This window comes from Pseudomonas sp. Leaf15 (assembly GCF_001421425.1).
Classification (GTDB): domain Bacteria; phylum Pseudomonadota; class Gammaproteobacteria; order Pseudomonadales; family Pseudomonadaceae; genus Aquipseudomonas; species Aquipseudomonas salomonii.
Genome location: NZ_LMKI01000033.1, coordinates 112,015 through 166,531, shown reverse-complemented (window position 1 = coordinate 166,531; position 54,517 = coordinate 112,015). Strand labels below are relative to the sequence as shown.

General features: G+C 60.9%; 55 protein-coding genes and 1 pseudogene (2 of these 56 running past the window's edge). 27 read left to right on the top strand and 29 right to left on the bottom strand.

The features are described 5' to 3' along the window. From spoT to ASE80_RS22295, 4 genes are all read right to left on the bottom strand, one after another. A protein-coding gene (gene spoT, locus ASE80_RS22310) for a bifunctional GTP diphosphokinase/guanosine-3',5'-bis pyrophosphate 3'-pyrophosphohydrolase (protein ID WP_056860838.1) crosses the window boundary here: on the bottom strand, positions 1-793 show its beginning. It extends 1,313 nt beyond the left edge of the window; 793 of the gene's 2,106 nt are visible here — the first part of the coding sequence; it begins with the start codon at positions 791-793; its stop codon lies off the left edge, out of view. Between the two features lie 60 nt (positions 794-853). Beyond that, positions 854-1,117, bottom strand: a complete 264-nt coding sequence (rpoZ, locus tag ASE80_RS22305; RefSeq protein WP_003176920.1) for a DNA-directed RNA polymerase subunit omega — start codon at positions 1,115-1,117, stop codon at positions 854-856. A gap of 167 nt (positions 1,118-1,284) precedes the next feature. Then, entirely contained in the window at positions 1,285-1,905 is a 621-nt protein-coding gene (gmk, locus tag ASE80_RS22300) for a guanylate kinase (protein WP_056860837.1), read from the bottom strand. Between the two features lie 10 nt (positions 1,906-1,915). Further along, complete coding sequence (locus ASE80_RS22295; protein ID WP_056860836.1) at positions 1,916-2,779, bottom strand: YicC/YloC family endoribonuclease; 864 nt, start codon at positions 2,777-2,779, stop codon at positions 1,916-1,918. A 216-nt stretch (positions 2,780-2,995) separates the two neighbouring features. On the opposite strand from ASE80_RS22295, the gene rph reads away from it, so the two are divergent. Together rph and ASE80_RS22285 are read left to right on the top strand one after the other, a co-directional pair. Then, positions 2,996-3,718, top strand: a complete 723-nt coding sequence (rph, locus tag ASE80_RS22290; protein WP_003213280.1) for a ribonuclease PH — start codon at positions 2,996-2,998, stop codon at positions 3,716-3,718. 22 nt (positions 3,719-3,740) lie between these two features. Continuing rightward, positions 3,741-4,109 (top strand): DUF4870 domain-containing protein, encoded by a 369-nt coding sequence (locus tag ASE80_RS22285; protein WP_056860835.1) that lies wholly within the window; start codon positions 3,741-3,743, stop codon positions 4,107-4,109. Between the two features lie 58 nt (positions 4,110-4,167). On the opposite strand, the gene ASE80_RS22280 is transcribed toward ASE80_RS22285, so the two are convergent. Then, positions 4,168-4,947 (bottom strand): exodeoxyribonuclease III, encoded by a 780-nt coding sequence (locus ASE80_RS22280; protein ID WP_003176915.1) that lies wholly within the window; start codon positions 4,945-4,947, stop codon positions 4,168-4,170. An 82-nt stretch (positions 4,948-5,029) separates the two neighbouring features. On the opposite strand from ASE80_RS22280, the gene pyrE reads away from it, so the two are divergent. Continuing rightward, on the top strand, positions 5,030-5,674 hold the full coding sequence (gene pyrE / locus ASE80_RS22275; RefSeq protein ID WP_056860834.1) for an orotate phosphoribosyltransferase: 645 nt from the start codon (positions 5,030-5,032) through the stop codon (positions 5,672-5,674). A 184-nt stretch (positions 5,675-5,858) separates the two neighbouring features. Here the strand turns inward: pyrE and argB are convergent, their stop codons facing one another. The 4 genes and pseudogenes from argB to coaBC form a co-directional block, all read right to left on the bottom strand. Then, a complete protein-coding gene (gene argB / locus ASE80_RS22270; RefSeq protein ID WP_015886532.1) occupies positions 5,859-6,764 on the bottom strand; it encodes an acetylglutamate kinase in 906 nt (301 codons plus the stop codon). 19 nt (positions 6,765-6,783) lie between these two features. Further along, positions 6,784-8,205, bottom strand: a pseudogene (locus tag ASE80_RS22265) (phosphomannomutase/phosphoglucomutase); the annotation flags it as partial. Positions 8,206-8,445: 240 nt separating this feature from the next. Continuing rightward, positions 8,446-8,901, bottom strand: coding sequence for a dUTP diphosphatase (gene dut / locus ASE80_RS22260; RefSeq protein WP_056860833.1), 456 nt, complete (start codon positions 8,899-8,901; stop codon positions 8,446-8,448). A gap of 5 nt (positions 8,902-8,906) precedes the next feature. Further along, positions 8,907-10,115 carry a bifunctional phosphopantothenoylcysteine decarboxylase/phosphopantothenate--cysteine ligase CoaBC gene (coaBC, locus tag ASE80_RS22255; RefSeq protein ID WP_015886530.1) on the bottom strand — a complete coding sequence of 403 codons (1,209 nt, stop codon included), beginning with the start codon at positions 10,113-10,115 and terminating at the stop codon, positions 8,907-8,909. A gap of 143 nt (positions 10,116-10,258) precedes the next feature. Between coaBC and radC the strand changes: the two genes are divergently transcribed. Further along, positions 10,259-10,933, top strand: coding sequence for a RadC family protein (gene radC, locus ASE80_RS22250; protein ID WP_056860832.1), 675 nt, complete (start codon positions 10,259-10,261; stop codon positions 10,931-10,933). Positions 10,934-10,960: 27 nt separating this feature from the next. On the opposite strand, the gene ASE80_RS22245 is transcribed toward radC, so the two are convergent. Continuing rightward, positions 10,961-12,553, bottom strand: a complete 1,593-nt coding sequence (locus ASE80_RS22245) for an ABC transporter substrate-binding protein (RefSeq protein ID WP_056860831.1) — start codon at positions 12,551-12,553, stop codon at positions 10,961-10,963. 458 nt (positions 12,554-13,011) lie between these two features. Between ASE80_RS22245 and rpmB the strand changes: the two genes are divergently transcribed. Next, positions 13,012-13,245 (top strand): 50S ribosomal protein L28, encoded by a 234-nt coding sequence (gene rpmB / locus ASE80_RS22240; protein WP_003176907.1) that lies wholly within the window; start codon positions 13,012-13,014, stop codon positions 13,243-13,245. An 11-nt stretch (positions 13,246-13,256) separates the two neighbouring features. Then, positions 13,257-13,412, top strand: a complete 156-nt coding sequence (gene rpmG / locus ASE80_RS22235) for a 50S ribosomal protein L33 (protein ID WP_003176906.1) — start codon at positions 13,257-13,259, stop codon at positions 13,410-13,412. A gap of 71 nt (positions 13,413-13,483) precedes the next feature. Here the strand turns inward: rpmG and ASE80_RS22230 are convergent, their stop codons facing one another. Next, on the bottom strand, positions 13,484-13,846 hold the full coding sequence (locus tag ASE80_RS22230; protein WP_056860830.1) for a cupin domain-containing protein: 363 nt from the start codon (positions 13,844-13,846) through the stop codon (positions 13,484-13,486). A gap of 230 nt (positions 13,847-14,076) precedes the next feature. On the opposite strand from ASE80_RS22230, the gene ASE80_RS22225 reads away from it, so the two are divergent. Beyond that, complete coding sequence (locus ASE80_RS22225) at positions 14,077-15,570, top strand: aldehyde dehydrogenase (protein ID WP_056860829.1); 1,494 nt, start codon at positions 14,077-14,079, stop codon at positions 15,568-15,570. Positions 15,571-15,750: 180 nt separating this feature from the next. Beyond that, entirely contained in the window at positions 15,751-16,893 is a 1,143-nt protein-coding gene (locus tag ASE80_RS22220; protein ID WP_056860828.1) for an MFS transporter, read from the top strand. Positions 16,894-17,020: 127 nt separating this feature from the next. Here the strand turns inward: ASE80_RS22220 and ASE80_RS22215 are convergent, their stop codons facing one another. Both ASE80_RS22215 and ASE80_RS22210 read right to left on the bottom strand, forming a co-directional pair. Next, positions 17,021-18,589, bottom strand: a complete 1,569-nt coding sequence (locus ASE80_RS22215) for a phospholipase D family protein (RefSeq protein WP_056860827.1) — start codon at positions 18,587-18,589, stop codon at positions 17,021-17,023. 61 nt (positions 18,590-18,650) lie between these two features. Beyond that, on the bottom strand, positions 18,651-20,075 hold the full coding sequence (locus ASE80_RS22210) for an aminotransferase-like domain-containing protein (protein ID WP_056860826.1): 1,425 nt from the start codon (positions 20,073-20,075) through the stop codon (positions 18,651-18,653). Positions 20,076-20,241: 166 nt separating this feature from the next. On the opposite strand from ASE80_RS22210, the gene ASE80_RS22205 reads away from it, so the two are divergent. Next, positions 20,242-20,466, top strand: a complete 225-nt coding sequence (locus ASE80_RS22205; protein ID WP_056860825.1) for a DUF1127 domain-containing protein — start codon at positions 20,242-20,244, stop codon at positions 20,464-20,466. On the opposite strand, the gene ASE80_RS22200 is transcribed toward ASE80_RS22205, so the two are convergent. Further along, positions 20,467-21,759, bottom strand: coding sequence for an NAD(P)/FAD-dependent oxidoreductase (locus tag ASE80_RS22200; protein WP_056860824.1), 1,293 nt, complete (start codon positions 21,757-21,759; stop codon positions 20,467-20,469). 115 nt (positions 21,760-21,874) lie between these two features. Between ASE80_RS22200 and ASE80_RS22195 the strand changes: the two genes are divergently transcribed. Then, a complete protein-coding gene (locus ASE80_RS22195) occupies positions 21,875-22,228 on the top strand; it encodes a YkgJ family cysteine cluster protein (protein ID WP_016975913.1) in 354 nt (117 codons plus the stop codon). 127 nt (positions 22,229-22,355) lie between these two features. On the opposite strand, the gene ASE80_RS22190 is transcribed toward ASE80_RS22195, so the two are convergent. After that, entirely contained in the window at positions 22,356-22,844 is a 489-nt protein-coding gene (locus ASE80_RS22190) for an Lrp/AsnC ligand binding domain-containing protein (RefSeq protein ID WP_003176896.1), read from the bottom strand. A 156-nt stretch (positions 22,845-23,000) separates the two neighbouring features. Between ASE80_RS22190 and dadA the strand changes: the two genes are divergently transcribed. From dadA to ASE80_RS22160, 6 genes are all read left to right on the top strand, one after another. Next, entirely contained in the window at positions 23,001-24,305 is a 1,305-nt protein-coding gene (gene dadA / locus ASE80_RS22185) for a D-amino acid dehydrogenase (RefSeq protein WP_017135861.1), read from the top strand. Continuing rightward, complete coding sequence (locus ASE80_RS22180; protein ID WP_056860823.1) at positions 24,277-24,630, top strand: RidA family protein; 354 nt, start codon at positions 24,277-24,279, stop codon at positions 24,628-24,630. The genes dadA and ASE80_RS22180 overlap by 29 nt, the downstream gene beginning before the upstream one ends. A gap of 78 nt (positions 24,631-24,708) precedes the next feature. Then, positions 24,709-25,782 (top strand): alanine racemase, encoded by a 1,074-nt coding sequence (gene alr, locus ASE80_RS22175; RefSeq protein WP_056860822.1) that lies wholly within the window; start codon positions 24,709-24,711, stop codon positions 25,780-25,782. Positions 25,783-25,898: 116 nt separating this feature from the next. Beyond that, the gene (locus tag ASE80_RS22170) at positions 25,899-26,447 is read left to right on the top strand and encodes a cupin domain-containing protein (RefSeq protein WP_056860821.1); all 549 of its coding nucleotides are present in this window, start codon (positions 25,899-25,901) and stop codon (positions 26,445-26,447) included. Positions 26,448-26,628: 181 nt separating this feature from the next. Beyond that, positions 26,629-27,045 carry a c-type cytochrome gene (locus tag ASE80_RS22165; protein ID WP_056860820.1) on the top strand — a complete coding sequence of 139 codons (417 nt, stop codon included), beginning with the start codon at positions 26,629-26,631 and terminating at the stop codon, positions 27,043-27,045. Between the two features lie 133 nt (positions 27,046-27,178). Then, positions 27,179-29,101, top strand: a complete 1,923-nt coding sequence (locus tag ASE80_RS22160) for an acetyl-CoA hydrolase/transferase C-terminal domain-containing protein (RefSeq protein WP_056860819.1) — start codon at positions 27,179-27,181, stop codon at positions 29,099-29,101. 132 nt (positions 29,102-29,233) lie between these two features. Here ASE80_RS22160 and ASE80_RS22155 read toward each other — a convergent pair whose 3' ends face one another. Continuing rightward, on the bottom strand, positions 29,234-29,806 hold the full coding sequence (locus ASE80_RS22155; RefSeq protein WP_053258645.1) for a xanthine phosphoribosyltransferase: 573 nt from the start codon (positions 29,804-29,806) through the stop codon (positions 29,234-29,236). A 58-nt stretch (positions 29,807-29,864) separates the two neighbouring features. After that, positions 29,865-31,874, bottom strand: coding sequence for a DNA helicase Rep (gene rep / locus ASE80_RS22150; protein ID WP_056860818.1), 2,010 nt, complete (start codon positions 31,872-31,874; stop codon positions 29,865-29,867). Between the two features lie 255 nt (positions 31,875-32,129). Here rep and ASE80_RS22145 point away from each other — a divergent pair, with 255 nt between their 5' ends. After that, on the top strand, positions 32,130-33,794 hold the full coding sequence (locus ASE80_RS22145; protein WP_056860817.1) for a putative bifunctional diguanylate cyclase/phosphodiesterase: 1,665 nt from the start codon (positions 32,130-32,132) through the stop codon (positions 33,792-33,794). 67 nt (positions 33,795-33,861) lie between these two features. Here ASE80_RS22145 and ASE80_RS22140 read toward each other — a convergent pair whose 3' ends face one another. Beyond that, entirely contained in the window at positions 33,862-35,265 is a 1,404-nt protein-coding gene (locus ASE80_RS22140; protein WP_056860816.1) for a NorM family multidrug efflux MATE transporter, read from the bottom strand. Positions 35,266-35,401: 136 nt separating this feature from the next. Between ASE80_RS22140 and ASE80_RS22135 the strand changes: the two genes are divergently transcribed. Next, positions 35,402-36,322, top strand: coding sequence for a LysR substrate-binding domain-containing protein (locus tag ASE80_RS22135; RefSeq protein ID WP_056860815.1), 921 nt, complete (start codon positions 35,402-35,404; stop codon positions 36,320-36,322). A 166-nt stretch (positions 36,323-36,488) separates the two neighbouring features. Continuing rightward, positions 36,489-38,465 (top strand): methyl-accepting chemotaxis protein, encoded by a 1,977-nt coding sequence (locus ASE80_RS22130; RefSeq protein WP_056860814.1) that lies wholly within the window; start codon positions 36,489-36,491, stop codon positions 38,463-38,465. Positions 38,466-38,468: 3 nt separating this feature from the next. Here ASE80_RS22130 and ASE80_RS22125 read toward each other — a convergent pair whose 3' ends face one another. Further along, the gene (locus tag ASE80_RS22125; protein WP_169988058.1) at positions 38,469-39,383 is read right to left on the bottom strand and encodes an ABC transporter six-transmembrane domain-containing protein; all 915 of its coding nucleotides are present in this window, start codon (positions 39,381-39,383) and stop codon (positions 38,469-38,471) included. Between the two features lie 112 nt (positions 39,384-39,495). On the opposite strand from ASE80_RS22125, the gene ASE80_RS22120 reads away from it, so the two are divergent. After that, the gene (locus ASE80_RS22120) at positions 39,496-40,074 is read left to right on the top strand and encodes a TetR/AcrR family transcriptional regulator (RefSeq protein WP_056860812.1); all 579 of its coding nucleotides are present in this window, start codon (positions 39,496-39,498) and stop codon (positions 40,072-40,074) included. Between the two features lie 3 nt (positions 40,075-40,077). Here the strand turns inward: ASE80_RS22120 and ASE80_RS22115 are convergent, their stop codons facing one another. Both ASE80_RS22115 and ASE80_RS22110 read right to left on the bottom strand, forming a co-directional pair. After that, positions 40,078-41,574: a YifB family Mg chelatase-like AAA ATPase gene (locus ASE80_RS22115; protein WP_056860811.1), complete on the bottom strand. Its 1,497-nt coding sequence runs from the start codon at positions 41,572-41,574 to the stop codon at positions 40,078-40,080. A gap of 197 nt (positions 41,575-41,771) precedes the next feature. Further along, entirely contained in the window at positions 41,772-42,035 is a 264-nt protein-coding gene (locus ASE80_RS22110) for an accessory factor UbiK family protein (protein ID WP_056860810.1), read from the bottom strand. 422 nt (positions 42,036-42,457) lie between these two features. On the opposite strand from ASE80_RS22110, the gene glnK reads away from it, so the two are divergent. From glnK to sutA, 4 genes are all read left to right on the top strand, one after another. After that, positions 42,458-42,796, top strand: coding sequence for a P-II family nitrogen regulator (gene glnK / locus ASE80_RS22105; RefSeq protein WP_002555808.1), 339 nt, complete (start codon positions 42,458-42,460; stop codon positions 42,794-42,796). 35 nt (positions 42,797-42,831) lie between these two features. Next, positions 42,832-44,172: an ammonium transporter gene (locus ASE80_RS22100; RefSeq protein WP_056860809.1), complete on the top strand. Its 1,341-nt coding sequence runs from the start codon at positions 42,832-42,834 to the stop codon at positions 44,170-44,172. A gap of 209 nt (positions 44,173-44,381) precedes the next feature. Next, a complete protein-coding gene (locus ASE80_RS22095; protein ID WP_056860808.1) occupies positions 44,382-44,807 on the top strand; it encodes a secondary thiamine-phosphate synthase enzyme YjbQ in 426 nt (141 codons plus the stop codon). Between the two features lie 102 nt (positions 44,808-44,909). Continuing rightward, complete coding sequence (gene sutA, locus ASE80_RS22090) at positions 44,910-45,236, top strand: transcriptional regulator SutA (RefSeq protein WP_056860807.1); 327 nt, start codon at positions 44,910-44,912, stop codon at positions 45,234-45,236. Between the two features lie 124 nt (positions 45,237-45,360). Here the strand turns inward: sutA and ASE80_RS22085 are convergent, their stop codons facing one another. The 6 genes from ASE80_RS22085 to lptM are packed head-to-tail and all read right to left on the bottom strand — an operon-like array spanning position 45,361 to position 49,949. Continuing rightward, positions 45,361-46,062, bottom strand: a complete 702-nt coding sequence (locus ASE80_RS22085) for an HAD family hydrolase (protein ID WP_056860806.1) — start codon at positions 46,060-46,062, stop codon at positions 45,361-45,363. Beyond that, positions 46,059-46,958, bottom strand: coding sequence for a tyrosine recombinase XerC (xerC, locus tag ASE80_RS22080; RefSeq protein WP_010207453.1), 900 nt, complete (start codon positions 46,956-46,958; stop codon positions 46,059-46,061). The genes ASE80_RS22085 and xerC overlap by 4 nt, the downstream gene beginning before the upstream one ends. 2 nt (positions 46,959-46,960) lie before the next feature. Next, positions 46,961-47,677, bottom strand: coding sequence for a DUF484 family protein (locus ASE80_RS22075; RefSeq protein WP_056860805.1), 717 nt, complete (start codon positions 47,675-47,677; stop codon positions 46,961-46,963). Between the two features lie 13 nt (positions 47,678-47,690). Beyond that, positions 47,691-48,521, bottom strand: coding sequence for a diaminopimelate epimerase (dapF, locus tag ASE80_RS22070; RefSeq protein WP_056860804.1), 831 nt, complete (start codon positions 48,519-48,521; stop codon positions 47,691-47,693). A gap of 3 nt (positions 48,522-48,524) precedes the next feature. Further along, complete coding sequence (lysA, locus tag ASE80_RS22065; protein ID WP_056860803.1) at positions 48,525-49,772, bottom strand: diaminopimelate decarboxylase; 1,248 nt, start codon at positions 49,770-49,772, stop codon at positions 48,525-48,527. A 9-nt stretch (positions 49,773-49,781) separates the two neighbouring features. Next, a complete protein-coding gene (gene lptM / locus ASE80_RS30375; RefSeq protein ID WP_017134995.1) occupies positions 49,782-49,949 on the bottom strand; it encodes an LPS translocon maturation chaperone LptM in 168 nt (55 codons plus the stop codon). A gap of 239 nt (positions 49,950-50,188) precedes the next feature. On the opposite strand from lptM, the gene cyaY reads away from it, so the two are divergent. The 3 genes from cyaY (at position 50,189) to rnk (ending at position 51,284) form a co-directional block, all read left to right on the top strand. Next, the gene (cyaY, locus tag ASE80_RS22060) at positions 50,189-50,521 is read left to right on the top strand and encodes an iron donor protein CyaY (protein WP_056861048.1); all 333 of its coding nucleotides are present in this window, start codon (positions 50,189-50,191) and stop codon (positions 50,519-50,521) included. 2 nt (positions 50,522-50,523) lie between these two features. Continuing rightward, complete coding sequence (locus ASE80_RS22055) at positions 50,524-50,742, top strand: DUF1289 domain-containing protein (RefSeq protein ID WP_056860802.1); 219 nt, start codon at positions 50,524-50,526, stop codon at positions 50,740-50,742. A gap of 131 nt (positions 50,743-50,873) precedes the next feature. Further along, positions 50,874-51,284, top strand: coding sequence for a nucleoside diphosphate kinase regulator (gene rnk, locus ASE80_RS22050; protein ID WP_017134998.1), 411 nt, complete (start codon positions 50,874-50,876; stop codon positions 51,282-51,284). Here the strand turns inward: rnk and ASE80_RS22045 are convergent. Together ASE80_RS22045 and ASE80_RS22040 are read right to left on the bottom strand one after the other, a co-directional pair. Continuing rightward, entirely contained in the window at positions 51,281-54,121 is a 2,841-nt protein-coding gene (locus ASE80_RS22045) for a class I adenylate cyclase (RefSeq protein ID WP_056860801.1), read from the bottom strand. The genes rnk and ASE80_RS22045 overlap by 4 nt on opposite strands. A gap of 170 nt (positions 54,122-54,291) precedes the next feature. After that, positions 54,292-54,517, bottom strand: partial view of a TIGR02647 family protein gene (locus ASE80_RS22040; protein WP_056860800.1) — the 3' portion only. The gene runs 29 nt beyond the window's last position; 226 of the gene's 255 nt are visible here — the last part of the coding sequence; its start codon lies beyond the right edge, outside the window; it ends in the stop codon at positions 54,292-54,294.

The following is a 54,517-nucleotide window of genomic DNA, read 5'->3' as shown; positions in this document are numbered from 1 at the left end:
TCCGGAACGCGTACACGTCCATGATCTCGTTAAAGGCCCGGCGCTTGCCGCGCATCTTCTTGTAGATGCCGTAGATGTGCTTTTGCCGGCCGCTGACTTCGCCTTCAATCTCGTCGATCGCCAGGCAGTGGCTCAGCGACTCTTCGATCTTGTTGACGATTTCCTTGCGGTTGCCCCGTGCGCGCTTGACCGCCTGGTAGATGCGCGCCGAGCGCATCGGGTGCATGGCCTTGAAGCCGAGGTCTTCGAATTCGATACGAATGGCATGCATGCCCAGCCGATTGGCGATGGGCGCGTAGATTTCCAGGGTTTCCTTGGCGATGCGCCGGCGTTTTTCACCGGACAGCACTTCCAGCGTGCGCATGTTGTGCAGCCGGTCGGCCAGCTTGACCAGAATCACACGGATATCCCGCGCCATGGCCATGGCCATTTTCTGGAAGTTTTCTGCCTGGGCTTCGGCCTTGGTCTCGAAGTTCATCTGGGTCAGTTTGCTGACCCCGTCGACCAGTTCGGCCACGGTTTCACCAAATTGCGCGCTGAGCGCTTCCTTGGCGATGCCGGTGTCTTCGATCACGTCATGCAGCATCGCGGCCATAAGGCTCTGATGGTCCATGTGCATGTCGGCAAGAATATTTGCCACCGCAAGAGGATGGGTGACATACGCCTCACCGCTTCGGCGGCGTTGGCCGTCGTGGGCTTGTTCGGCGTAGAAATACGCTCGGCGGACCAGGTTGACCTGGTCTGGGCCGAGGTAGGCCGATAAGCGATCGGCGAGGGCGTCTATGCTCGGCAAAGTATGAACTCCTGCCGTTGGCTGTGACCCCGCGCCGTGCTACGTCGACCAGGCATAGGCTTAGACGGCCTCGTTGGACTCGTCCTCGAACGCTGCAAACAGCGGTTCGTCTTCAACGATTTCAGCGTTGGCGATGAACTCGTAGCTCATCAGGCCTTCAGCGATTTCACGCAGGGCTACAACGGTAGGCTTGTCGTTTTCCCACTGGACCAGGGGCTCTTTGCCGCCGGTGGCCAGTTGACGGGCACGCTTGGTAGAGAGCATGACCAGCTCAAAGCGGTTATCCACGTGTTCTAGGCAGTCTTCAACGGTTACGCGGGCCATGGTATTCCTCGGAGCGAATGCAAGATGCGCGCTGCCCGGTTGGGCGAGCGGACTAAACAGTTTAAAAAATCACCAGCGTTTAGGGAAGCGCTGATTTTCCACGCGCCCTCGCAAAACCGCTACAAGTGCCAATGTAAAGCCCTTGCAGCGGTTTTGGGAAGAGCCAATCAACCGAGCAGTTCGGCGAGTAATTTGCCAAAACGCTGCTGCTGACGCTTTTGCTGCAGCTGATTGGTGCGGAAAATCGCCTTCAAATCATCCAGTGCGTGGGCAAAATCGTCATTGATGATCAGGTAGTCATAGTCGACGTAGTGGCTCATTTCGCTGACGGCTTCACGCATGCGACCTTCGATGATCTCATCGCTGTCCTGGCCACGGTTGGTCAGGCGCTGGTGCAGCGCTTCCAAAGACGGCGGCAGGATGAAGATCGAACGCGCCTTGGGCATCAACTGGCGCACTTGTTCGGCGCCCTGCCAGTCGATTTCCAGGATCAGGTCGTGGCCTTCGTCCAGCGTCTGCTGCAGGTGGCTTTGCGAGGTGCCATAAAGGTTGCCGAACACTTCGGCGCGTTCCAGGAAGTCGCCGTGTTCGATCATCTTGACGAACTCGGTACGCTCGACGAAGTGATAGTGCACGCCGTTCACTTCACCGGGGCGCATGGCGCGGGTGGTGTGCGAGACCGAGATGCGGATGTGCGCGTCGGCGTCGGTCAAGGCTTTGACCAGGCTGCTCTTGCCCGCGCCCGAAGGGGCGGAAATGATGTAAAGGGTGCCGGTGCTGTGGGTCATGAAAGTTGCCTTACTCAATATTTTGTACTTGTTCGCGCATCTGCTCGATCAACACTTTGAGGTTGACCGCAGCCGTGGTGCTGCGCGGATCAAACGCCTTGGAGCCCAGTGTATTGGCTTCGCGGTTGAGTTCCTGCATCAGGAAGTCCAGGCGCCGACCGGCGGCACCCGCTGACTTGAGTACGCGGCGCACTTCAAGGATGTGGGTGCTCAGGCGGTCGAGTTCTTCGGCCACGTCGCTTTTTTGCGCCAGCAGCACCATTTCCTGCTCCAGGCGCACGGGGTCGAGGTCGGCCTTCATGTCAGTGAAGCGGTCCAGGACCTTTTGGCGCTGGGTGGCGAGCATCTGCGGCACCAGCTCGCGCAGGGTGACCACGTCTTCTTCGATCGAAGTCAGGCGCTCATTGATCAGGCGGGCCAGTTCGGCGCCTTCGCGCTCACGGCCGGCCTTGAGCTCTTTCAATCCCTGGGTGAACAGCGCGAGGGCTTCGGCGTTCAGGGCTTGCGGGTCGGTGGCGTCGGCCACCAGCACGCCGGGCCAGGCCAGCACTTCCAGCGGGTTCAGCGCAGCAGGTTGTTTGATCAGGCCGGCGATGGTTTCGGCGGCGGCTACCAGCTGCGCGGCGCGGTCACGGTCGACCTGCAGCGGCTTGCCGGTGGTTTCTTCGGTAAAGCGCAGAGTGCATTCCAGCTTGCCCCGCGAGATACCCTGGCGCAACGCTTCACGCACGGCGCCTTCGAGGTCGCGGAACGACTCCGGCAGGCGCAGGTGCGGCTCCAGGTAACGGCTGTTGACCGAGCGCAGTTCCCAGCTCAGGGTGCCCTGGACGCCGGCTTTTTCGACGCGGGCGAAGGCGGTCATGCTGTGCACCATGGAAGTACCTCTCGATGCAGTCCCGCAAAGCGGGCTGATGAGTAAATTGAAGCCGACAGGCTGCGAAGGCGCAGGATTGTAGCGCAGTGGGGCGAGCGCGCCCAAACAATGGGCAATAGTCTGAACATTCGTAACCGAATTTTTTAGAAGTGCCCCGAAACGGTTCGCGGCTCTATAATGCTCGGCAGTTTTTCGTCCTTCGTACAGGTATCCCCTATGAAACGTCCAAGTGGTCGCGCTGCCGATCAGCTCCGCTCGATCCGCATCACCCGCAACTACACCAAACACGCCGAGGGATCTGTACTGGTCGAGTTTGGCGATACCAAGGTGATTTGCACCGTCAGCGTCGAAAACGGCGTGCCGCGTTTCCTCAAGGGTCAGGGCCAGGGTTGGTTGACTGCCGAATACGGCATGCTGCCGCGCGCCACCGGCGAGCGTAACCAGCGTGAAGCCAGCCGTGGCAAGCAAGGCGGCCGCACCCTCGAAATCCAGCGCCTTATCGGCCGCTCGCTGCGCGCCGCCCTGGACATGTCCAAGCTGGGCGACGTGACTCTGTACGTCGACTGCGACGTAATCCAGGCGGACGGCGGCACCCGCACCGCTTCCATCACCGGCGCCATGGTGGCCCTGGTTGATGCGCTTAAAGTGATCAAGAAGCGCGGCGGCCTCAAAGGCGGCGACCCGCTCAAGCAGATGATCGCTGCCGTGTCGGTTGGCATGTATCAGGGCGAGCCTGTGCTGGACCTGGACTACCTGGAAGACTCGGCTGCCGAGACCGACCTGAACGTGGTGATGACCAGCACCGGAGGTTTCATCGAAGTACAGGGCACCGCTGAAGGCGCGCCATTCCAGCCGGCCGACCTGAACGCCATGCTCGCCCTGGCCCAGAAAGGCATGACCGAAATCTTCGAACTGCAGAACGCCGCCCTGGCCGACTGAGCCCGCCTCAAGGAGAAGCGCCATGAATGACAGCCAGATGCCCGTACCTACGCCTTCCTACGAAGTGCGCCAGGGAGCCATGTTGTGTCATCTCGCGGCGTTTCTGGGGTTTGTGTTTCCCTTCGGCAGTGTCGTGGGGCCGCTGATCCTGTGGCAGATGAAGAAGGAAGTGGACCCGTTCATTGATGATCAGGGCAAGGAAGCCCTGAACTTCCAGATCACCGTGGCCATCGCCTGGATGGTGTGCATCGTGCTGGCCTTCGCGGTGATCGGGTTTTTCCTGATGGTCGCCCTGGCCATTGCCACGGTGGTGCTGACGATCATCGGCAGCATCAAGGCCAACAAGGGGATTGCCTATCGCTACCCCTTGACCTGGCGAGTGGTCAAATAATGAGCAGGCACAAAAAAACCGACAGCGATGTCGGTTTTTTTGTGCCTGGAAAAAGACCTTAGATGGTCAGTGTCCAGTCGTAGTCCACGATCAGCGGCGCATGCTGCGAGAAGCGCGGCTGGCGCGGCAGGCGTGCGCTGCGAACGAACCGGCGCAGACCCGGCGTCAGCAACTGGTAGTCGAAACGCCAGCCCAGGTTGAGCATTTCGGCCTGTTCGTTATCCGGCCACCAGCTGTACTGGTCGCCTTCACGGCTGACTTCGCGCAGGGCATCCACATAGCCCATGTTGCCGACAATCTCGTCCATCCAGGCGCGTTCCGGCGCCAGGAAACCCGGGGATTGCTGGCTGTCGCGCCAGTTCTTGATATCCAGCTTCTGTTGCGCCACGTACAGCGAGCCACAGTAAATGTACTCGCGACGTTTGCGTCGCTGTTTATCCAGATAACGGGCGAAATCGTCCATTAGCTTGAACTTCTGGTTCAAGTCTTCATCGCCGTTCTGCCCCGAAGGGAGCAGCAAGGTCGCGATGCTGACCTTGTCGAAATCGGCTTGCAGGTAGCGCCCGTAGCGGTCGGCTGTCTCGAAGCCGAGGCCGCTGATGACCGCCTTGGGTTGCAACCGTGAGTACAGAGCCACGCCACCTTGGGCAGGGACTTCGGCATCACAGGCATAAAGGAAGTAGCCATCCAGTTGGAAGGCTGGGTCGTCCAGTTCAAAGGCGGAGGCGCGGGTGTCCTGCAGGCAGATGACGTCGGCATTCTGTGCTTGCAGCCAACTGAGCAAACCACGCTCGACTGCAGCCTGAATACCATTGACGTTCACACTGATGATCCGCATAAATGGCCCCAAAAATCGCGTGCGTGTATGATACACGCCGTCTACCTAATTAGCTAAATCCGTGGTATCTGAGGCTTTTTTCATGCAGGCGTATCAACGCGATTTCATTCGTTTTGCCATCGATCGCGGCGTTTTACGCTTCGGTGAGTTCACCTTGAAGTCCGGGCGCACCAGCCCTTACTTCTTCAATGCAGGCTTGTTCAACTCGGGTTCGGCCCTGGCTCAGCTGGGTCGTTTCTACGCGGCTGCCATCGTCGACAGCGGTATTTCCTTCGACGTGCTGTTTGGCCCAGCCTACAAGGGCATCCCTTTGGCGGCTGCGACCGCCGTGGCCCTGGCTGAACATCATGAGCTGGATTTGCCATGGTGCTTCAACCGCAAAGAGGCCAAGGCCCATGGCGAAGGCGGCAGCCTGGTCGGTGCCCCGCTCAAGGGCGACGTGCTGATCATTGATGACGTGATCACCGCCGGCACCGCCATCCGTGAAGTGATGCAGATCATCGCTTCCCAGGACGGCGCCAAGGCCGCCGGTGTGCTGATCGCGCTGAACCGCCAGGAGCGCGGCAACGGTGAGTTGTCGGCAATCCAGGAAGTGGAGCGTGATTTCGGTCTTCCGGTGGTGAGCATCGTGTCGCTGAACCAGGTGCTGCAATACCTGGAAGATGACGCGCAGCTCAAGCAGCATTTGCCGGCGGTGCGCGCGTACCGCGAGCAGTTCGGCGTCTGACACGCTAGTCCGTGTGGGAGCGGGCTTGTGTGGGAGCGGGCTTGCCCGCGATAGCGGTGTGTCAGGCGGCGCATTTTTTGAATGTGCCGCTGTCATCGCAGGCAAGCCAGCTCCCACATTGGAACTGTGCAAACAAAAAAGGCCCCGCTCAATTGGATTGAGCGGGGCCTTTTGTTTCCAGCGTTTAAGGACGCTTGCGGTTACTGATCAGCGTGCCCACACCGGTATCGGTGAAGATTTCCAGCAGGATCGCATTCGGCACGCGGCCATCCAGGATCAGCGAGCTGCCAACGCCGCCTTGCACGGCTTCCAGCGCGCAGCGGATCTTCGGCAGCATGCCGCCGTAGATGGTGCCATCGGCGATCAGTTCGTCCACTTGTTGAGTGGTCAAACCGGTCAACACCTTGCCTTCCTTGTCCATCAGGCCGGCGATGTTGGTCAGCAGCATCAGCTTCTCGGCTTTCAGTGCTTCAGCCACTTTGCCGGCGACCAGGTCGGCGTTGATGTTGTAGGACTCACCGTTGGCGCCCACGCCGATGGGCGCGATCACCGGAATGAAATCGCCCTTGACCAACAGGTTCAGCAAGTCGGTATTGATGCCGATTACCTCGCCTACCTGGCCGATGTCGATGATTTCCGGCTGGGTCATTTCCGGCGTCTGGCGGGTCACCGTCAGTTTTTTCGCGCGGATCAGCTCCGCGTCCTTGCCGGTCAGGCCGATGGCGCTGCCACCGTGGCGGTTGATCAGGTTGACGATGTCCTTGTTGACCTGGCCACCCAGGACCATTTCCACCACGTCCATGGTTTGCGCGTCAGTGACGCGCATGCCATCGATGAAGTGGCTCTCGATCGACAAGCGCTTGAGCAGATCGCCGATTTGCGGGCCGCCACCATGGACGACCACCGGGTTGATCCCCACGGCTTTCATCAACACGATGTCGCGGGCAAAACCGGTTTTCAGCTCGTCGCTTTCCATGGCATTGCCGCCGTACTTGATCACCAGCGTCTTGCCGACGTAGCGTCGAATGTAAGGCAACGCTTCGGACAGGACCTTGGCAGTATTGGCAGCGGCTTCGCGTTCGAGGGTCATTCAGGGCTCCGGTAAAAAATCAGAACGGTAATTGGAGATCAGGGGCAACACGTTTCAACTGGGCGTGGAACACGTCCTTGATGCGCTGCAACTCAGCCTCGGTATCCGCCTCGAAACGCAGGACCAGCACCGGCGTGGTGTTGGACGCGCGAACCAGGCCCCAGCCTTTGGCGTAATCGACTCGCACACCATCAATGGTGGTCAGGTTGGCGCCTTCGCCCCATTGCGCATCGTGCAGTGCGTCAATGATGCTGAATTTGCTCTCCTCGGTCACATGTATATTGATCTCTGGCGTAGAAATATCGTTCGGGAAGGTCTGAAACAGCTCTTGCGCCGTGGATTTTTCCTTGCTGAGGATCTCCAGCAGACGGGCGGCGCTGTAAATGCCGTCGTCGAAACCGAACCAGCGCTCTTTGAAGAACACGTGGCCGCTCATTTCACCGGCCAACAGTGCGCCGGTTTCCTTCATTTTCTTTTTGATCAACGAATGACCGGTCTTCCACATTAGCGGGCGACCGCCATATTCCTTGATCAACGGCGTGAGGCGGCGGGTGCACTTCACGTCGAAGATGATTTCGGCGTTGGCGTTGCGCGCCACCACGTCACGGGCAAACAGCATCAGCAGGCGGTCGGCGAACACGTTTTCGCCGGTGTTGGTCACCACGCCAACTCGGTCGCCGTCACCGTCGAAAGCCAGGCCCACGTCGGCACCGGTTTCCTTGACCTTGGCGATCAAGTCCACCAGGTTTTCAGGCTTGCCTGGGTCCGGGTGATGGTTGGGGAAGTTGCCGTCGACGTCGCAGAACAGCGGGATCACTTCACAGTTGAGGGCTTCGAGCAGTTGCGGAGCGATCACGCCAGCCGCGCCGTTGCCGCAGTCCACCACCACTTTCAGGCGGCGCGCGAGTTTGACGTCGCCGGTGATCTGGTCAGAGTAGCGCTGCAGAATGTCGACTTTGGTGACACTGCCTTTGCCGCTGGTCAGGTCGTTGGTCTTGAGGCGATCGTGCAGGGCCTGGATCTGTTCGTTGGCCAGGGTGTCACCGGCGATCACGATCTTGAAGCCGTTGTAGTCCGACGGGTTATGGCTGCCGGTGAGCATCACCCCGGACTTGCCGGCCAGTACGTTGGCCGCGTAGTACAGCGCCGGTGTCGGCACCAGGCCGACGTCGCTGACGTGGCAACCGCTGTCGGCGAGGCCCTGGATCAGTTGTTCCACCAGCTCCGGGCCGGACAAGCGGCCATCACGGCCTACCGAGACATTTGGCTCGCCCTGGGCCAGGCTCTGGGCACCGATGGCGCGGCCGATCCAGTAGGCGGTTTCGGCGGTCAGGGTCTTTGGCACGACGCCACGAATGTCGTAGGCGCGGAAGATGCTGTCGGGGAATGTCGGGGCTACTCGGGCTGCGGTACTCATCGCGGGGGTGAACTCCATCTGAAGGGGGCAAAGCTGGCCTTAAAGTGGCTGACCGGCAGGCTCAAACTGAAGGGTATGACGGTGTTTTCGGCAGAGAGTTCGTGGTGCAAAAATGCCATCGGCGTGCCGAAGCAGTTTGGGGGAACGCGTAATACATTGATTTCATTATGGAAATCTCGCTGAATAAATCCGCACATTCTTCATCCTGAATAGCCATGCGGTGGCGTCTTGCCGGACAAATGCGTCCGGCAAGGTTCAGCTTAGTCAGTGGCTGCCGGAATGCCCAAAACCACCTGCGCCGCGCTGAGTTTCGTCGAACTCCTGCACCAGTTCGAAGTGTGCCTGTACCACCGGTACCAGCACCAACTGGGCGATGCGCTCGCCGACGGCGATGTTGAACGCGGTGTTGCCACGGTTCCAGCACGACACCATCAATTCGCCCTGATAGTCCGAATCGATCAGGCCTACGAGGTTGCCCAGCACGATGCCATGTTTGTGGCCCAGGCCAGAGCGCGGCAGGATCAATGCCGCCAGGCCTGGGTCGCCGACGTAGATCGACAGGCCGGTAGGAATCAGGATTGTCTGGCCCGGCTCAAGCACGGTGTCTTGCTTGAGCATGGCGCGCAGGTCCAGGCCGGCGGAGCCTGGAGTGGCATAAGCCGGCAGAGGAAATTCGTTGCCGATGCGGGGGTCGAGGATCTTGGCTTGCAAAGCGTGCATGTAAATTAAACCTGGTTCAGCCGTTGGGCGATAAATGAGATCAGTTGACGGGCAATCTTGCCCTTGCTGGTCTGGGCGAAAAGGGTGGCGTGCAGCTCACGGTCGATCACGCTGCAGGCGTTTTCCTCGCTGTTGAAGCCGATGCTCGGGTTGGCGACATCATTGGCAACGATCAAGTCGAGGTTTTTGTCTTTCAACTTGCGTGCGGCGTAGTCCAGCAAGTGCTCGGTTTCGGCGGCGAAACCGACGCTGAATGGGCGGTCCGGGCGCGTGGCGATGGTGGCCAGGATGTCCGGGTTGCGCACCATTTGCAGGAGCAGGCCGTCGCCGCTTGTAGGGTCTTTCTTAAGCTTTTGCGGGGCGACAACTTCCGGGCGGTAGTCTGCAACCGCTGCCGAGGCGATAAACAGGTCGCAGGGAATGGCCGCTTCACAGGCCGCCAGCATGTCCCGGGCGCTGACTACGTCGATTCGCGTGACGCGATCGGGTGTTGGCAAGTGCACCGGGCCGGTGATCAGAGTGACGCGTGCGCCTGCCTCGACCGCAGCTTCCGCCAAGGCAAAGCCCATTTTTCCTGAGCTATGGTTGGTGATGTAACGCACCGGGTCGATGTTTTCCTGGGTCGGGCCGGCGGTAATCAGCACATGTTTGCCCGTGAGAGCCAGGTGCTGAAAGCACTCGGCGGCGCACAGCGCGAGGTCGGTGGCTTCCAGCATGCGGCCCATGCCCACGTCGCCGCAGGCCTGGCTGCCCGAAGCCGGGCCAAATACTTTAAGGCCACGGCTTTGCAGGAGTTGGGTGTTGGCCTGGGTGGCCGGGTCGCGCCACATGGCCTGGTTCATGGCCGGTGCGATGGCGACGGTGGCGTCGGTGGCCAGTACCAGAGTGGTCAGCAGGTCGTCGGCAATGCCTTGGGCCAGGCGGGCGATCAGGTCGGCCGTGGCCGGGGCGATCAACACCAGGTCGGCCCATTTGGCCAGCTCGATGTGGCCCATGGCGGCTTCGGCCGCCGGGTCCAGCAGGTCCAGGTGAACCGGGTGGCCAGACAGGGCCTGCATGGTCAGCGGGGTGATGAACTCACTGCCACCACGGGTCATGACCACGCGCACTTCGGCGCCCTGGTCCAGGAGCCTGCGAACCAGTTCTGCGCTCTTGTAGGCGGCAATGCCGCCGCCGACGCCGAGAACGATGCGTTTCCGATACAGACGCTGCATTGGTTTGCCTTTCCAGTTCAGTGATGCCAGTTCAGTGACGCCTGCGATGCCCCCTCCCCAGGGGAAATCACATGCAAAAAAGAGGGCTTAAGATAACACAGCGACCGCCAGGCAACAGCGGCGCGCGTGCAGAGGGAGGTGGGATGAGTATTCGCGATTGGCCTGTGGCGGAACGTCCACGGGAGAAGCTTTTGGAATGGGGCGCGGCGAGTCTGTCGGATGCCGAGTTGTTGGCGATCTTCCTGCGTACCGGGGTTTCCGGCAGAAGCGCAGTCGACCTGGCCCGCCATCTATTGGCGCAATTCGGTGGCCTGCGCCCGCTGTTGGAGGCCAGCCAGACGCTGTTCAGCCAGCACTTGGGGCTGGGGCCGGCGAAATTTGCCCAGTTGCAGGCGGTGCTGGAAATGTCTCGGCGGCATATGGCCGAACGCTTGCGTGACGACTCGGTATTGGAAAGCCCGCTGGCCGTACGTGAGTACCTCAAGGCGTTGCTGCGCCACGAGCCCCACGAGATATTCGGCTGCCTGTTTCTTGACTCAAAGCACCGGGTGCTGGGCTTTGAGGCGCTGTTTGAGGGCACCATCGACACGGCCATCGTTTATCCGCGACAAGTGGTCAAGCGCGCACTCGCTTACAACGCGGCGGCGCTGATCCTGTGCCATAACCATCCCTCCGGGAGCGTCGAGCCGAGTGCGGCTGATCGAAAATTAACCAAAATATTGCAGAAGGCTTTGGAATCGGTGGATGTGCGGGTGCTCGACCACATTATCGTGGGCGATGGCGACCCGCTGTCGATGGCGGAATACGGATGGTTATAGCCCCGCCCATTGGGGCGGGGCCGGTTCTCAAGGCTTGACGCTGACCTTGGAGAAGTCCTGGCGCCCAAATGGGCTCACCTGATAGCCATTGATATTCTTGCGTGCCAGAGCGAACGCAGTGGGGTGCGCCAATGGCAGCCACAGGGCCTGCTGCTGAATCTGCGCCTGGGCCTGTTGGTAGAGCTTGCTGCGCACACCTTGTTCACTGGTGGTCTTGCCGGCGCTGATCAGCTTGTCCAGGGTCGGGTCGCAGTAGCGGGCGAAGTTGGTGCCGGATTTTACCGCCGCGCACGAGAACTGCGGGGTGAGGAAGTTATCCGGGTCGCCGTTGTCACCGGCCCAGCCCATAAACAACAGGTCATGTTCGCCGGCTTTGGCGCGGCGGATCAGTTCGCCCCACTCGATCACGCGAATCTCGGCCTGGATGCCGACCTTGGCCAGGTCTGCTTGCAGCAACTGAGCGCCGAGGTTGGGGTTGGGGTTCAGCAGGCTGCCGGTGGGGCGAGTCCAGATCGTGGTCTTGAAGCCATTCTTGAGTCCGGCTCTTTCCAGCAGCGTTTTGGCCTTGGCGATGTCCTGTGGATAACCCGGCAAGTCCTTGGCGTAGCTCCAGGTATTGGGTGGGTAAATGCCATTGGCCGCTTCGGCGGTGCCTTCAAATACGGCCTTGAGGTAGCTGCCTTTGTCGAAAGCCAGGTTGATCGCCTGGCGCACTTCGGGCTTGTCCAGCGGCGGGTGCTGGCTGTTGATCGCGACGAATGCGGTCATGAAGGCCGGGGTTTTTTCTACTTTGAGCGCGGGATCTTTCTCGGCTTCACCCACATCCAGCGGCTTTGGCGACAGGGCGATCTGGCATTCATCGCGGTGCAGCTTTTGCAGGCGCACGTTGGCATCCGGGGTGATGGCGAAGATCAAGTTATCCACAGCCGGTTTGCCGGCAAAGTAATCCGGGTTGGCTTTATAGCGGACCACGGCGTCTTTCTGGAACCGCACAAACACGAACGGGCCGGTGCCGATGGGCTGGCTGTTGAGTTTTTCGGGCGTGCCGGCCTTGAGCAGCTTGTCGGCGTATTCGGCCGGGTAGATCGAGGCAAAACCCATGCTCAACGCGGCGAGGAAGGTGGAATCGGCGTGATCAAGGGTGAAGCGCACGGTCAATGGGTCGAGGGCGTCGATCTTCTTGACCAGTGTGGGCAATTGCAGCGACTGCGCATGGGGGAAGCCGCTCTGGGCGATCTTGTGCCATGGGTTGGCCGGGTCAAGCATGCGTTCAAAACTGAAGCGCACGTCTTCCGCCGTCAGGGTGCGGCTCGGGGTGAAATACTCGGTACGGTGGAATTTCACGTCAGGGTGCAGCTTGAAGGTGTACACCAGGCCGTCCGGCGACACTTCCCAGCTGTCCGCCAGGCTCGGCACCAGTTTGCCGGCGGTGGCGTCGTAGTCCACCAGGCGGTTCATCAGCACGTCGGCCGAGGCATTGGTGGTGGTCAGCGAGTTGTACTGCACCACATCGAACCCTTCGGGGCTGGCCTCGGTGCAAACGCTCAAATTAGTGGCCGCAGAGGCCAGCGGCGCGATAAATAGAGGGGCGAGCAATAGGGGTAGGGCAGCGAGGCGCATATTCGGTTTCCTTTGCAGATCGAAGGCCCATCTGCGAGTGCAGTCTGGAAAAAGCCTACCGTAGTGGTCTGATTGATAAATGACTAGCCCATTTTTGCCTGTGCTTTTGGCGCAAATGCTGTTTTGATGGCGCCTCAGCGCGTTTCGTCTTGTGCTTTTGTGTGCCGGCGGGCGCGGTAAATCATTCTGTGCGACGAGTGGTCGGCTGTTGCAGCGGCCCCTCCTGGCAACGGTTCGGGCATCTATTGCCAAGATTTACGCCGGTAAAAACACACGGGCTGTTGTTGCATCAGGGTCTTTCTGGTATAAAGCAGCGCTCTTTTCTAGGGGCCCGGTTCCTTCACTGTAGGTGTAGCCGGTAAGACCCTTAAAGAAACGCGGCGCCTGGCGCCAAATGACTGAGAGATTAAGCGGCCAACCCATGCCGGGTTGGGCATGTGGTTTTAGAGGGCTGAGGCATGTCGAGAGTCTGTCAAGTTACCGGTAAGGGTCCGGTGACTGGGAATAACATTTCCCACGCAAATAACAAAACCCGTCGTCGTTTCCTGCCGAACCTGCAGCATCACCGCTTCTGGGTTGAAGAAGAGAAACGTTTTGTTCGCCTGCGTGTATCTGCCAAAGGCATGCGTATCATCGACAAGCGTGGCATCACTGTCGTGCTGGCCGAAATCCGCGCCGCTGGCAAGATTTAAGGAGCTTTATCATGCGTGAATTGATTCGAATGATCTCTAGCGCCGGTACTGGTCACTTCTACACTACCGACAAGAACAAGCGTACTACCCCGGACAAGCTCGAAAAGAAAATGTTCGACCCGCGCGTTCGCAAGCACGTGATCTACAAAGAAGGCAAAATCAAGTAATTGATTTTCTTCCTTGTGAAAAAAAGCCCGTCTCTCACGAGACGGGCTTTTTTTTGCCTGAAATGTGCTGATCAGGCTTTCTGCTCGAACACTACGTAGATCTTGCGGCACGGCTCCAGCACTTCCCAGGTGCCGCTGAACCCGGCGGGGATCACGAAGCGGTCGCCGGCACGCAAGGTCTTGGCATTGCCATCGGCATCACGCAGTACCGAAACCCCCTGCACAATCTCGCAATACTCATGCTCGCTGTAATTGACCTTCCACTGCCCGACTTCACCTTCCCACACGCCGGCGCTCATCTGGCCGCACGGGCTGTTGTAGTGGTTATAAATGGTTTGATCGGGGTCGCCCTTGAGAATTTTTTCGGCGGCCGGGCGGTAGCGGTCCGGGGCGGTGTTGGCTTGGCTGAAGTCGACGATATCCTGGATGCTCATGTGCGTGTCCCGTCTGGCCTGCGGTTGGAGAGCCCAAAGTCTATGTTTATTAAAATGAACATCGCAAGGGCGTTTACCGCCCTTATGTCAAATATATTGAAACACCCCCAGCCGCTGGTTTAGGGTGGCAGCTGCCTTGAGCCGAACAGCAGGCTGGCCGGGCAAGAATTCTTTGAGGCTGCCGGGGGACATCACCTGGCCCTTGTATTCAATAAGAGGAGGACACTCGCATGACCACCCTGACCCGTGCCGATTGGGAACAACGCGCCAAGGATCTGAAGATCGAAGGCCGCGCCTACATCAATGGTGAGTACACCGCTGCTGTTTCCGGTGACACGTTCGAATGCATCAGCCCGGTCGATGGCCGCTTGCTGGCCACCGTTGCCAGCTGTGACGTCGCCGACGCCCAGCGCGCTGTCGAAAACGCCCGCGCGACGTTCAATTCCGGTGTCTGGTCGCGCCTGGCGCCGGCCAAGCGCAAAGCCGTCATGATCCGTTTCGCCGCGCTGCTCAACGCCAATGCCGAAGAGCTGGCGCTGCTCGAAACCCTGGACATGGGCAAGCCGATTTCCGACTCCCTGGGAATTGACGTGCCGGGCGCCGCCAACGCCCTTAGCTGGAGCGGCGAGGCGATCGACAAGATCTACGACGAAGTCGCCGCCACCCCGCACAACCAGTTGGGCCTGGTGACCCGCGAGCCGGTCGGCGTAGTGGGTGCCATCGTGCCGTGGAACTTCCCGCTGATGATGGCGTGCTGGAAACTCGGCCCTGCGCTGTCTACCGGTAACTCGGTGATCCTCAAGCCGTCGGAAAAATCCCCACTGACGGCCATCCGCATCGCGGCCCTGGCGGTTGAAGCCGGCATTCCAAAAGGCGTGTTGAACGTGCTGCCGGGCTACGGTCACACCGTCGGCAACGCGCTGGCGCTGCACATGGATGTCGACACCCTGGTGTTTACCGGTTCCACAAAAATCGCCAAGCAACTGTTGATCCGCTCCGGCGAGTCGAACATGAAGCGCGTATGGCTGGAAGCGGGCGGCAAGAGCCCGAATATCGTGTTTGCCGATGCGCCAGACCTGCAAGCCGCCGCCGAATCCGCCGCTGGTGCCATCGCCTTCAACCAGGGCGAAGTCTGCACCGCCGGCTCGCGCCTGCTGGTCGAGCGCTCCATTAAGGATAAATTCCTGCCGCTGGTGATCGAGGCTCTGAAGGGCTGGAAGCCAGGCAACCCGCTGGACCCGGCGACCAACGTCGGTGCCCTGGTGGACACCCAGCAGATGAACACCGTGCTGTCGTACATCGAAGCAGGCCATGCCGACGGCGCCAAGCTGGTGGCGGGCGGCAAGCGCACCCTGCAAGAAACCGGTGGCACCTATGTGGAGCCGACGATTTTCGACGGCGTGACCAACGCCATGAAGATCGCCCAGGAAGAGATCTTCGGCCCAGTGCTGTCGGTGATCACATTCGACAGCGCCGAAGAGGCGGTCGCCATTGCCAACGACACCATTTATGGCCTGGCCGCAGCCGTGTGGACCGCTGATATTTCCAAGGCGCACCTGACTGCCAAGGCCTTGCGCGCCGGTAGCGTGTGGGTCAACCAATACGATGGCGGTGACATGACCGCGCCGTTTGGTGGTTTCAAACAGTCGGGTAACGGTCGCGACAAGTCGCTGCACGCGTTCGACAAGTACACCGAGCTGAAATCGACCTGGATCAAGCTTTAAGCAACACCGCAGGTCAAATGTGGGAGCCGGTTTGTGTGGGAGCTGGCTTGCCTGCGATAGCATCAACTCGGTGTAACAGATAAACCGAGGTGTCTGCATCGCGGGCAAGCCCGGCTCCCACACAAGCCCGCTCCCACAGTGTTTTGTGTGATCTTGATAATTATCCACAGGAGCGTGGAAATGCGTTGGGCGACTTATTTCGCCGTGCTGGCCTCTGTCCTCAGCGTCGGCCTGGCCCTGGGCGTCAGCATGCCGCTGGTGTCCCTGCGTCTCGAAGGCTGGGGCTATGGCAGCTTCGCCATTGGCGTGATGGCTGCCATGCCGGCTTTTGGCGTACTGCTCGGCGCGAAGGTCTCCAGCCGGATGGCCTCGTGGCTGGGCACCGCCAACCTGATGCGCCTGTGCCTATGGGCCGGTGCCATCTCCATCGGCTTACTGGCAATACTGCCCAGCTACCCGGTGTGGCTGGTGCTGCGGCTGATGATCGGCGTGATCCTGACCATCGTGTTTATCCTGGGTGAAAGCTGGATCAACCAGTTGGTGGTCGAGCAATGGCGTGGCCGCCTGGTGGCGCTGTACGGCTGCAGCTATGCCTTAAGCCAATTGTCGGGCCCGCTGCTGCTGGGCGTACTCGGCACTGACCATGACTATGGCTTCTGGGTGGGCGTTGGCTTGTTGGTGGTCGCGCCGCTGTTGCTGCTGGGGCGTTCCGGCGCTCCAACCGCCGAGTCCTTCAGCGTGACCTTCAGTGACCTGTGGCGCTTCTGCCTGACTTTGCCGGCAATTGCCTGGGCGGTGGCCTTGTTCGCGGCTTTCGAGGCGATGATTCTGACGCTGCTGCCGGTGTATTGCCTGCAGCAGGGTTTCACCGCCGAGATTGCCTTGGCCATGGTCAGCACCGTGGTGGTCGGTGATGCGCTGTTGCAATTGCCCATTGGCGCTTTGGCCGACTACCTGCCACGCCGTACCTTGTTCCTGAGCTGCGCGGTGTTGTTGCTGGCCTCAAGCCTGGCGATTCCATTGCTGCTGCATACGCAGTTGATCTGGCCGGTGTGGGTGATCTTTGGTGCCAGCGCCGGTGGGTTGTTTACCTTGTCGCTGATCCTGATCGGTGAGCGTTATCGCGACGACGCGCTGGTGCGCGCCAATGCCCACGTGGCGCAGCTGTGGGGCATCGGTTGCCTGATCGGGCCGCTGGTAGCTGGGGCGGGCAGCCAATGGATCAGCGGGCATGCGCTGCCGTTGCTGATGGCGGCCGGGGCGCTGGGGCTGGTGGTGTTGCTGCTGCGCCAGGGCGCATTCGGCGCCGTACAGCCTGCCTGAGCATTTGAAATGCAATCAACTGTGGGAGCTGGCTTGCCTGCGATAGCGGTGTGTCAGCTTGCCCAAATGGCGCCTGACACTCCGCTATCGCGGGCAAGCCCGGCTCCCACAGTTGACCCTGTTGTTCTTACAGCATGCGTTCCAGGCCAACACTGGTGGCGAACCACGCATTAAACCTGCGCCACCAACTGCCCGGTTCCCGTGTCAGGGTGTGCAATTGGCCGTTATCCTCGGTCACCCACACCACCTGGCCATCCTGCAGTTTCGCCTCATAGCTCAACGCCGGCGCCATGCCTTGCAGCGCCAGGTTGCGCACGTGTTCCGCCAGCTCGGGGCTGTCCACCAGCACCCCGACTTCGGTGTTCCACAGCACCGAGCGTGGGTCGAAGTTGAACGAGCCGATAAACGACTTTTGCCGATCAAAGATCATCGCCTTGCTGTGCAGGCTGGAGTCCGAGCCGTGGAAGGCGCCTCGGCGAAACAGGTGCGGGCCACTGCCACCGCCCGCATCGCCCGGTTGGCGGCGCAGCTCGTAGAGTTTCACGCCGTGCTCCAGCAACGCCTTGCGATAGGGCGCATAGCCGCCGTGCACGGCGGGTACGTCGGTGGCTTCGAGGGAATTGGTCAGCAGGCTGACTGATACACCCGTATCGGCGCGACCGGTCAGGTACACCAGCCCAGGTTGCCCCGGTACGAAATACGCCGAAATCATCATCAGCTCATGGCTGACGCCCTCCAGCTCCGGTGCCAGTTGGGTGGTCAACAGCAAGCGTGGATCGGGGTCAGCCTTGGCCAGCACCTTGCTCGGCGCATCCCACAACGCCTGGTTCCAGGCCCAGATCAGCTCGCGGCGCCAGATGTCCATGCGCGGTTGCGTCTGGTAAGTGCGCAAGCGGTTGTAGAGGGCGTGATTCTGCTGGCGCGACTCGGCCAGCGAGTCTTGCAGGCGTGCGCGGGCGGCGTTCAGGTCGCCCCTGGATGGGGTGCTTGAGACGAAATCGTCGATAGGTTTGCTCAGCGCGCTGTTCCAGTACTGATCAAAGCTGTGCCCGAGCTGCTCGGCCACCGGGCCGACGCTGAGCATGTCGATATCGGTGAAGTTGAGGTTGGGCTCGGCATCGAAATACTCATCGCCCAGGTTGCGCCCGCCGACAATGGCCACGCTGTTATCCGCCAGCCACAGCTTGTTGTGCATGCGCCGGTGTTGCAGCGACAGGTTGAACAGCCGGCCCATCGCCCGCGTCACGCCGGTGCTGCGGCCCAGGTGCAGCGGGTTGAACAGGCGAATCTGGATCTGTGGGTGGGCGGCGAGGGTGGCGATAACCTGATCGAGGCCGTCGCTGGTGGTGTCGTCCAGCAGGATGCGGATGCGCACGCCACGGTCGGCGGCTTTGAGCAGTTCATCCACGAGCATGCGCGTGCTGATGCCGTCATGCACGATGTAGTACTGCAGGTCGAGGCTGCTCTGGGCATTGCGGATCAGCTCGGCACGCGCCATGAAGGCTTCGCTGCTGTTGGGCAGCAGGCGAAAGCCCGAACGACCCTGGTACGGCGCCGCCTGGGCCTGGATCGAGCGCCCGAACGAGGATTGCGCCGCAGGCAGGGCGTCGCTGGGGATGCGCGGTGCATCGACCGTGGCGCAGCCGGCCAGTGCCAGGGCGCTCAGCAGCAAAAACGGTAAAAGCCGTCGAATCATCAAGGGCACTGCTTCCAGGTCGGGGCGGTTGTGGGATATGACGGCAGATTGCGGGGAAAGGTCAGTCGGCCACCTCGGCGAGCATCTTCATCGCGGCGGCGCCGACCTTGCGCACGGCCTCTTCGATCTGCGGCGTTGGCTTGGCAGCGTAGTTCATGCGCAGGCAATTACGGTATTTGCCGGAGGCGGAAAAGATGCTGCCCACTGCCACCTGTACGCCTTGTTCCACCAGCACGCGGTTGAGTTTCAAGGTATCAAAGCCTTCCGGCAGTTCTATCCACAGCATGAAGCTGCCTTGGGGCCGGCTGGCACGGGTGCCGGCCGGAAAGTAGCGGCTGACCCAATCGAGCATCAAGTCGCGATTACGCTGGTATTGTGTGCGCATCCGCCGCAAATGCGGCTCGAAGTGGCCGTTTTTGAGAAATTCGGCGATGGCGATCTGCGGTTGCGTCGCCGTGGAACCGGTGCTGATGTATTTCATGTGCAGCACCCGCTCAAGATAACGCCCCGGCGCCACCCAGCCGATGCGCAGGCCGGGTGCCAGGGTTTTCGAGAACGAGCTGCACAGCAGCACACGGCCATCTTCGTCGAAGGATTTGATCGTGCGTGGGCGCGGGTAGCTGTAGGCCAATTCGCCATACACATCGTCTTCAATAATCGCCACGTCAAAACGCTGGGCCAGGGTCAGCAGTGCACGTTTGCGTGCCTCGGGCATGATGTAGCCCAGCGGGTTATTGCAGTTGGGCGTCAGCTGGATGACCTTGATCGGCCACTGTTCCAGCGCCAGCTCCAGCGCTTCGAGGCTGATGCCGGTGATGGGGTCGGTGGGGATTTCCAGCGCCTTCATGCCCAGGCCTTTGAGGGTCTGCATGGCGCCGTGAAAGCTTGGCGAGTCGACTGCGACAATATCCCCAGGCTCGCAAATCGCGTGAATGCTGGCGGACAGCGCCTCATGGCAGCCGGTGGTGATGACGATATCTTCGGCGGTCAGTTGGCAGCCGGAATCCAGAGACAGTCGGGCGATCTGCTCACGCAATTCCATACAGCCAAGGATATTGTCGTAATACAACCCCGGCAGGTCCTGGCGTCGGCTCACGCGGGCGAGGCTGCGCAGCAGGGGCTTCATGGTCGGCGACAGTACATCCGGCATGCCGCGGCCCATCTGTATGACGTCTTTGCGCGGCACGGCGCGAATCAATTCCAGCACCTGGTCCCACTGCGAAATTTCCACCGGGCGCTGTGCCGGGCGGCCGATTTCCGGCAGCGCCGGCAACTCGCGTCCGACCGGCACAAAGTAGCCCGACTTGGGCTTGGGCATCGCCAGGCCGTTGTCTTCCAGCAATCGGTAGGCTTGTTGCACGGTGCTCAGGCTCACTCCGTGTTCCACACTCAAGGCCCGCACGGACGGCAAACGATCGCCGGGGCGATAGAAGCCCTGCTCGATGCGCGTGCCCAGTAATTCGGCGAGGTTGACGTAGAGGGTCATGGTGATCGCTCCGAGGGGACCAGTACAGATAGGCGCAAAATACAGGATTCAGCCCTTCATGGGCAGTATCTGTATGGATTTAATAAAGGTGAGTTGAATCTGTAATGGTTTTGCCCGCGCGCCCATCCTAGTCACTCATGGCAACAGGCAAATGAGGGGCAACACGATGAACGGCATGAGCGATGTGCGGCTGATGTTACACAGTCAGGAGTTGGAGGCAGGGCAGGAGCGGGCGAAGGCGCCGCGCGATATCAGCCGCTGGAGTCTGTTCTGGCACCGCCGCCACACGCGCAAAGCCTTGCTGCACCTGACCGGTGAGCAACTGCGTGACGTCGGGTTGACCGCCGAACAAGCGCGCCAGGAAGGCATGAAGCCGTTCTGGCGCGACTGATCAGAGCAGTTCTTTGAAGCGGTGCCAGAGCATCCCCAGCGCCAACAGCGGCGAGCGCAGATGCTTGCCGCCGGGGAAGGTGATGTGCGGCACCCGGGCGAACAAATCAAAACGCCCCTGTTGTTGGCCGCTGATGGCTTCGGCCAGTAGCTTGCCTGCCAGGTGGGTGGCGTTGAGGCCGTGGCCGGCGTATGCCTGTGCGTAATACACATTGGGTTGATCGGCCAGCCGGCCGATCTGCGGCAGGCGGTTGGCGCCGATGCCGATCATGCCGCCCCATTGGTAGTCGATCTTCACGTCCGCCAGTTGCGGGAACACCTTGAGCATTTTGGGGCGCATATAGGCGCCGATGTCCTGCGGGTCGCGGCCGGAATAGTGGCAGGCTCCGCCGAACAGCAGGCGGCGGTCGGCGGACAGGCGGAAGTAATCCACGGTCACGCGTTGATCGCACACCGCCATGTTCTGCGGCAGCAGGCTGGCCGCCTGGGCTTCACTCAAGGGTTCGGTGGCGATGATGTAGCTGCCGGCGGGCAGCACCTTGCCGCTCAATTGCGGGTTCAGGCCATTGAGGTAGGCGTTGCAGGCCAGCACCAGGGTGTTGGCGCGCACGTTGCCATTGGCGGTGTGCACCTTGACCTCCGGGCCGTAGTCGATGCGCGTCACTTCGGACTGCTCAAACAGCTTCACGCCCAGCTGCTGCGCGGCGGCGGCTTCGCCGAGGGCCAGGTTCAGCGGATGCAAATGACCGGAACCCATGTCGATCATGCCGCCCACATAGCGCTCGGAGCCGATCACGCTGCTCATCTCGTTGGCTTGCAGCAGACGGACTTCATGGCGATAACCGAGGTTGCGCAGTTCTTCGGCGTCTTCGGCCAGGCCGATCAGGTCGCGGGGTTTGTTGGCGAGGTCGCAGTAACCCCAGGTCAGGTCGCAGGGGATCTGATAGCGCTCGACCCGCTCGCGCACGATCTCTACGGCTTCCAGGCCCATCAGCTTCATCTGGCGCACGCCGTCGCTGCCGATCACGTTGCTGAACTGGTCGAGGCCGTGGCCGACGCCGCGAATCAACTGCCCGCCGTTGCGGCCGCTGGCGCCCCAGCCGAGCTTGCGCGCTTCCAGCAGCACCACGCTAAAGCCGCGCTCGGCCAGCTCCAGGGCTGTGTTTATGCCGGAATAGCCGCCGCCAATTACGCACACATCGGCGCGCACTTCGCCCGTCAACGCCGGGTAGTCGGGCTGTGTAACGCTGCTGGCCGCGTAGTAGGACGCGGTGTGCCGGGCGCTGGCGGTCATGGGGAGCATCCCTGTTTGGAAAATTTGACGCAGGATACAGCGGTCGGACGAAGCTGTCTGCGCAGCCCGTTTTGCGTCAGAATCCACGCCTATTCGCCGTTCGGTAAGTGTTTCGATGAGTTGCAACAGCCAGAAAATCAGCGCGCTGCGCAGGCAGATCCCTTCGTTCGAGTGCGTCCCCGGCTGCCACGACTGCTGTGGGCCGGTGACCACTTCGCCCGAGGAAATGTCGCGCCTGCCACGCAAAACTGCCGCCGAGCAGGATGCGGCCATGGACGAGCTGAACTGCGTGCACCTGGGGCCGAATGGCTGCACCGTGTATGACGAGCGGCCGCTGATTTGCAGGCTGTTTGGCACTACCAAGACCTTGCCGTGCCCGAATGGGCGGCGGCCGGTGGAGTTGATTCACCCTCGGGTGGAAAAACAGATCCATGAGTACATGGCGAGCACCCGGCAAGTACTGGTCTGACGGATGTACCGGATCAAAAATGTGGGAGCTGGCTTGCCTGCGATAGCGGTGGTTCAGTCAGAATGATGTTTCCTGGCACACCGCTATCGCAGGCAAGCCAGCTCCCACATTGACCACATCGTGTCAGTTAATCCGGGATCGGCAGGTTCAGGCTCTCTTTCACCTCTTCCATCACGATATAGCTCTTGGACTCGCGCACATGCGGCAGTTTGAGCAAGATATCGCCGAGCAATTTGCGGTACGAGGCCATCTCGGAAATCCGCGCTTTCACCAGGTAGTCGAAGTCGCCTGACACCAAGTGGCACTCCAGCACATGGGGCAGCTTCAGCACGGCGCGGCGGAATTCCTCAAAGGTGTCGCCCGACTTGTAATCCAGGCTGATCTCGACAAATACCAGCAAACTCCCCTTCAAATGCTGCGGGTTGAGCCGCGCGTTGTAGCCCATGATGATCCCTTCGCGCTCCAGGCGGCGGACCCGCTCGGTGCACGGCGTGGTCGACAGCCCGACCTTTTCCCCCAGCTCCGTGAACGAAATACGCCCATCGGTTTGCAGGATGCGCAGGATATTGCGGTCGATCTTGTCCAGCTCCCGCTTGGTCTGGGTGTTGGTACGCATAGGGGATACGCCTCTGTGAAAAGGGTTTTTGCCGAGAATTGTCGCCAAATATAGGCATTTATATAGTGAAATGCACTGGTCATTGTTTTTTACACTGCGCCCATCATTGCTCGAATAACACACGTCAGCGGCTAAGCCCGTGATGAGGATATAAAAATGCGCGTTCTGGTCTTGGGTAGCGGCGTCATTGGGGTGACCAGTGCCTACTATTTGGCGCGGGCCGGCTTTGAAGTGGTTGTGGTCGACCGTCAGCCCGCCGCTGCCATGGAAACCAGTTTCGCCAACGCAGGCCAGGTGTCGCCGGGTTATGCCTCGCCATGGGCCGCACCGGGCGTGCCGCTCAAGGCCATCAAGTGGTTGCTGCAACGCCACGCGCCACTGGCGATCAAGGCCACCGCCGATATCGATCAGTACCTGTGGATGGCGCAGATGCTGCGCAACTGCACCCAGAGCCGTTACGCGGTGAACAAAGAGCGGATGGTGCGCCTGTCCGAGTACAGCCGTGATTGCCTCGACGAATTGCGTGCCGAAACCGGCATTGCCTACGAAGGCCGCAGCCTCGGCACTACCCAGTTGTTCCGCACCCAGGCTCAGTTGGATGGCGCGGCCAAAGACATTGCCGTATTGAAAGAATCCGGCGTGCCGTTCGAGCTGCTCGACCGCGCCGGCATTGCCCGCGTTGAGCCAGCCCTGGCCAGCGTCACCGATATTCTCGCCGGCGCCCTGCGCCTGCCCAACGACCAGACCGGTGACTGCCAGATGTTCACCACGCGTCTGGTGGACATGTGCAAGCAGTTGGGCGTGGAATTCCGTTTCGAACAGGACATCCAGCGCCTCGACTACGCCGGTGATCGCGTCAATGGCGTGTGGATCGATGGCAAGCTGGAAACCGCCGACCGCTACGTGCTGGCCCTGGGCAGTTACTCGCCCAAGCTGCTCAAGCCGCTGGGGATCAAGGCGCCGGTGTATCCGCTCAAGGGTTACTCGCTGACCGTGCCGATCACCAATCCGGCGATGGCGCCGACTTCGACCATTCTGGATGAAACCTACAAGGTCGCGATCACCCGTTTCGATAACCGCATTCGCGTCGGCGGCATGGCTGAAATAGCCGGTTTTGACCTGTCGCTGAACCCGCGTCGACGTGAAACCCTGGAGATGATCGTCAACGACCTTTATCCTCAGGGCGGCGATTTGACCGAAGCGACTTTCTGGACCGGCCTGCGCCCGACCACACCCGACGGCACGCCGATTGTCGGCGCCACCCCGTTCAAGAACCTGTTCCTGAACACCGGCCACGGCACCCTTGGCTGGACCATGGCGTGCGGCTCTGGCCGCTTGCTGGCTGACCTGATGGCGAAAAAAACGCCGCAGATCAGCGCCGAAGGTCTCGATATTTCCCGTTACGGCAGCAACCACCAGGAGTCCGCAAAACATGTCAATCCAGCGCCAGCTCACCAATGAGCGCATGAGCCAGGTCGTTGTTCACAGCGGTACCGTGTATCTGGCAGGGCAAGTCGGCGACGACATGAATGCCGGGATTGAACAGCAGACCCGCGAAACCCTGGCCAATATCGAGCGTTTGCTGGACCTGGCCGGCACCGACAAAACCAAGTTGCTGTCGGTAACGATCTACCTCAAAGACATCGACGCCGATTTCGCCGGCATGAACGCGGTGTGGGACAAGTGGCTGCCTAAAGGCGTAGCCCCGGCCCGTGCCACGGTTGAGGCCAAACTTTGCGAACCGGAAATTCTGGTAGAGCTGTCCGTGGTGGCTGCGCTGCCTTAAACGTAGCTTTTCCCCCGGCGCCGTGGCTGATAGTCGGCGCCGGTTTTTCTTCACATTACCGCCTAGAAGCCTGCCGCCATGCGTCCTGCCCGTGCCCTGATCGACCTCCAAGCCCTGCGCCATAACTACCAACTGGCCCGTGAAGTCACGGGGGCCAAAGCCCTCGCCGTGGTCAAGGCGGATGCCTATGGCCATGGTGCCGTACGTGTGGCCCAGGCGCTGGAAGCCGAGGCGGATGGGTTTGCGGTGGCGTGTATTGAGGAGGCGTTGGAGCTGCGGGCTGCCGGGATTCGTGCGCCGGTATTGCTGCTGGAAGGTTTTTTCGAAGCTGACGAACTGCCGCTGATCATCGAGCATGATTTTTGGTGCGTGGTGCATTCGTTGTGGCAGTTGGAAGCCATCGAGCAAGCCCGGCTGAGCAAACCGCTGACCATTTGGCTCAAGCTCGACTCGGGCATGCACCGCGTGGGCCTGCACCCCAAGGATTACCATGAGGCGTACCAGCGCCTGCTGGCCAGCGGCAAAGTGGCCAGGATCGTACTGATGAGCCACTTCGCCCGCGCCGATGAGCTCGATTGCGTGCGCAGTGATGAGCAAGTGGCGGTGTTTGAAGCGGCGCGCCAAGGGTTGTCGGCCGAGGTCAGCCTGCGTAATTCGCCGTCGGTGATGGGCTGGCCGACTATGTCCAGCGACTGGGTGCGCCTAGGCATCATGCTCTACGGTGCTACGCCGTTTGGTGAGGACCAGGCCATTGCCGCACGTTTGCAGCCGGTGATGACCCTGGAATCGAAAGTCATCTGCGTGCGTGAACTGCCGGCCGGTGAGCCGATCGGTTACGGCGCCAAGTTCATCACGCCAAAACCGATGCGCGTCGGCGTGGTTGCCATGGGCTATGCCGACGGCTACCCGCGCCATGCACCGACCGGCACGCCAGTGCTGGTGGCAGGCCAGCGCAGCCAGTTGCTGGGCCGTGTGTCCATGGACATGCTCTGCGTTGACCTCACCGACGTGCCCCAGGCCGGGCTCGGTTCCAGCGTGGAGCTGTGGGGCAAAAATATCCTTGCGAGTGACGTCGCGGCGGCTGCCGAGACCATCCCCTACCAGATTTTCTGTAACCTGCGCCGCGTGCCAAGGCTCTATTCCGGGGCTTGAGCCGCGCCTACGAGCAGAGCCTGCCGGGATTTAGGCCCAAGTGTTGTAAATACTGAACGCTGTCGCCATGATAACGCTCAACTACAACAAAGCCTGAATCCTAGGAGGCTCCTGCATTGGACGTCGGCGAACGACTGCAATCCATCCGTAAACTCAAAGGTCTTTCCCAGCGTGAGCTCGCCAAGCGCGCGGGTGTCACCAACAGCACCATTTCGATGATCGAAAAAAACAGTGTCAGCCCCTCGATCAGCTCCTTGCGCAAGGTGCTGGGCGGCATCCCCATATCCATGGTCGAGTTTTTTTCCGAGGAGATCCTCCAGGAAAAACCGACGCAGATCGTCTATAAAGCCAATGAGCTGATCGACATCTCGGACGGTGCCGTCACCATGAAACTCGTCGGGCGCGCGCACCCCAGCCGGGCGATTGCGTTTCTTAACGAGATCTACCCGCCGGGCGCCGATACGGGCGAAGAAATGCTCACCCACGAAGGCGAAGAAACCGGGATTCTGGTGGAAGGTCGTTTGGAATTGGTGGTCGGGCTTGAAACTTTTGTGCTCGAAGCCGGCGATAGCTACTACTTTGAAAGCACCAAGCCGCATCGTTTTCGCAACCCGTTCGATGTGCCGGCGCGACTAATCAGCGCAGCCACACCTGCGAACTTTTGACAGAAGAGGCGTGCTGCCAGCGTTGCAGACACACCCGTCGCTGTAACCGTGGGGCCGAATCTCCCTTTATTTAATAGGGTTGTTTCGGCCTGACGGGCTAACCGTTATACTTTCGCCGCCTGCGAAACCGTGGCCGCAGGCGTGAATAGCCACCATTGAGGGTGAACGCGTGAACCTAATTATGAAAATGCTGGCTGCACCAGCAACCGTACTGGCGCTATGGGCTGTCAGCGCTCAAGCTGCGACCAATGATGAGATTGCCAAGCGCCTGGAGCCTGTCGGCCAGGTGTGTGTCCAGGGCCAGGAATGCAAAGGGATGGAAGTTGCCGTGACTGCGGGCGGCGGCGGTGGCGCGAAGACACCGGATGACGTGATTGCCAAGCACTGCAATGCATGCCACGGCACCGGTTTGCTGGGTGCACCAAAAATCGGTGACACCGCAGCCTGGAAAGACCGCGCCGATCATCAAGGCGGCCTCGATGGCCTGTTGGCCAAGGCCATCACCGGCCTGAATGCCATGCCACCTAAAGGCACCTGCGCCGATTGCTCGGATGCTGAGCTGAAAGGCGCAATCGAGAAGATGTCGGGTTTGAAATAAACCGATCTTCGCCAAAAAGCCGCTGACCAGCGGCTTTTTTGTGCCTGCGATTTGTACTTCTACGCTGTTCATTGCAGCAAAGACCCGGCAAGCTCGGTCCAACCCCTAATCACGGAATGTTCAGGAGGGTCGGATGGTGCAGTTGTGTTCAATCGAGCAAGCAGTTGACGACGTACTGGCGCGCTTGCCGGCGCATATCCACATGGGCATGCCGCTGGGTCTGGGCAAGCCCAACCTGTTCGTCAACGCGCTGTACCGGCGTGTCGCCAAGCTGCCGGAGCGCGAGCTGACGATTTACACCGCACTCGCCCTGGGCCGCCCGACCCTGGGTGACGGGTTGCAGAAGCGCTTTCTCGAACCCTTTATCGAACGGGTGTTTGGTGATTATCCCGAGCTGGACTTTCTAGCGGATTTGCACAAGGACAGCCTGCCAAGGAACATCCGCGTGCAGCAGTTCTTCATGCAGCCCGGCAGCCTGCTGCACAGTACGTCGGCGCAGCAGGACTACGTCAGCAGCAACTACAGCCACGCTGCCCGCGATATCAACGCCGCCGGCTTGAACCTGGTGGCGCAATTGGTCGCCAGCAGCGCCGAACACCCCGACCGGCTGAGCTTGAGCTGCAACCCCGATATCACCCTCGACCTGCTGCCGATGATTGCCAAGCGCCGCGAAGCAGGCGAAACCATCCTTGTCGTCGGCCAGGTTCACAGCGATTTGCCCTATATGCCCGGCGATGCCGAACTGGGTATGGACGCCTTCGATTACCTGATCGACGAGAAGGACAGCACCACGCTGTTCTCCACACCGAATATGCCGGTCGGCTTTCAAGACCACTTTATCGGTTTGCATGCCAGCACCCTGGTGCGCGATGGCGGCACGTTGCAGATTGGCATTGGCTCGATGGGCGATGCGCTGACCGCCGCCTTGCTGGCGCGCCAGGCCGATAACGAAGCCTATCGCTTATTGCTGACTGACTTGGATGTGTATCAGTGGGCGCCGTTAATCAGCCGTGAAGGCGGTGTCGAGCCCTTTGCCCGCGGCCTTTATGGGTGCAGCGAAATGTTCGTCAACGGCCTGCTGGTGTTGGCTGATGCCGGGATTATTCGGCGCAAGGTCTACCCGGATGTGACGACCCAGCAGCAGGCCAACGCCGGCACCCTGGATGACGCCGCGCAGCCTGACGGCGTTTCCATTCACGGCGGTTTCTTCCTCGGGCCGCGCAGCTTTTACCAGCGTTTGCAGGAAATGACTCACGCCAAACGCCTCGAATTCAACATGACCGGCATCAGCTACATCAATGAGCTGTACGGGCAGGAGGAACTCAAGCGTCTGCAACGCCTGGATGCGCGCTTTATCAACAGCGCGATTATGGTGACGTTGCTCGGCGCAGGCGTGGCCGACCAGCTTGAAGACGGCCGCGTACTCAGCGGCGTGGGCGGGCAGTACAACTTTGTTGCGCAAGGCCATGCGCTGGAGGGCGCGCGTTCGATCCTGATTCTGCGCAGCTGGCGCGAATCGGCGGGGGAGGTCAGTTCCAATATCGTCTGGGAGTACGGGCACTGCACCATCCCACGGCACCTGCGGGATATCGTCATCACCGAATATGGCATTGCCGATTTGCGTGGTCAGACGGATGCCAAGGTGATCGAGGCGCTGCTCCAGATCACCGACTCGCGCTTCCAGAGTGACCTGATCGAACAGGCGCAAAAGGCCGGCAAACTGCCCAAGGACTTCGAGCTGGACCCCCGTTTTGCCGACAATACGCCGGAGCGGCTCAAAGGCATTCAGGTGCGGCATCGCCGGTTGTTCCCGGAATATCCGTTAGGCACTGATTTTACCGATGAGGAACGGGACCTGTTGCGCGCCCTTAACTGGCTCAAGAGCAAATTCAAGCTGACGGAGATTCTGGAATTGGGCCGGGCGGCACTGGATGCGCCGGAGCCGGAGGCGTTTCCCGAGCATTTGAAACGCATGCGGCTGGATCAGCCGGAGGGGTTGAAAGAGGATCTGTATCAGCGTTTGTTGCTCGCCGGCCTGCAGGCCACCGCGCACTGACAGGCACCAAAAATCAAATGTGGGAGCAGGCTTGCCTGCGATAGCGGAGTGTCAGTCGACAGAGTTGTCGACTGTCAGGCCCTCATCGCAGGCAAGCCAGCTCCCACATTTTTAATCGAGTTCAGGCAGTGATTACTCGATGAAGGTGACGACGCCACCGGCCAACGACTTCACCCGCGCCAGCGACTCAACTCGATAACCCTGCGCATCCAGCTCCGCACGGCCACCCTGGAACGACTTCTCGATCACAATCCCCAAGCCTGCAACGGTCGCGCCGGCTTGCTTGATGATCGAAATCAGCGCCTGGGACGCCTTGCCGTTGGCCAAAAAGTCATCGATTACCAGTACGCGGTCGCTGCTGGTCAGGTGACGCGGGGAAATCGCCACGGTGCTTTCGACCTTCTTGGTGAAGGAGTACACGGTCGCCGACAGCAGGTTTTCGGTCAGCGTCAGGGACTGTTGCTTGCGGGCGAAGATCACCGGCACGCCGAGGTTCAGGCCGGTCATGATCGCCGGGGCGATGCCCGACGCCTCGATGGTGACGATCTTGGTGATGCCCGAATCCTTGAACCGCGCGGCGAATTCGTCGCCGATCAACTTCATCAGCGCCGGGTCGATCTGGTGGTTCAAAAAGGCGTCAACCTTGAGGACCTGATCGGAAAGCACGATGCCTTCTTCGCGAATTTTCTTGTGCAGTGCTTCCACGGAAAGCTTCCTCTAATGGCGCGGTGTGCGCCGAAAGTAGATTAAAAAGTAGTCGATTCTAGCGCTTTAACATCGCGCGTATGTCCGCCAAGGCGGTGTTGCCGCGAACGGCCTTCACCTCGGTCGGGGTGTCGTCATTGCCTTCCCAGGCCAGATCGTCCGGCGGCAGTTCATCCAGGAACCGGCTGGGGGCACAATCGATGATCTCGCCGTATTGCTTGCGCTTGGCGGCGAAGGTGAAGGCCAGTGTCTGACGTGCGCGGGTAATGCCCACGTAGGCCAGGCGCCGTTCCTCTTCGATGGTGTCGGCTTCAATGCTGGAGCGGTGCGGGAGGATTTCCTCTTCCATGCCCATGATAAACACGTAAGGGAATTCCAGGCCTTTGGACGCGTGCAAGGTCATCATCTGCACACCTTCGGCGCCGTCTTCTTCTTCCTGCTGGCGCTCAAGCATGTCGCGCAACACCAGCTTGCCGATGGCGTCTTCGACGGTCATCTCGCCTTCTTCGTCCTTCTCCAGCGTGTTTTTCAACGCTTCGATCAGGAACCAGACGTTGCCCATGCGGTAATCCGCAGCCTTGTCGCTGGAACTGTTGGTGCGCAGCCAGTTTTCATAGTCGATGTCCATGACCATGCTGCGCAGGGCGCTGATCGGGTCTTCGCCGGCGCATTGCTCGCGCACCTTGTCCATGAAGCGCTTGAAGCGCGACAGGCGATCGGTGAAGCGCGTGTCCAGGTGCTCGCCCAGGCCGATTTCGTCGGTGGCGGCGTACATCGAAATCTTGCGTTCGGTGGCGTAGTTGCCGAGCTTTTCCAGGGTCGTCGAACCGATTTCCCGACGCGGCACGTTGATCACGCGCAGGAAGGCGTTGTCGTCATCCGGGTTCACGATCAGCCGGAAGTAGGCCATCAGGTCTTTTACTTCCTGGCGTCCGAAAAAGCTGTTGCCGCCTGACAGGCGATACGGCACCTGGTGGTGCTGCAACTTCAACTCGATCAGCTTGGCCTGGTAGTTGCCGCGATACAGGATCGCGAAATCGCTGTAGGGCCGGTCGGTACGCAAGTGCAGGCTGAGGATTTCCACGGCCACGCGTTCGGCTTCGGCGTCTTCGTTGCGGCAGCGGATCACGCGAATCTCGTCGCCGTGACCCATCTCACTCCACAGTTGTTTTTCAAACTCGTGGGGGTTGTTGGAAATAAGCACGTTGGCGCAACGCAGGATGCGGCTGGTGGAGCGGTAGTTCTGCTCCAGCATCACCACTTTCAGGGACGGATAGTCGTCCTTGAGCAGCATCAGGTTTTCCGGGCGCGCGCCACGCCAGGCGTAGATCGACTGGTCGTCGTCGCCTACTACGGTGAACTGGTTGCGCGTGCCGATGAGCATTTTCACCAGCAGGTATTGGCTGGCGTTGGTGTCCTGGTATTCGTCCACCAGCAGGTAGCGCACCTTGTTCTGCCATTTTTCGAGGATGTCGGCGTGTTCCTCGAACAGCTTTACCGGCAGCAGGATCAGATCGTCGAAGTCCACCGCGTTGAACGCCTTGAGCGTGCGCTGGTAGTGGGTGTAAACGATGGCGGCGGTCTGCTCCTTGGGGTTGCGCGCGTTTTCCAGGGCCTGGGGCGGCAGGATCAGGTCGTTTTTCCAGGCGCCGATCATGTTCTTGATCTCATCCACGCCGTCGTCGCCTGCGTATTCCTTTTGCATGATGTCAGTCATCAGCGACTTCACATCGGTCTCGTCGAAGATCGAGAAACCCGGCTTGTAGCCCAGCCGCGCATGCTCCTTGCGGATAATGTTCAAGCCCAGGTTGTGGAAGGTACACACCGTGAGGCCACGGCCTTCGCCGCCCTTGAGCAGCGTGCCGACACGCTCCTTCATTTCGCGCGCAGCCTTGTTGGTAAAGGTCATGGCGACGATGTACTGGGCACGGATGCCGCAGTTCTGGATCAGGTGCGCGATCTTGCGGGTGATCACGCTGGTCTTGCCGGAGCCAGCACCGGCGAGCACCAATAGAGGGCCGCCGACGTAGTTCACGGCTTCTTGCTGCCGGGGATTGAGTCGGGACATACAGAAATCAGGGAGTCGTTGTTCAAAAGGGCGGGCATTTTAACAGGCTGGCAAGATTCTGCTGCTTTAGAACGACGGTGTGACGTACCACTCGATCTAAATTTGCCGGTTTTGATACTTTGCCGCAGGATGTGGGCACTTGTACGACGAATGCTTGAAGCTGTCGTATTTGATAACCCCTATCATTGGTGATTATCAGGCAGCAAGTCATAATGCCCGCCGCCAACACAATTTTGCAGAGTCTAGGGAGCTAGCTTGTCTACGCCTGTCGAACCCTTGCGTTTGCTGCTACTGGCCGATGAGCCAGCGTGGGCAGCGTTGTTGCGCGAGTGCCTGGCGCCGATGGGCGATGGGGCTGTGCTGGTCAGCGCGCCCAACTGGGACTCGGTGAGTCGTCTGTTCGATGACGACCACAGTGCCGTGTTATTGACCACACCCAGCCTGCAACCCGGCCCAGGCCGTTGCAGCCTGCCGTGCATATTGCTGCTGGAGCAGGAACCGCTGGTTTCACCGCTGGGCGTGAGCGATTGGCTGGTTCTTGGCGCATTGGATACCGATACCTTGCGCCGCTGCCTGCGCCACGTGCGTGAGCGTGGCGTGCTGGAGAACACGCTGCAGCGCCTGGCCGAACAGGACCCGCTCACCGGTATCGCCAACCGCCAGGGTTTCCAGACCTTGCTGGCGGCGCGTCTGGCCGAAAACGAAGGCCGTGGCCTGGCCCTCGGCCATCTGGACCTCGACAACTTCCGTCACGCCAACGACGCCTTGGGCCATCAGGCCGGCGATCGCTTGATCCTGCAAGTGGTCTCGCGCCTCAAGAGCCAGCTCGAAGCCGGCGACCAACTGGCGCGCCTGGGCAGCGACGAATTCGCCCTGTTGATCGACACCCGCCGTGCGCCCCAGCGCGCCGAGTGGATGGCCGAGCGCATTACCGAAGCCATGGCCGAACCGTATTGGGTGGATGGCGAAAGCCTGCTGATCGGCTGCAGCCTGGGCGTGGCACATGCCCGTGCCCGCGCTGGGGCCGACCCGCTGATGTGGCACGCGCACATCGCCATGCAGCAGGCCAAGAGTACCCAGGGCTGTACCTTTCACATCTTCAATGAACGCATCAACCGCAACGCCCGCAGCCTGGCCGACCTGGAAAGTGAACTGCGCCGTGCGTTGCGCCGCGACGAACTGGAGCTGCATTACCAGCCGCGCCTGGACCTGGACGACGGGCATATCGTCGGCCTGGAAGCCTTGGTGCGCTGGCGCCACGGCGAGCGCGGCCTGTTGCCGCCCAGCGAGTTCGTGCCCTTGGCCGAACAGAGTGGCCTGATTGTGCCGCTGGGTTACTGGGTGATCTCCCGCGCCCTGCGCGACATGCAAGACCTGCGCGAACGCGGCCTGCCGCCGTTGCACATGGCGGTCAACCTGTCGTTTCGCCAGTTCCAGGACAGCCAGCTGCTTTCCACGTTGAGCCGGCTGATTACCGAGCGTGGCGTGGAGGCGCAGTGGCTGGAGTTCGAGCTGACCGAAACCGCCGTGATGCGCCGCAGTGACCTGGTCAAGCAGACCATGGACGCCCTTGGCCGCCTGGGTGTGCGGTTTTCCCTGGACGATTTCGGCACCGGTTTTTCCTCGTTCGTGCACCTCAACAGCCTGCCGATTGCCTTGCTGAAGATCGACAAGAGCTTTGTCGGCGGCATGGAAGAGCGCGAAGAAAACCGCAAGCTGGTGCACGCCATGATCAACCTGGCCCACAACCTCAACCTGGAAGTGGTCGCCGAGGGTGTGGAAACCCCCGAACAGCTGGCGTTGTTGCGGCTGTTTGGGTGTGATCAGGCCCAGGGTTATCTGATCAGCAAGCCGTTGCCGTTGCCCGAGTTGGTGGAGTATTTGACGTTCGGCAAGAGCCAGCAGGCGCTGCTGGGCTAAGGGTTGTAAACCCAATCAAAAATGTGGGAGCAGGCAAGCCAGCTCCCACATTGACCGAGTACATTCTTCAGTCTGGCTGCATGGCTTGAAATTGCGTGTGCACTTCCGGCTCCTGCCGAATCATCCGCTTCATCTTCGCCTCAAACGCCCACGTCAGGCTGACTGCCGCGCAGGCCAAGCCCAGCGCCAAACCCCACCAGACACCGGTCGGCCCCCAACCCAGTGTGAACGCCATCAACCACGCCGACGGTGCGCCGATCAGCCAATAGCAACCCAGCCCGACCAGGAAGGTGGTCTTGGCATCCTTGAGCCCGCGGATACAGCCCATGGCAATGGTCTGCACGCCGTCGAACAATTCAAACCACGCCGCCACGGCCAGCAGGCTGACCGCCAGCACGATGACGTCGTGGAAAGCCGGGTCGTTATGGTCCAGAAACAGCCCGATAAGCGCATCGGAAAACAGCCACAGCACCACGGCAAACCCCAACATCACCAATGCGCCAAAACCGATCCCGACCCGCCCGGCCATGCGTGCTTGCAGTAATTTACCGGCGCCGTAATGCTGGCCGATGCGCATGGTGATCGCATACGACATCCCCGCCGGCACCATGAACGCCACCGAGACGATTTGCAGGGCAATCTGATGCGCGGCCAATTGCGTACTGCCCATGGTGCCCATGCACAGCGCCGCGAAGGCGAACAAGCCGACCTCCACCGCGTAGGTGCCGCCAATCGGCAGGCCCAGGCGCCACAGCTCACGCAGATACTGCGTGTTAAGGCGCAACAGGCCCGTGCCGAGCGGGTAGGCCGCGTAAGCGCGGTTGCTGCGGATGTACCACATCAACGCCAGGGCCATGCAGTTGGCGACGATCGCTGTGACCAGGCCGATGCCCATCAAGCCGAGCTTCGGCAGACCGAACATGCCCTCGATCAGCGCATGGTTGAGCAGGTAGTTAATGACGGTGCCGCCCAGGCTGATCACCATCACCGGCGTCGCCTTGCCGATGGCGCTGGTAAAGCCGCGCAACGCCATGAAGCTCAGGTAGCCGGGCAGGGCGAACGGCAAGATGGTCAAGAATTGCCCCGCCGCCTGCACGTTGGTTTCGGTCTGGCCAAACATCAGCAGCACCGGCTTGAGGTTCCACAGCAGCAAACCGGCCACCAACGCCATCAGCCAGGCGAGCCAGAGCCCGGCCTGGGTCAGGCGGGTGGCGCCTTCGATGTCACCGGCACCATGGCGGATGGCGACCAGCGTGCCGACGGCGGCAATCACGCCGATACAGAAAATCGCCACAAACGAATAACTCGCCGCACCCAGGCCACCACCGGCCAGGGCTTCGGGGCTCAGGCGGGCCATCATCAGGGTGTCGGTCAGCACCATCAGCATGTGCGCCAACTGTGAGGCAATCAACGGCCCTGACAGCCGCAGAATGGCCCAGAGTTCAGTACGCACCGGATGTTGCATGATCATCACGCTCAAAAAGTCAGAGGTTGGGGAAAGGGTTGATTCTCGGCGCTCCTGAGGCATTACACAAAAGGATAAAAGCGATCATTCGCATGATTAAAACTCATGCTAGGGTTGGGTACTGCTCTGAGGAGGTTCTTCCATGTCACGCCGTCTACCGCCGCTTTATGCCTTGCGCGCCTTTGAAGCCGCCTCCCGGCACAACTCATTTACCCGTGCGGCGGATGAGCTTTCGATCACGCAAAGTGCGGTCAGCCGGCATATCCGCACGCTCGAAGAGCACTTCGCCTGCCGCCTGTTCCAGCGTAGTGGCCGCAACCTGCAGCTCACCGAAGCGGCGCGCCTGCTCTTGCCTGGCGTGCGCGAAGGCTTCGCGGCGCTGGAGCGCGCCTGCCACACCCTGAACGCCGAAGACGACATCCTGCGCATGAAGGCGCCGTCGACGCTGACCATGCGCTGGTTGCTGGCGCGGCTCAGTCGCTTTCGCGCCTTGCAGCCGGGTAATGAGGTGCAACTGACCAGCGCATGGATGAGCGTGGATGAAGTGGACTTCAACCAGGAGCCTTTCGACTGCGCTGTATTGCTGAGCTACGGGCACTTTCCGGCGGATTGGGAGGCCTGCTACCTGTTCCCTGAATTGCTGATCCCGGTGGGCGCGCCCAACCTGCTCAATGACGGCCCCTGGGATGTCCCGCGCCTGGCAAGCGCCGAGCTGCTGCACCCCACGCCCGACCGCCGTGACTGGCGCAATTGGCTGGAGCGCATGGGGTTGTCGTCCCAGGTGTCGCTCAAGGGCGGGCAGGTATTTGATACCTTGGAGTTGGGCATGATCGCCGCCGCGCGGGGTTACGGCGTGTCCATGGGCGATTTGCTGATGGTGGCCGAAGACGTGGCCCAGGGCCGCTTGAGCCTGCCGTGGCCGACGGCGGTAGCCAGTGGGGAAAATTACTACCTGGTGTGGCCGAAAACCCGCCCCGGTGGTGAGCGTTTGCGGCGCTTGGCGGAGTTTCTTCAAGGCGAAGTCAATGCCATGGAATTGCCCCAGGTTGAACGCCTTGCCTAGCCTTATGTGCAATCGTTTGCGCGATACCCCTGTGAATCGCTCAAGTATTGCCCGCGCTTGCCGAATAAGGTGTGTTGGAACCCCCATTTTCCAGCGTTTCCCACACGATAATTTGCCGAGCTGCGCTAAGAGATCAGGATGATCCTGGCCTCGGCCAGGAGCTGTCATGTCTCAACCTCGCGCTCGGATCGCCTCTCAGTTAGGCCTCGCCTTGGCCGTCATTTTGGCGGTCGTCATCAGCGGCAGTACGGTATTTGCCCTGCGTTCCCTCGACTCGGCCAACCTCGACACTCGCGAGGAACATCTGGCCAGCGAGGCACGCTTGCTGGCCGACCAACTCAATACCTTTCACAGCACCTTGCGCGAGAGCACTCAGCGATTGAGCGGGCTGTTTGAAAAGCGCTTTGGCGCCGGTTTGAGTGTGCGCCCGGACCAGCAAGTCGCCGTGGCCGGTGTGCAGACCCCGAGCCTGCTGTTGGGCGATGAGGTGTTGAACAACAACTTCGCTGAGGTGGACGAGTTCAAGCAGATGTCCGGCGGGGTGGCCACGGTGTTTGTGCGCAGTGGCGAAGACTTCATCCGCATCAGCACCTCCCTGACCAAACAAGACGGCAATCGCGCCATCGGGACTGTGCTGGATCACCAGCATCCGGCCTACCAGCGCCTGTTGACCGGGCAGAATTACATTGGCCGGGCGGTGTTGTTTGATCGTGCCTACATGACCCAGTACAGCCCCGTGCGCGATGCCGCCGGCAAGGTGATCGCCGTGTTGTTTATCGGCTTTGATTACACCGACGAGCAAAAGGCCCAGTTCGACAACCTCAAACGCTTCCGTATCGGCCACACCGGCTCGCTCGCCTTGTTGGACGAACAGAAGCACTGGCTGGTGCCGCCGGCCGGTGTGCAGGCGCTGGACCAGGCGGTCCCGGTGATGCTTGATCTGGCCAAGAACCCAGGCAAGGGCCGCTTCTGGAGCGACAAGGACGAAGACTTCTACAGCGTTGCGGTGCCGTTCGACGGCGGGCCGTGGTCGGTGGTAGCGAGTATGCCGAAGTCCGAAATACGTGCAGTCACCTGGGCGGTCGGCATTCGCCTGGTGATCGGCAGCGTGCTGGCGATGTTGCTGGCAGTAGGCGCAGCGGTGTGGTTGCTGCGCAGCAAATTGCAGCCTTTGAGCGACTTGGTACGCCAGGCCGAAGCCTTGGGCGCCGGCGATTTGAGCGCGCGCTTGAATGTGTCCAGCCATGACGAAATCGGCCAGTTGGCGAGCAGCTTCAACCAGATGGGCGAAGCGCTGTCGACCATGGTCTCGCACATCCGTAAAGCGGCTGAAGAGGTCAACAGCCGGGCTCAGGCGTTGTCCGGCCTGTCGGGTGGTGCCTATGAGGGTATGGAGCAGCAGTCCGGCGAAATTACCAGCATGGCTGGCGCAGTGGAAGAGTTCAGCGCGACCTCGCTGAACATTGCCGACAACATGGGCAATACCGAGCGACTGGCCCAGGAAAACGCCCAGCAGACGCGTATTGGCCGCACCTCGATGCAAGAGGCGTCGTCGTCGCTGGAGCATATCGCCACCGCCCTCAACAGCACGGCCACGGTGATCAACACCTTGGGCCAGCGCTCCCAGGAAATTGGCGGGATCGTCGGCGTGATCACCTCGATTGCCGAGCAAACCAACCTGCTGGCGCTCAACGCCGCCATCGAGGCGGCGCGGGCCGGTGAACAAGGCCGGGGCTTTGCGGTGGTTGCCGACGAAGTGCGCAACCTGGCCTCGCGCACGCGCCAGGCCACCGACGAAATCTCGGTGATGATCCAAAGCATCCAGCAGGAAACCGGCAACGCCATCAGCACCATGGAACACGGCAACGTGTTGATGCAGGAAGGCCTGTCGCGCAACGCCGACGTGGCCTCGGCCCTGGCGCGCATCGACGAACAAAGCCGTTCGGCAGGCCAGCAGTTTGCCGCCATTACCACTGCGACCCAGGAGCAGAGCAGCACGGCCAACGTGCTGAGCAGCAACCTGCAGAGCATTGCATTGGCTAACAGCGAACAGCGCGAAGTGGTGTCGAACCTGGCCATTACCGCCAAGGAACTGGAAACCCTGGCGGCCGGTTTGCGGCACGAGGTTGACCGTTTTCGTTAAGGCTTAATGCTCGCCCAGGCCTGGGTCCACGCGCTTGCCGATATCCTTGAGGCGCGCCAGTTGGTCGACCATCCCCGGTGCCTCGTCCATGCTGGTGACAAAGGTCCACAGGTAGGTCATGACCGCGTAGATGTGGCCGGCCTTGACCGCCGGCGACAAAGCCAACTGGCTGATCGCGACCACAAACAGCAGGGCTGCCAGCGTGCCGAGAAACAGGTACGCGGCGGCCTCGCGGTCGGACAGCCAGATGCGCAGGCGTGACAGCACGTGGTAGTGGCGACGCAAGGTGGGTGCGCCGACTTTTTCTACCAGGCCGATTTCTTTCTCAAGGCGATCATTCAGGCGCTCATGCAGCTCCTGGTTGCGCTGGGCAAAGCGTGGCAGCAGCGTCACGCACAGCAGCAGGGCGGCCAGGCACGCCAGGCCGACCCACGGCTCAATCACGATCAGCATCACCGCCGCGCCAATAATCGAGACCAGCGCCGTGGCGATAATCGGCACGTGTTTTTCAAAGAAGTCGACGAATTCGCGTGCAAGCACCACCCGCGCGGCGGATTTTGAGGTGCTGTGATTCTGCTGGCGCTGGTTGAGAATCACCGGCACCGCAAGGTCGGCGTAGATTCGCGTAAAGGTACGCGTATCCAGCGCCCGCCGCGCCGCGCCGACCACCCAGAACGCCATCACCACCAGTGCATAGAACAACGCGCTGGTGGCATCGCCACGGATAATCGAGTCCACCGCAAACCCGGCAAACAGCGGGTAGGCCAGCAGCAGCGCATTCTCCAGCGCCACCAGTGACAGTGTGCAGAACAGCTTGCCGGGGTAAGCCTTGGCAATCGCCTTGAGCGTTTGGCCGGCGGATTGCTGGCCAATTTTCTTGCTTTCTTCAATCAGGATTTGCGGGGTCACGGATGACATGAGTGCACCAAAGGGGTGATAGACGCTATTATTGAGCGACTGCTCAAGTATCCTTGAGCGATCGCTCAAAAAGCAAGCGCCGCTTATCTACCGGCGCCCGAAGGAATTGCCCATGTCGCGTATCGACCGTAAAGACCAGATCATCGCCGCCGCCCTGGAGCTGTTTCGCAGCAAGGGTTTTGCCGATGTGTCCACCCGTGACCTGGCCGAGCATGCCGGCCTGTCGCGCAGCCACGTCTATCACTACTTCAGCGACTGGAACGAACTGCGTCGCGAAGCCTTTGTGCGCTTTGCCAATGAGCAATTGGATGAAGTGCGCGAACCGTTGGCGGATGCGCCGCCGCTTGAGGCGCTGGTGGGGTTTTTACGTGATTGCCTGCCGAGCACCGCTGATGCCGGCTGGGCGTTGTGGCTGGATGCCTGGGACGAAGCCATGCACGACCCGCAAATGGCGCAGGCGTATCTGGTGATCAACGCGCAGTGGCAAGGGATGCTGGCCGAGGTGATTGAGCGAGGCGTGGCTGAGGGTGTATTCCGCTGCGACTCGCCCCAACGCGCGGCCCGGCAAATTTTCGCATTGGCGATGGGGTATGCCGATGACCTGATGCTCAAGCCGTCTGTGGAGTCGGCCGAGGCGGTGCTCGATGAGGTCATGGAAGTGGCGCAGCTGCTGCTGGGTTTTTCCGCATAAGACTTAACCCGTTGCCGCAGGCCGGTACTGCAAGGCCTCCTGCAAATGATGCCGGGCAATATGTTCAACCCGCTCAAGGTCCGCCAGGGTGCGCGCCACCTTGAGCAACCGGTGGGCTGCGCGCAGGGACAAGGTCAGTCGCTCGCAGGCGCTTTCCAGCCAGCCTTCATCGGCTTTTGCCAGTTGGCAGTGCTTGCGCAGCCCTGGCAGGTCCAGGAAGGCATTGGCGCAGCCTTGGCGTTTTTGCTGGCGCTCACGGGCCTCGGCGACTTCCGCCGAGGCTGTTGCGGTATTGTCGCCATCGTGTTGGAGCGGGTTCAGTGCGGTGGCTTCCCGGGCAACAGTGAGGTGCAAGTCGATCCGATCCAGCAATGGCCCCGAGAGCTTGTTGCGGTAGCGCTGGATTTGCTCCGGCGTACACCGACAGCGCCCGCTGGGTTCGCCCAAATAGCCGCAAGGGCAGGGGTTCATGGCGGCCACCAATTGAAACCGTGCCGGAAAACTCACCCGGTCACGGGCGCGGGAGATCACGATATGCCCGGATTCGAGCGGCTCGCGCAGCACTTCCAATACCTTGCGATCAAACTCCGGCAGCTCATCCAGAAACAGCACGCCATGATGGGCCAGGGTGATTTCCCCCGGCTGCGGTTTTGATCCGCCGCCTACCAGCGCCGGCCCCGACGCCGAATGGTGCGGCTGACGGAACGGGCGGTGCGGCCAATGGCTCAACGGCGCCAGGCTGACCACTGACTGGATGGCCGCCACTTCCAGGGCTTCCTGCTCACTCAAGGGCGGCAGCAGGCCAGGCAGGCGGCTGGCGAGCAAGGTCTTGCCGGTGCCGGGGGGCCCGCTGAACAGCAGGTTGTGCGCGCCGGCCGCCGCGATCAGCAGTGCACGCTTGGCGGCCAATTGGCCTTGCACCTCACTCAAATCCGGGTAGGGCTTGTTCAAGTACAGCAAACCGTCGGATTTATACGGTTCAATCGGCACAACCCCATTCAGGTGCGCCACCACTTGCAGCAGGTGGTCCACTGCAATCACCTTCAACCCCGACGCCAGGCACGCTTCCTCGGCATTCGCCCGCGGCACTATCACGGTGCGCCCGGCCTTGCGTGCGGCCAGTGCGGCCGGCAGCACACCCTTGACCGCCCGCACCTCACCCGACAGTGCCAATTCCCCCAGGCATTCCACGTCGTCGAGCATCAATGCCGGCACCTGCACGCTGGCGGCCAGGATGCCCAAGGCAATCGCCAAATCAAAACGCCCGCCATCCTTGGGCAGGTCGGCGGGCGCGAGGTTGAGGGTGATACGACGGGCTGGGTATTGCAGTGCGGAGTTGAGGATGGCACTGCGCACGCGGTCCTTGCTTTCCTTCACGGCGGTTTCCGGCAGACCCACCAAGGTCAGCGAGGGAAGACCATTGGCCATATGCACTTCGACGGTAACGGCGGGGGCTTCCACGCCAATTTGGGCGCGGCTGTGGACGATGGCGAGGGACATGCTCGTTCCTTGAGTGGGAGGCCGCTTCCTGCGGGTTTTTCAAGGGTAGACGAGGTGAGATGCTTTCGAGGGCGGGAGGTTTTACTGAACGTATCCAAAGAGCGACGCAGAACACCGTGGGAGCTGGCTTGCCTGCGATAGCGCCAGTGAATTCAACACCGCTATCGCAGGCAAGCCAGCTCCCACAGGGGCCGGGTTTATTCAGCAGCGGGTGGCGTCAACCGCGCTTCCAGCTCCGCTACCTTCGCTTCCAGACTCTCCAGCCGCGCGCGGGTGCGGGCTAGTACGACCATCTGGCTGTCAAATTCTTCCCGGCTCACCAGGTCGAGCTTGCTGAAGCCGCTTTGCAGCAGGGCCTTGAACTGGCTTTCGATTTCGTTGCGGGGCAGCGGGGTTTCGCCGCTTAACAGGCGAGAGGCGTGGCCGCTCAGGGCGTCGAGGAGGTCTTTGGGCGCAAGCATGGGAAATATTCCGGAAAACTGTTGGCCGGCAGTGTATCACGCAGCGTCTATAGTCTTTTTCACGGCCGCGGGCGCACGCTTTTCGCGCAGAGGGCCGGGCGGTGGCGCACTGTTTTTGTGCGCATTGGTGCCGCGCAAACGCCCTGCAGGTGGGCATAAGTGGGCAAAGGACTGATTTCAGTGATTTTTACGGAGCTGGCAAGGTTTCTGCTTAGACGATCATGACCCATGCACTGATGCAGTCGCTGTGACGAATGCAGTGCGCCGACGGATCAGGGGTACAGGTTTCGTCACCAGTGGTTCGCTGGCGTCGCGACGGCAAATGCCAAGGCGACGACGCGTTACAAAGCCAGGCACTGCGCTTAGACTTGAGACGGGTTTGTTTTCCTGGGGCAAGTCCACCAATTCGGGAGAGAGTTTTCATGAAGCTAGTCACTGCCATCATCAAGCCGTTCAAGTTGGACGATGTTCGCGAGTCACTGTCCGAGATCGGCGTGCAGGGCATTACCGTTACTGAGGTCAAAGGCTTCGGTCGGCAGAAGGGTCACACCGAGCTGTATCGCGGCGCGGAATACGTGGTCGATTTCCTGCCAAAGGTGAAGATTGATGTCGCCATTGACGACAAGGATCTTGACCGGGTTATCGAGGCGATAACCAAGGCGGCCAACACCGGCAAGATCGGTGACGGCAAGATCTTTGTGGTCAATCTGGAACAGGCTATTCGCATCCGTACCGGCGAAACCGATACCGACGCAATCTAAGCCGCCAAACCCCCAACGCCCCAGGAGAAAACAATATGACTCTGCGTAAATTCGCAGGGCTAGGAGCCCTGTTGTCCCTCGTAATGCCGGCCCTGGCATTGGCGGCGGACCCAGCCCCTGCTCCAGTCCTCAATTCCGGCGACACGGCGTGGATGCTCACATCCACCGCGCTGGTACTGTTCATGACCATTCCGGGCCTGGCGCTGTTCTACGGCGGCATGGTGCGCTCCAAAAACATTCTTTCCGTGATGATGCAGTGCTTTGCCATCACCGGGCTGATCACCATCCTGTGGTTCGTTTACGGCTACAGCATGGCGTTCGACACCACCGGTATGGAAGCAGGCGTCGTCAACCTCAACTCGTTCGTGGGCGGCCTGTCCAAACTGTTCCTGTCGGGTGTAACCCCGGCGAGCATTACCGGCCCTGCGGCGCTGTTCCCTGAGGCGGTGTTCGTCACCTTCCAGATGACCTTTGCCATCATTACCCCTGCGCTGATCGTTGGTGCATTCGCCGAGCGTATGAAGTTCTCCGCGATGCTGATCTTCATGGGCGTCTGGTTCACCCTGGTCTACGCGCCGATTGCCCACATGGTGTGGGGCGGTCCGGGCTCGTTGCTGGGCGACTGGGGCGTGCTGGACTTCGCCGGCGGCACCGTGGTGCACATCAACGCCGGTGTGGCTGGCCTGGTGGCGTGCCTGGTACTCGGCAAACGTAAAGGCTTCCCGACCACGCCGATGGCACCGCATAACCTGGGTTACACCCTGGTCGGTGCAGCCATGCTGTGGGTTGGCTGGTTCGGCTTCAACGCAGGCTCTGCTGCTGCTGCCAATGGCACTGCAGGCATGGCGATGCTGGTGACTCAAATTGCTACCGCTGCTGCCGCACTGGGCTGGATGTTCGCCGAGTGGGTCACCCACGGCAAGCCAAGCGCGCTGGGCATTGCCTCGGGCGTAGTCGCCGGTCTGGTTGCAATCACCCCGGCTGCCGGCACCGTAGGCCCGATGGGCGCCCTGGTCATCGGCCTGGCGGCAGGCGTGGTGTGCTTCTTCTGCGCCACTACCCTGAAACGCAAACTGGGCTACGACGACTCCCTGGACGCCTTCGGCGTGCACGGTATCGGCGGTATCCTCGGCGCGATCCTCACCGGCGTGTTCGCAGCGCCATCGCTGGGCGGCTTCAACGCGGCCACCACTGACATCGCGGCGCAAGTCTGGATCCAGTGCAAGGGCGTGGGTTTCACCGTGATCTACACGGCCATCGTGACCTTCATCATCCTCAAAGTGCTGGACATGGTGATGGGCCTGCGGGTGACCGAAGAAGAAGAGGCGGTGGGCCTCGACCTGGCGCAACACAACGAACGCGGCTACAACTTGTAAGTACGCGAAAAAAAGATGCCCGGCTTGCCGGGCATTTTTTTGTCTGGGGTTTGTCTGTGGCTAAAGGCGGATGGGTTTTTTGCCGAGTTTGTGATGGGATCCACACGGCACTTTTAAGGGTGCGAAAGTCTTACGTGCATGTAGGCGTATTCGACACTTTGTTTTTTCCCAGACCGCGCTAGAATGCGCGCCGATGGGCGGAGAACTGTATGTGGCAACAGACCCTGATTACCCTGCGGGCCAAGCCCCGGGGCTTTCACCTGGTAACGGATGAGTTGCTTGCCGGCCTGCCTGAGTTAAAGGCTTGCCGAGTAGGCCTGTTGCATTTGTGGCTGCAGCACACCTCGGCCTCGTTGACCATCAACGAGAATGCCGACCCGGCGGTTCGCCGTGACTTCGAGCGTTTCTTCAACTCGCTGGTGCCGCAAGGGCGTGCAGGGTTCGAACATAACGACGAAGGTCCGGATGATCTGCCGGCGCACTTCAAGGCCAGTCTGCTGGGCTGCCAGTTGAGTTTGCCGGTCAAGGCCGGCCGCTTGGCGATAGGGACTTGGCAAGGTGTTTATCTGGGCGAGCACCGAGATCATGGCGGTGCTCGTAAAGTCCTCGCCACGTTGCACGGTGATGGGGCATAAGCCACTGGAAACCCGGTGGATATTGATTTTTTTCCGGCGACCTCGACAGAGGGTGAAGCTGGGCTATAACTAATCTGCTTTTCGCAAGTCATGAGGTAGAACATGAGCGACGATGATCTGGAAAACGACGACCTTGAAGTAGGTGACGACGACGAGGCCGAAGAAGGCCTTGAAGCGGCAGCTGAAGACGTTGCTGACGACGACGGTGGCGATGATGCACCCGCCCCGGTGGCCAAAGGCAAAGCCAAGGCCGCTGTCTCGGTAGACGAACTGCCGAGCGTTGAAGCCAAGAACAAAGAGCGCGATGCGTTGGCCCGTGCGATGGAAGAATTCCTCGCTAAAGGCGGCAAAGTGCAGGAAGTCGAGGCCAACGTGGTGGCAGACCCACCGAAGAAGCCGGATAACAAGTACGGCAGCCGACCTATCTGAGGTCAGCAGCCGCTTGTAAGAAAAAGCCCGCCGTCGCTGCGGGCTTTTTCATGCCTGAAACAAATTCTTAAAATTCATTGCGTAGCCCTGTGGGAGCTGGCAAGCCAGCTCCCACAGTGGATCCTCAGCGTGACTGCCAGCTGCGCAGCAGCTCCGGCAACTCCGTCAGGCTACGAATCTCTGCATCCGGCTGCTTATCCGCTTCCCACGCCTTGCCCGTCGGGTTGAACCACACCGCGCGAAGCCCGGCCTGCTGCGCCCCGGCGATGTCATCGCCAGGATGATCGCCAATATGCACGGCCTGACTTGCATCCACGCCACCGCGCTGCAAGGCTTCCTGAAACAGCCGCGCATCCGGCTTGGCGATGCCGATATCCTCGGCGCGCAGGGCAAAGTGGAAGTAATCCGCCAGGCCTACGCGTTGCACATCGGCATTGCCGTTGGTGATCACGCCCAGCAGGAAGTGCTGGCGCAGCGCCTGCAGCATGGGCTCCGCTTCCGGGAACGGCGTGAGCTGGTGACGGGCGTGAATAAACGCTTCGTAGCACACGTCCGCCATCTGCGTAGCTTCAGGCTGTGGGTAACCCGCCTCTTCAAACGCGTGCATCAGGACCTTGTGACGCAGGATGCTGATGCGATATTTAAGCTCTGGATGGCGCTCCAACACCTGTTGGCGAAGGCTGGCGAAATGCTCCAGGGGCAAGTCGCCAACCTTGGAGGCGTTAACCGCCAGCCATTCGCGCATCGACGCCTCGGCGTTGATGATGACGGGTACGTTGTCCCAGAGCGTGTCGTCCAGGTCGAAGGTGATCAGCTTGATACTCATGAGTCGCCGCCCTTGATGCGTTTGGCCCGTGGATGGGCGCTGTCGTACACCGTCGCCAGGTGCTGGAAGTCGAGGTGGGTATAGATCTGCGTGGTCTTGATATCGGAGTGGCCGAGCAGCTCCTGCACGGCGCGCAGGTCCTGGGACGACTCCAGCATATGGCTGGCAAAGGAGTGACGCAGCATATGCGGGTGCAGGTTTTGCCCCAGTTCGCGCTCGCCGGCCGCCTTGACCCGCACTTGAATCGCCCGTGGCCCCAGGCGTCGGCCTTGCTGGCTGACAAACACCGCATCGTCGGCCGGGTTGGTCAACAGGCGCAGCGGCAACCACAGCTGCAAGGCTTCGCGGGCCTTCCTGCCCACTGGCAACACGCGGGTCTTGCTGCCCTTGCCGAGCACTTGCACCAGGCCGTCCGCCAGGTCCAACTGATCCAGGTTCAGGCCGGTCAGCTCCGACAGGCGCAGGCCCGAGGAATAGAACAGCTCCAGAATCGCCTGGTCACGATGGGCCAGGAAGTCGTCCTCAACGGCGCCGTCCAGCAATTGCAGGGCACGGTCGGTGTCGAGGGTCTTGGGCAGGCGCCGTTCTCCCTTGGGCGGCGACAGGCCGTTGGCCGGGTCGTGGTCGCACAGGCCTTCGCGGTTAAGGTAGTGATAGAGGCCGCGTACCGCCGAGAGCAGGCGTGACAGGCTGCGCGAAGACTGGCCCGCCTGGTGCAGCCGCGCGATCAGGCTGCGCAGGCTCTGGATATCCAGCGCCTTCCAACTGCTGATCTGTTGTTTTTCGCAGTACGCCAGGACCTTGTTCAAGTCCCGTCGATAGGCTTCCAGGGTGTGGGGCGACACCTGGCGCTCGTTGCGCAGGTGAGCGCAATAAGCGTCCAGTTGCCGTTCCATGGCTAGCGCACCGCGCGCAGGGTGGTGGTGTGGCGCGGCAAGACGCGGCCCAGCACTTCGGCGATGTAGGTCAAAAACAGCGTGCCCACCGAGCTTTTGTAGTGCGCAGGGTCACGGCTGGCAATTGCCAGCACGCCGTGCAAGCCTTGATGGCTGAGGGCGACCACGGCGGTGGAACCGATCTGCTTGCGCTGTTCGGCGCCAAACAGGAAGTCCAGCTCATGTTCACGCAAGGTGCCGCTGATGGTCTTGCCTTCCGAGAGCAGGCCGCCGATTGCGGTTTGCGCGTCGCTGCCGCTGACCCAGCGGCCCACCGGCATCGGGTTGTCGCTGAACAAAATCAGGCTGACAAACGGCACCTGGAAGTCCTGGCGCAGGCTGTCTTCCACGGCGATGACCGTTTCTTCCAGGCTGTTGGCGTCCATCAGGGTCAGGATCAGGCGGCGGGTCTTGTCGAACAGGCGGTCGTTGTCGCGGGCCACATCCATCAGGTGTGAAAGCCGATGGCGCATTTCGATATTGCGCTCGCGCAGGATCTTCATCTGCCGCTCCACCAGCGACACGGTATCGCCCCGCTGGTGGGGGATGCGCAGGGCGGGCAGCAGCTCTTCGTGTTCGACGAAGAAGTCCGGATTAGCCTCAAGGTACGCCGCGACAGCAGCGGCCTCCAGACTTTCGCTTGGGGTTGCTTGGGCGGGTACTTGAGGCTTATCGGTCATTAGCTTGGCTCACTCATAGACGGACCTGTCCTTCGTATACGCGCGAGGCCGGCCCGGTCATCATCACCGGGTGGCCAGGGCCTGCCCACTCGATGGACAAGCGTCCACCAGGCAGGTCGATCAGCAGCGGCGAATCCATCCACCCCTGGCTGATCGCAGCGACGGCTGCGGCGCAAGCACCGGTGCCGCACGCCTGGGTTTCGCCGGCGCCGCGTTCCCATACACGCAGTTGCGCACGGGTACGGTCGATCACCTGCAAAAAGCCCACATTGACCCGCGCCGGAAAGCGCGGGTGATGCTCGATCTTCGGCCCCAGCTCATGCACGGGGGCGTTATTGATGTCGTTGACCCGCAGCACGGCATGGGGGTTGCCCATGGAGACGGCTGCGATGTCGACGGCTTTGCCTTCTACGTCCAGCACGTAACTGGCGGCCTGCTCGGTGGCCTGAAACGGAATATCCGCCGGCACCAGGCGTGGCGCGCCCATGTTGACGCTGATCTGGCCGTCGCTGCGAATATCCAGCTCGATCACGCCGCTTTTGGTTTCGACGCGAATCTGGCGTTTGGCGGTCAGGCGCTTGTCCAGCACAAAGCGCGCAAAGCAGCGCGCACCGTTGCCGCATTGTTCCACTTCGGAACCGTCGGAGTTGAAGATCCGGTAACGGAAATCCACCTCCGGGTTGCTCGGCGCCTCAACGATCAGCAACTGGTCGAAACCGATGCCGGTGTGACGGTCGCCCCACTGTTTGGCGTGCTTGGGCAGGATGTGCGCGTGCTGGCTGACCAGGTCAAGGACCATGAAATCATTACCCAGCCCGTGCATCTTGGTAAAACGCAGCAGCATGGCTTACTCCGGCAGCAGGCTTTCGCCAGCATACAACTCGGCTACCGTCTCGCGGCGACGCACTTCAAACGCTTGATCACCGTCCACCAGCACCTCGGCGGCACGGCCGCGGGTGTTGTAGTTGGAACTCATGACAAACCCGTAGGCACCGGCCGAATGCACGGCCAGCAGGTCGCCTTCCTCCAGCGCAAGCTGACGGTCCTTGGCCAGGAAGTCGCCGGTCTCGCAGATCGGGCCGACGATGTCGTAGGCACGGCCTTCACCCTCGCGCGGGGTTACGGCAGTGACGTCCATCCACGCCTGGTACAGCGCCGGGCGGATCAGGTCGTTCATCGCCGCATCAACGATGGCGAAATCCTTGTGTTCGGTGTGCTTGAGGTACTCGACCTGGGTCAACAGCACGCTGGCGTTGGCAACGATATAACGGCCCGGCTCGAACATCAGGGTGAGGCCACGGCCTTCGGTACGCTCGCGCACAGCCTTGATGTAATCGGCGATCAGCGGCGGTTCTTCATCGCGATAACGCACACCCACGCCGCCGCCAAGGTCGATGTGTTGCAGGTAGATGCCGCACTCGCCAAGGCGTTCGGTCAGTGCCAACAGGCGGTCGAGCGCATCGAGGAACGGCGGCAGGGTGGTCAGTTGCGAGCCGATATGGCAGTCGACACCCAGCACTTCCAGGTTCGGCAGCTGTGCGGCACGGATGTACACGTCCTCGGCGTCGGCAATGGCGATGCCGAACTTGTTCTCTTTGAGACCGGTGGAGATGTACGGGTGCGTGCCGGCATCGACGTCCGGGTTGACGCGCAGGGAGATCGGCGCGCGAACGCCCATCTCGGCGGCGACCACTTGCAGGCGCTCCAGCTCGTCGGTGGATTCGACGTTGAAGCAATGCACGCCCACTTCGAGGGCGCGACGCATGTCTTCGCGGCTCTTGCCGACGCCGGAGAAGACGATTTTGTCGGCCTGGCCGCCGGCAGCCAGAACACGTTCCAGCTCGCCACGGGAAACGATGTCAAAACCAGCGCCAAGACGCGCCAGGACATTCAGTATACCCAGGTTGGAGTTGGCCTTGACCGCGTAGCACACCCTGTGTGGAACGCCTTCCAGTGGGTCGGTGAACGAGCGGTATTGGACTTCGATGTGCGCACGCGAGTACACATAGGTCGGGGTGCCAAACTGCTCGGCAATCGCGGACAGCGCCACGCCTTCCGCGAACAGCTCGCCGTCCCGGTAGTTAAAAGCGTCCATGATGTTCCCTTAGTAAGTGTCGTGCTTATGCGCTTTTGCAGCTTTTTGCGACGACTGTGCCTGGTCGTTCGGGTCTTTGCTGTCATCGGGCAGGTACAGCGGGCCTTTTTGACCACAGGCACTAACGAGGCAAGCGACCGCGACGAGCGCAGCAAGGGAAGAGATCAGGCGCTTCATGGCGAAATCCTTAAATATGCATTAATTGCGCCCGAGTATACCGACCACCCGCCAGCTTGCCTATGCGCCGTAATACCCGTCCGGCGGGGGTTTGCCGAGCATGCCGCGATTCGGCCTACGCTAAATGAGGATATTTCACGCGGCTGCGGGTAATGAAATCGGTATCCTTTGCAATCATCATGGCGCGTCCGTATCGTGCGCCGCTTGAGCGTGACCAGACACTTTTCGAGGTTCCCACAATGAGTTTGACCGAAGCCCGTTTTCACGACCTGGTGGATTCGACCCAGCAGGCGCTGGAAGATATTTTCGACGACAGCGGCCTGGACGTGGACCTGGAAAACTCGGCTGGCGTGCTGACCGTAAAGTTTGAAAACGGCACCCAGCTGATCTTCAGCCGTCAGGAGCCGCTGCGTCAGCTGTGGCTGGCGGCGCGTTCGGGTGGTTTTCACTTCGATTACAACGAAGAAGACAACAACTGGCAGTGCGATACCAGCGATGAGCTGTTAAGCGAAATGCTCGCACGTCTGGTCCAGGACCAAGCCGGCGTTGAGCTGGACTTCGACGAGATCTGATCGTGACCCAGCCTGCACCTGTACGCCCGCCCAAGCCGCTGTTCAGCAATGTCAGCCCGGCAGTGCCGTCACCTTGTATCAGTTTGTGTCGCCTGGACGAGCAAAAAGTCTGCCTCGGCTGCTACCGGCACGTGGAAGACATCCGTGAATGGCGCTCCGCCGACGATGCCCGGCGCCGCGTGATCTGCGCCGAGGCCGAGCAGCGCAGGGCGCGCGCCTGAGGCCGTCTTGTTTATTTGTGACGCTGTGGTAGTGTCCGGGTACGCCTCAACTCATCGAGGCCCGTGAGAACCCCGCCTTTTCCTGGCGGGGTTTTGCTTTTTTGTGCAGAAAAAAGGAGTCTGCCTGAATCATGACCGCACCTTCCATCATTCTTACCCGTCTTGACGTGCAGCGTCTGGAGCAATTGATCGACCGCTTGGGCGACGACTCTCCCGGCGCCGAAGCGTTGCAAGCCGAACTCGACCGCGCCGAAGACGTGGTTGGTCACGATGAAGTGCCTGCGGGTGTCGTGACCATGAACTCCAGCGTGCATTGCCGTGAGCAAGGCAGCGGCAAGGACTACCACCTGACCCTGGTGTACCCGAAGCACGCGAACGCCGATGAAGGCAAAATTTCGATCATGGCGCCTGTGGGCAGCGCTTTGCTCGGCCTGCAAGTGGGTCAGCACATCGACTGGCCGGCACCGGGCGGCAAGACGCTGAAGCTTGAATTGCTCAGCGTCGAAGGCCAGCCCAAGGATGGCGGAGCTTTCCCGCTTTAAATCTGGCTCAGCGCCGCATTCAGCGACAACTCCAGCTCGGCCTTGTAACGCAGATACAAGTTGCTCGGGCTTTGCACATCACCGAGCAGGCCGGACAGGTCCAGATCGGTGATGTAACAGCGGTAACGCTCGGTCTCCCGGCGCTGCCCGACGATTTCCCGGGCCACTATGGCAAACAGTTGGTCGCCGAATTCCAATTCGGAAAACTCCCGTTGATTGCAGTACAGCGTGATGCCGACCTGGCCGGGTGCGGCTTTGCCGATAATCGCTTGCACGTCATAAAACGGCTTGTTGGCCGGGTTCTGCGGCGCCGGTCGAGGCTCAATGCCGCGCGCGCGTTGATTGCCCGACGGCAACAGTTGGTAATACAAAATCTGCACTTCACCCAGCGGCTGTTGTGCGTCCAGCGGCGCCAGCGCTTCGCGTCGATAGATGATCGATTGCAGGAAGCGCTGCAGTGGCGCCAGCAGGCTTTGCTCATCATGAAACGGCAAGCGTTGCTGCCACAGCGCGTTGAACTCATCCAGCACATACAGCTCGGCGAAGCCTTCATTGGCCCGGTAGAACACCTGCACACAATCAGCCATGCCCATGGGCAGCAGCAGGGCCAATTCGTGGTCTTCCAGGGCCATGGCATCCAGGTGCAGCGGGCTGTAGCTGGCCAGCTCTTCGCTTAAGTAGGCGATCAGCGCATCCTGGTTGGGTAGTGGCACGTGAGTGGCCTGGCCCGGCGTCAGTTCCATCACGTGATAGTGCTGCTGCACCTGCAGCAGGTAGCGATGATTGGACTGGCTGAGCAGCAGGTTCTGCACGGTATCGAAGATTTCTTCCACGCGTTGGGCAATGAATTGCGCACGATTGTGGCAGAAGCAGCGCACCCGCAGGCGTGGCAGGTGGTTCGGCGGCAGCTGATTGAGGTAGTCGCGCAGGCAGTCGAGCAGTGCGTGAGGGCCGTCGTAACGGCTGACCAATACCTCGTTCCAACTGTTGAGCGTGACCTGATCCAGGGTCAGCACCAGGTTGTCGCGCACACCGGCATAACTCAGGGAGTCAGTGCGCTCGGTGGTCATCAGAATATTCAAGTCGCGGTGATGCTTGAGCGGGTCGACGCCGACGTTGATCAGCAACAGCACCTCTTCCGGTACCGCCGAGCGCAGCAGGCGGTCTTCATCGACGCTGGCCAGGGGCAGGGCGATCGTCTGTTGCAGGCAGCCCAGCAGGTTGAACAGCTCGAATTCGGTCATGTCGCTGACGCCTGGGTGCAAGGCCAGGCGTGTGCTGCTGTCGATCACACCGTTGCGATGGCACCAGGTGAGCATTTCCAGCAGATCGCGGCTGCGCTTGATCGGCGCGAAGTGCTCCCATTCCAGCGCCGTGAGGTTGCCGTTGTACAAGCCCCAGTGGTGCTGACCGGGTTCCTTGCGGTTGGGCGATTGCACCAGGGTCAGGGTGTCTTCGGCCAGGTCCGGGGCGATGCCGGGGTTGATGAACTCGACCTTGCCGGCCTTGCGCTCAAACGCGGCATACAGGCGCCGACCCAGCACATTGAGGTCGCGCTTGTTGATCAGGCTGACGGTCTGCTCGGTGCGCGCGAACTGGGTGAGAAAGCGGTAGCTGTAATTGAGTTCGCTGACCAGTGCGCGGCGCTCCGAGGCGACCTGGCGCACTTTCCACTGGCTGCGGCTGTCGAGCAAGGCCAGCTGGCCTTGGTCCCAACCCCATTCAAGGGCCAGGCGCTCCAACAATAGCCGCTGCCAGCTGGTGCTGCGCTGGCCGGCGCTGAGCTTGCGATTAACCTTCAGGTACAGCGCACGGCGCACCAGTTCCAGGCGTTCGGGTTCATTGCGCGCCTTGAGGTACTCCTCGATACGGCGGTAGACCACGATGTAGGGGTCCAGCTCATCCAGGTCCATCTGGTTGGCAAACACCGCACGTTTGAAGCGCAGGCTCAGGCAGTGCACGTTGGGGTGCTCGCTGGCGTACACCTCGGTCAGCAGCAGCTTGAGCACCGATTTGTAAGGCGACTCGATGCCCTTGAACAGTTGCCACAATCCGGCGCCGATAAATTCGCCCGGCGGGATGTGCGCCAAGTGGCCGAGGTCGAGGGTTTCATCGGCGCGGATAAAACGTTTGGAGATCAGCGCGTGGGTGAATTCGGCGTAGCGGGGTTCTTCATAGACCGGCACCAGCCACCAGATTGGCGTGCGCCCGGCGAGCCAGATGGCGGTGCGGTAGAACTCATCCAGCAACAGGTAATGCTGGGTGGTGCCGCAATCGTCGGAGCTCAGTTGCGTATCGCGCTCGCCTGAAACAAAGCGCGTCGGCTCGATCAGGAAGAAATGCGCCTCGGCGCCCATGGTCAGGGCCCAGGCTTCCAGCAACTGGCACTTTTTGCGCAGCTCGGCGAGTTCGCTCTCGCCAAGGTCCGCAGCGTGGCAGACCCACACGTCCATGTCGCTCTGGTCCGCCTGGGCCAAGGTGCCGAGGCTGCCCATCAGGAACAGACCGTGGATCGGCTGCGGCGGGTTGCCATGGCGCGGCTTATAGGAGAACGAGCGGGTCAGGCGCTGGGCTTCGGTGAGGGCCTGGGCTTCGGGTTCGAAGTTTGACAGACCCGCCGGCGTGCTGCCCGAGACATAGCCGGGCAACAGCGGGTGGTTGACGTGAAAAAACAACGGCAGCAGGGTCAGCACGCTCTGTTGGCGTGGCGTCAGCCCTTCGACGGCCCGGGCCATGCGGCCTGCATTGAGGGCCATGAAGCGCGCGCGCAGCTGGGCCAGCACCTTGCGGTCGATGCCTTCGTCCAGGTCGGGGCGGATTTCATGGGTGCGGGTCATGTCTGAGTCGTTGGCTCGCAGAGCCCGACGTGGGCGGCCGTGTAGGAGTTTACAGCCAGAAGCGTAGGAGGTTTAGATGATATGTGGCTTTTTGACGTCAGAATTTGTGCCGCCCACAGCAACGCCCTCGGAATCCGCAGCAGGCGGACTCCATGGGCGAAAGTAAGGTGTCAGGCAGCTTCTTTGGTATTAGCGGTAGTCAAGATGGTCAGCAGGGTTTGCGCTTGTTCTGCGGCGTCGCGGCCGAGGCTGGTCAGGTAGCCTCCGTCCGGCTGGTCGATAAGGCCTTTGGCATGAAGGCGTTTGGCAGCGGCGATGGCAGTAGACGCGGCGGTCTGGTGGACTTTCAGACCTTCCTTGGTGCTGTCCAGATTGAAGAGTGCAAGGATTTCCAGT

What these genes read in the sequence shown, in the direction of transcription:
- ASE80_RS22045 (WP_056860801.1), bottom strand. Translation starts at nt 54,121, where the DNA reads ATGACCCGCACCCATGAAATCCGCCCCGACCTGGACGAAGGCATCGAC.
- ASE80_RS22120 (WP_056860812.1), top strand. Translation starts at nt 39,496, where the DNA reads ATGTCGCGTATCGACCGTAAAGACCAGATCATCGCCGCCGCCCTGGAG.
- lptM (WP_017134995.1), bottom strand. Translation starts at nt 49,949, where the DNA reads ATGAAGCGCCTGATCTCTTCCCTTGCTGCGCTCGTCGCGGTCGCTTGC.
- argB (WP_015886532.1), bottom strand. Translation starts at nt 6,764, where the DNA reads ATGACCCTCGAACGCGAAGCCGCTGCCAATACTGCCAAGGTCCTGTCC.
- rep (WP_056860818.1), bottom strand. Translation starts at nt 31,874, where the DNA reads ATGTCCCGACTCAATCCCCGGCAGCAAGAAGCCGTGAACTACGTCGGC.
- ASE80_RS22195 (WP_016975913.1), top strand. Translation starts at nt 21,875, where the DNA reads ATGAGTTGCAACAGCCAGAAAATCAGCGCGCTGCGCAGGCAGATCCCT.
- ASE80_RS22190 (WP_003176896.1), bottom strand. Translation starts at nt 22,844, where the DNA reads ATGCGTACCAACACCCAGACCAAGCGGGAGCTGGACAAGATCGACCGC.
- rpmG (WP_003176906.1), top strand. Translation starts at nt 13,257, where the DNA reads ATGCGTGAATTGATTCGAATGATCTCTAGCGCCGGTACTGGTCACTTC.
- ASE80_RS22225 (WP_056860829.1), top strand. Translation starts at nt 14,077, where the DNA reads ATGACCACCCTGACCCGTGCCGATTGGGAACAACGCGCCAAGGATCTG.
- cyaY (WP_056861048.1), top strand. Translation starts at nt 50,189, where the DNA reads ATGAGTTTGACCGAAGCCCGTTTTCACGACCTGGTGGATTCGACCCAG.
- ASE80_RS22295 (WP_056860836.1), bottom strand. Translation starts at nt 2,779, where the DNA reads ATGGTGCACAGCATGACCGCCTTCGCCCGCGTCGAAAAAGCCGGCGTC.
- dadA (WP_017135861.1), top strand. Translation starts at nt 23,001, where the DNA reads ATGCGCGTTCTGGTCTTGGGTAGCGGCGTCATTGGGGTGACCAGTGCC.
- ASE80_RS22125 (WP_169988058.1), bottom strand. Translation starts at nt 39,383, where the DNA reads ATGTCATCCGTGACCCCGCAAATCCTGATTGAAGAAAGCAAGAAAATT.
- sutA (WP_056860807.1), top strand. Translation starts at nt 44,910, where the DNA reads ATGAGCGACGATGATCTGGAAAACGACGACCTTGAAGTAGGTGACGAC.
- ASE80_RS22200 (WP_056860824.1), bottom strand. Translation starts at nt 21,759, where the DNA reads ATGACCGCCAGCGCCCGGCACACCGCGTCCTACTACGCGGCCAGCAGC.
- glnK (WP_002555808.1), top strand. Translation starts at nt 42,458, where the DNA reads ATGAAGCTAGTCACTGCCATCATCAAGCCGTTCAAGTTGGACGATGTT.
- rph (WP_003213280.1), top strand. Translation starts at nt 2,996, where the DNA reads ATGAAACGTCCAAGTGGTCGCGCTGCCGATCAGCTCCGCTCGATCCGC.
- radC (WP_056860832.1), top strand. Translation starts at nt 10,259, where the DNA reads ATGAGTATTCGCGATTGGCCTGTGGCGGAACGTCCACGGGAGAAGCTT.
- ASE80_RS22075 (WP_056860805.1), bottom strand. Translation starts at nt 47,677, where the DNA reads ATGACCGATAAGCCTCAAGTACCCGCCCAAGCAACCCCAAGCGAAAGT.
- ASE80_RS22130 (WP_056860814.1), top strand. Translation starts at nt 36,489, where the DNA reads ATGTCTCAACCTCGCGCTCGGATCGCCTCTCAGTTAGGCCTCGCCTTG.
- dapF (WP_056860804.1), bottom strand. Translation starts at nt 48,521, where the DNA reads ATGCTGCTGCGTTTTACCAAGATGCACGGGCTGGGTAATGATTTCATG.
- rnk (WP_017134998.1), top strand. Translation starts at nt 50,874, where the DNA reads ATGACCGCACCTTCCATCATTCTTACCCGTCTTGACGTGCAGCGTCTG.
- ASE80_RS22110 (WP_056860810.1), bottom strand. Translation starts at nt 42,035, where the DNA reads ATGCTTGCGCCCAAAGACCTCCTCGACGCCCTGAGCGGCCACGCCTCT.
- ASE80_RS22115 (WP_056860811.1), bottom strand. Translation starts at nt 41,574, where the DNA reads ATGTCCCTCGCCATCGTCCACAGCCGCGCCCAAATTGGCGTGGAAGCC.
- ASE80_RS22230 (WP_056860830.1), bottom strand. Translation starts at nt 13,846, where the DNA reads ATGAGCATCCAGGATATCGTCGACTTCAGCCAAGCCAACACCGCCCCG.
- ASE80_RS22245 (WP_056860831.1), bottom strand. Translation starts at nt 12,553, where the DNA reads ATGCGCCTCGCTGCCCTACCCCTATTGCTCGCCCCTCTATTTATCGCG.
- pyrE (WP_056860834.1), top strand. Translation starts at nt 5,030, where the DNA reads ATGCAGGCGTATCAACGCGATTTCATTCGTTTTGCCATCGATCGCGGC.
- rpmB (WP_003176907.1), top strand. Translation starts at nt 13,012, where the DNA reads ATGTCGAGAGTCTGTCAAGTTACCGGTAAGGGTCCGGTGACTGGGAAT.
- xerC (WP_010207453.1), bottom strand. Translation starts at nt 46,958, where the DNA reads ATGGAACGGCAACTGGACGCTTATTGCGCTCACCTGCGCAACGAGCGC.
- ASE80_RS22215 (WP_056860827.1), bottom strand. Translation starts at nt 18,589, where the DNA reads ATGATTCGACGGCTTTTACCGTTTTTGCTGCTGAGCGCCCTGGCACTG.
- ASE80_RS22095 (WP_056860808.1), top strand. Translation starts at nt 44,382, where the DNA reads ATGTGGCAACAGACCCTGATTACCCTGCGGGCCAAGCCCCGGGGCTTT.
- ASE80_RS22220 (WP_056860828.1), top strand. Translation starts at nt 15,751, where the DNA reads ATGCGTTGGGCGACTTATTTCGCCGTGCTGGCCTCTGTCCTCAGCGTC.
- ASE80_RS22165 (WP_056860820.1), top strand. Translation starts at nt 26,629, where the DNA reads ATGAAAATGCTGGCTGCACCAGCAACCGTACTGGCGCTATGGGCTGTC.
- ASE80_RS22160 (WP_056860819.1), top strand. Translation starts at nt 27,179, where the DNA reads ATGGTGCAGTTGTGTTCAATCGAGCAAGCAGTTGACGACGTACTGGCG.
- coaBC (WP_015886530.1), bottom strand. Translation starts at nt 10,115, where the DNA reads ATGCAGCGTCTGTATCGGAAACGCATCGTTCTCGGCGTCGGCGGCGGC.
- ASE80_RS22280 (WP_003176915.1), bottom strand. Translation starts at nt 4,947, where the DNA reads ATGCGGATCATCAGTGTGAACGTCAATGGTATTCAGGCTGCAGTCGAG.
- ASE80_RS22205 (WP_056860825.1), top strand. Translation starts at nt 20,242, where the DNA reads ATGAACGGCATGAGCGATGTGCGGCTGATGTTACACAGTCAGGAGTTG.
- ASE80_RS22285 (WP_056860835.1), top strand. Translation starts at nt 3,741, where the DNA reads ATGAATGACAGCCAGATGCCCGTACCTACGCCTTCCTACGAAGTGCGC.
- dut (WP_056860833.1), bottom strand. Translation starts at nt 8,901, where the DNA reads ATGCACGCTTTGCAAGCCAAGATCCTCGACCCCCGCATCGGCAACGAA.
- ASE80_RS22085 (WP_056860806.1), bottom strand. Translation starts at nt 46,062, where the DNA reads ATGAGTATCAAGCTGATCACCTTCGACCTGGACGACACGCTCTGGGAC.
- alr (WP_056860822.1), top strand. Translation starts at nt 24,709, where the DNA reads ATGCGTCCTGCCCGTGCCCTGATCGACCTCCAAGCCCTGCGCCATAAC.
- ASE80_RS22100 (WP_056860809.1), top strand. Translation starts at nt 42,832, where the DNA reads ATGACTCTGCGTAAATTCGCAGGGCTAGGAGCCCTGTTGTCCCTCGTA.
- ASE80_RS22210 (WP_056860826.1), bottom strand. Translation starts at nt 20,075, where the DNA reads ATGACCCTCTACGTCAACCTCGCCGAATTACTGGGCACGCGCATCGAG.
- ASE80_RS22140 (WP_056860816.1), bottom strand. Translation starts at nt 35,265, where the DNA reads ATGATCATGCAACATCCGGTGCGTACTGAACTCTGGGCCATTCTGCGG.
- ASE80_RS22135 (WP_056860815.1), top strand. Translation starts at nt 35,402, where the DNA reads ATGTCACGCCGTCTACCGCCGCTTTATGCCTTGCGCGCCTTTGAAGCC.
- ASE80_RS22180 (WP_056860823.1), top strand. Translation starts at nt 24,277, where the DNA reads ATGTCAATCCAGCGCCAGCTCACCAATGAGCGCATGAGCCAGGTCGTT.
- lysA (WP_056860803.1), bottom strand. Translation starts at nt 49,772, where the DNA reads ATGGACGCTTTTAACTACCGGGACGGCGAGCTGTTCGCGGAAGGCGTG.
- gmk (WP_056860837.1), bottom strand. Translation starts at nt 1,905, where the DNA reads ATGACCCACAGCACCGGCACCCTTTACATCATTTCCGCCCCTTCGGGC.
- rpoZ (WP_003176920.1), bottom strand. Translation starts at nt 1,117, where the DNA reads ATGGCCCGCGTAACCGTTGAAGACTGCCTAGAACACGTGGATAACCGC.